This window comes from Enterobacter sp. C4G1 (assembly GCF_052886895.1).
This window is the reverse complement of the sequence record NZ_JBQVVV010000002.1, coordinates 904,773-959,981: the sequence shown is the minus strand read 5'-3', so window position 1 is coordinate 959,981 and position 55,209 is coordinate 904,773. Positions and strand designations below refer to the sequence as shown.

At 50.5% G+C, this 55,209-nt stretch carries 60 protein-coding genes, 2 tRNA genes and 1 other RNA gene (2 of these 63 running past the window's edge); 47 read left to right on the top strand and 16 right to left on the bottom strand.

Features of this window, described 5'->3' with window-relative positions:
- The 4 genes in view from ACT9TW_RS18605 to narI are tightly spaced (each overlapping or abutting the next) and all read left to right on the top strand, a layout consistent with a single transcriptional unit that may run on beyond the window.
- Nucleotides 1-2,985, top strand: partial view of a nitrate reductase subunit alpha gene (locus ACT9TW_RS18605; protein WP_446493332.1) — the 3' portion only. The gene continues 759 nt to the left of window position 1, outside the view; only the last 2,985 of its 3,744 coding nucleotides appear in the window; the start codon falls outside the window, past its left edge; the stop codon is at nt 2,983-2,985.
- Entirely contained in the window at nt 2,982-4,517 is a 1,536-nt protein-coding gene (gene narH, locus ACT9TW_RS18600) for a nitrate reductase subunit beta (protein ID WP_315685935.1), read from the top strand. Before ACT9TW_RS18605 ends, narH begins: the two co-directional genes overlap by 4 nt.
- A complete protein-coding gene (narJ, locus tag ACT9TW_RS18595; RefSeq protein ID WP_446493331.1) occupies nt 4,514-5,224 on the top strand; it encodes a nitrate reductase molybdenum cofactor assembly chaperone in 711 nt (236 codons plus the stop codon). Before narH ends, narJ begins: the two co-directional genes overlap by 4 nt.
- On the top strand, nt 5,224-5,901 hold the full coding sequence (gene narI / locus ACT9TW_RS18590; RefSeq protein ID WP_315685933.1) for a respiratory nitrate reductase subunit gamma: 678 nt from the start codon (nt 5,224-5,226) through the stop codon (nt 5,899-5,901). The genes narJ and narI overlap by 1 nt, the downstream gene beginning before the upstream one ends.
- On the opposite strand, the gene ACT9TW_RS18585 is transcribed toward narI, so the two are convergent.
- Nucleotides 5,898-6,794 carry a DMT family transporter gene (locus ACT9TW_RS18585; protein WP_446493330.1) on the bottom strand — a complete coding sequence of 299 codons (897 nt, stop codon included), beginning with the start codon at nt 6,792-6,794 and terminating at the stop codon, nt 5,898-5,900. The genes narI and ACT9TW_RS18585 overlap by 4 nt on opposite strands.
- 107 nt (nt 6,795-6,901) lie before the next feature.
- On the opposite strand from ACT9TW_RS18585, the gene ACT9TW_RS18580 reads away from it, so the two are divergent.
- Nucleotides 6,902-7,345, top strand: a complete 444-nt coding sequence (locus ACT9TW_RS18580; RefSeq protein WP_446493329.1) for an Lrp/AsnC family transcriptional regulator — start codon at nt 6,902-6,904, stop codon at nt 7,343-7,345.
- 197 nt (nt 7,346-7,542) lie between these two features.
- Here the strand turns inward: ACT9TW_RS18580 and ACT9TW_RS18575 are convergent.
- The 5 genes from ACT9TW_RS18575 to ACT9TW_RS18555 form a co-directional block, all read right to left on the bottom strand.
- A tRNA-Tyr gene (locus ACT9TW_RS18575) sits at nt 7,543-7,627 on the bottom strand.
- 35 nt (nt 7,628-7,662) lie between these two features.
- Nucleotides 7,663-7,794, bottom strand: a non-coding RNA gene (locus ACT9TW_RS18570) — RtT sRNA.
- Between the two features lie 43 nt (nt 7,795-7,837).
- Nucleotides 7,838-7,922 (bottom strand) — tRNA-Tyr (locus tag ACT9TW_RS18565).
- Between the two features lie 156 nt (nt 7,923-8,078).
- Nucleotides 8,079-8,921, bottom strand: a complete 843-nt coding sequence (gene purU / locus ACT9TW_RS18560) for a formyltetrahydrofolate deformylase (protein WP_182061347.1) — start codon at nt 8,919-8,921, stop codon at nt 8,079-8,081.
- Nucleotides 8,922-8,969: 48 nt separating this feature from the next.
- Nucleotides 8,970-9,428 carry a YchJ family protein gene (locus ACT9TW_RS18555; protein WP_446493328.1) on the bottom strand — a complete coding sequence of 153 codons (459 nt, stop codon included), beginning with the start codon at nt 9,426-9,428 and terminating at the stop codon, nt 8,970-8,972.
- Between the two features lie 114 nt (nt 9,429-9,542).
- Between ACT9TW_RS18555 and rssA the strand changes: the two genes are divergently transcribed.
- The 3 genes from rssA (at nt 9,543) to galU (ending at nt 12,657) form a co-directional block, all read left to right on the top strand.
- Nucleotides 9,543-10,445, top strand: a complete 903-nt coding sequence (gene rssA / locus ACT9TW_RS18550; RefSeq protein WP_446493327.1) for a patatin-like phospholipase RssA — start codon at nt 9,543-9,545, stop codon at nt 10,443-10,445.
- A 92-nt stretch (nt 10,446-10,537) separates the two neighbouring features.
- Entirely contained in the window at nt 10,538-11,551 is a 1,014-nt protein-coding gene (rssB, locus tag ACT9TW_RS18545; RefSeq protein ID WP_446493326.1) for a two-component system response regulator RssB, read from the top strand.
- 197 nt (nt 11,552-11,748) lie between these two features.
- The gene (gene galU / locus ACT9TW_RS18540) at nt 11,749-12,657 is read left to right on the top strand and encodes a UTP--glucose-1-phosphate uridylyltransferase GalU (protein ID WP_182061343.1); all 909 of its coding nucleotides are present in this window, start codon (nt 11,749-11,751) and stop codon (nt 12,655-12,657) included.
- A 205-nt stretch (nt 12,658-12,862) separates the two neighbouring features.
- On the opposite strand, the gene hns is transcribed toward galU, so the two are convergent.
- Nucleotides 12,863-13,276: a histone-like nucleoid-structuring protein H-NS gene (hns, locus tag ACT9TW_RS18535; protein WP_008502781.1), complete on the bottom strand. Its 414-nt coding sequence runs from the start codon at nt 13,274-13,276 to the stop codon at nt 12,863-12,865.
- Between the two features lie 550 nt (nt 13,277-13,826).
- Here hns and tdk point away from each other — a divergent pair.
- Nucleotides 13,827-14,441, top strand: coding sequence for a thymidine kinase (gene tdk, locus ACT9TW_RS18530; protein ID WP_446493325.1), 615 nt, complete (start codon nt 13,827-13,829; stop codon nt 14,439-14,441).
- A gap of 80 nt (nt 14,442-14,521) precedes the next feature.
- Here tdk and adhE read toward each other — a convergent pair whose 3' ends face one another.
- Nucleotides 14,522-17,200, bottom strand: coding sequence for a bifunctional acetaldehyde-CoA/alcohol dehydrogenase (gene adhE / locus ACT9TW_RS18525; RefSeq protein ID WP_182061341.1), 2,679 nt, complete (start codon nt 17,198-17,200; stop codon nt 14,522-14,524).
- Nucleotides 17,201-17,680: 480 nt separating this feature from the next.
- Between adhE and ACT9TW_RS18520 the strand changes: the two genes are divergently transcribed.
- The 7 genes from ACT9TW_RS18520 (at nt 17,681) to ACT9TW_RS18490 (ending at nt 25,611) form a co-directional block, all read left to right on the top strand.
- Nucleotides 17,681-18,328 (top strand): YchE family NAAT transporter, encoded by a 648-nt coding sequence (locus tag ACT9TW_RS18520; protein WP_014070541.1) that lies wholly within the window; start codon nt 17,681-17,683, stop codon nt 18,326-18,328.
- 771 nt (nt 18,329-19,099) lie between these two features.
- A complete protein-coding gene (gene oppA, locus ACT9TW_RS18515) occupies nt 19,100-20,734 on the top strand; it encodes an oligopeptide ABC transporter substrate-binding protein OppA (RefSeq protein WP_446493324.1) in 1,635 nt (544 codons plus the stop codon).
- 123 nt (nt 20,735-20,857) lie between these two features.
- Nucleotides 20,858-21,778: an oligopeptide ABC transporter permease OppB gene (oppB, locus tag ACT9TW_RS18510; RefSeq protein ID WP_014070539.1), complete on the top strand. Its 921-nt coding sequence runs from the start codon at nt 20,858-20,860 to the stop codon at nt 21,776-21,778.
- A gap of 14 nt (nt 21,779-21,792) precedes the next feature.
- Nucleotides 21,793-22,701 (top strand): oligopeptide ABC transporter permease OppC, encoded by a 909-nt coding sequence (gene oppC, locus ACT9TW_RS18505; protein ID WP_182061338.1) that lies wholly within the window; start codon nt 21,793-21,795, stop codon nt 22,699-22,701.
- Between the two features lie 11 nt (nt 22,702-22,712).
- On the top strand, nt 22,713-23,726 hold the full coding sequence (gene oppD / locus ACT9TW_RS18500; RefSeq protein ID WP_014070537.1) for an ABC transporter ATP-binding protein: 1,014 nt from the start codon (nt 22,713-22,715) through the stop codon (nt 23,724-23,726).
- Nucleotides 23,723-24,727, top strand: a complete 1,005-nt coding sequence (oppF, locus tag ACT9TW_RS18495; RefSeq protein ID WP_446493323.1) for a murein tripeptide/oligopeptide ABC transporter ATP-binding protein OppF — start codon at nt 23,723-23,725, stop codon at nt 24,725-24,727. The genes oppD and oppF overlap by 4 nt, the downstream gene beginning before the upstream one ends.
- A gap of 14 nt (nt 24,728-24,741) precedes the next feature.
- Nucleotides 24,742-25,611, top strand: coding sequence for an ion transporter (locus ACT9TW_RS18490; RefSeq protein WP_446493322.1), 870 nt, complete (start codon nt 24,742-24,744; stop codon nt 25,609-25,611).
- Between the two features lie 31 nt (nt 25,612-25,642).
- Here the strand turns inward: ACT9TW_RS18490 and ACT9TW_RS18485 are convergent, their stop codons facing one another.
- Both ACT9TW_RS18485 and cls read right to left on the bottom strand, forming a co-directional pair.
- Nucleotides 25,643-25,972 carry an HI1450 family dsDNA-mimic protein gene (locus ACT9TW_RS18485; protein ID WP_003856748.1) on the bottom strand — a complete coding sequence of 110 codons (330 nt, stop codon included), beginning with the start codon at nt 25,970-25,972 and terminating at the stop codon, nt 25,643-25,645.
- Between the two features lie 33 nt (nt 25,973-26,005).
- On the bottom strand, nt 26,006-27,466 hold the full coding sequence (gene cls / locus ACT9TW_RS18480; RefSeq protein WP_446493321.1) for a cardiolipin synthase: 1,461 nt from the start codon (nt 27,464-27,466) through the stop codon (nt 26,006-26,008).
- Nucleotides 27,467-27,609: 143 nt separating this feature from the next.
- Between cls and ACT9TW_RS18475 the strand changes: the two genes are divergently transcribed.
- The 4 genes from ACT9TW_RS18475 (at nt 27,610) to leuE (ending at nt 29,157) form a co-directional block, all read left to right on the top strand.
- Nucleotides 27,610-27,783, top strand: a complete 174-nt coding sequence (locus ACT9TW_RS18475) for a YciY family protein (RefSeq protein ID WP_182061334.1) — start codon at nt 27,610-27,612, stop codon at nt 27,781-27,783.
- A 117-nt stretch (nt 27,784-27,900) separates the two neighbouring features.
- Nucleotides 27,901-28,029, top strand: a complete 129-nt coding sequence (locus tag ACT9TW_RS18470; protein ID WP_210434728.1) for a KPN_01571 family protein — start codon at nt 27,901-27,903, stop codon at nt 28,027-28,029.
- 11 nt (nt 28,030-28,040) lie between these two features.
- On the top strand, nt 28,041-28,451 hold the full coding sequence (locus ACT9TW_RS18465; protein ID WP_446493320.1) for an Exc2 family lipoprotein: 411 nt from the start codon (nt 28,041-28,043) through the stop codon (nt 28,449-28,451).
- Between the two features lie 70 nt (nt 28,452-28,521).
- Nucleotides 28,522-29,157 carry a leucine efflux protein LeuE gene (gene leuE / locus ACT9TW_RS18460; RefSeq protein WP_182061332.1) on the top strand — a complete coding sequence of 212 codons (636 nt, stop codon included), beginning with the start codon at nt 28,522-28,524 and terminating at the stop codon, nt 29,155-29,157.
- Between the two features lie 39 nt (nt 29,158-29,196).
- Here leuE and catA read toward each other — a convergent pair whose 3' ends face one another.
- From catA to ACT9TW_RS18445, 3 genes are all read right to left on the bottom strand, one after another.
- Complete coding sequence (gene catA / locus ACT9TW_RS18455; protein WP_446493319.1) at nt 29,197-29,874, bottom strand: type A chloramphenicol O-acetyltransferase; 678 nt, start codon at nt 29,872-29,874, stop codon at nt 29,197-29,199.
- Between the two features lie 454 nt (nt 29,875-30,328).
- On the bottom strand, nt 30,329-31,339 hold the full coding sequence (locus ACT9TW_RS18450) for a phage integrase (RefSeq protein ID WP_446493318.1): 1,011 nt from the start codon (nt 31,337-31,339) through the stop codon (nt 30,329-30,331).
- 96 nt (nt 31,340-31,435) lie between these two features.
- Entirely contained in the window at nt 31,436-31,732 is a 297-nt protein-coding gene (locus tag ACT9TW_RS18445; RefSeq protein WP_103949582.1) for a helix-turn-helix domain-containing protein, read from the bottom strand.
- A 135-nt stretch (nt 31,733-31,867) separates the two neighbouring features.
- Here ACT9TW_RS18445 and ACT9TW_RS18440 point away from each other — a divergent pair, with 135 nt between their 5' ends.
- From ACT9TW_RS18440 to ACT9TW_RS18415, 6 genes are all read left to right on the top strand, one after another.
- Nucleotides 31,868-32,143, top strand: coding sequence for a regulatory phage cox family protein (locus tag ACT9TW_RS18440; protein ID WP_047723235.1), 276 nt, complete (start codon nt 31,868-31,870; stop codon nt 32,141-32,143).
- On the top strand, nt 32,140-32,313 hold the full coding sequence (locus ACT9TW_RS18435) for a hypothetical protein (RefSeq protein WP_446493317.1): 174 nt from the start codon (nt 32,140-32,142) through the stop codon (nt 32,311-32,313). The genes ACT9TW_RS18440 and ACT9TW_RS18435 overlap by 4 nt, the downstream gene beginning before the upstream one ends.
- Complete coding sequence (locus tag ACT9TW_RS18430) at nt 32,310-32,810, top strand: replication protein B (RefSeq protein ID WP_446493316.1); 501 nt, start codon at nt 32,310-32,312, stop codon at nt 32,808-32,810. The genes ACT9TW_RS18435 and ACT9TW_RS18430 overlap by 4 nt, the downstream gene beginning before the upstream one ends.
- Nucleotides 32,811-32,876: 66 nt before the next feature.
- The gene (locus tag ACT9TW_RS18425; protein WP_159109623.1) at nt 32,877-33,095 is read left to right on the top strand and encodes a DUF2732 family protein; all 219 of its coding nucleotides are present in this window, start codon (nt 32,877-32,879) and stop codon (nt 33,093-33,095) included.
- Between the two features lie 22 nt (nt 33,096-33,117).
- Nucleotides 33,118-33,393 carry a DUF5405 family protein gene (locus ACT9TW_RS18420; RefSeq protein ID WP_446493315.1) on the top strand — a complete coding sequence of 92 codons (276 nt, stop codon included), beginning with the start codon at nt 33,118-33,120 and terminating at the stop codon, nt 33,391-33,393.
- On the top strand, nt 33,383-35,659 hold the full coding sequence (locus ACT9TW_RS18415) for a replication endonuclease (RefSeq protein WP_446493314.1): 2,277 nt from the start codon (nt 33,383-33,385) through the stop codon (nt 35,657-35,659). Before ACT9TW_RS18420 ends, ACT9TW_RS18415 begins: the two co-directional genes overlap by 11 nt.
- A 42-nt stretch (nt 35,660-35,701) precedes the next feature.
- On the opposite strand, the gene ACT9TW_RS18410 is transcribed toward ACT9TW_RS18415, so the two are convergent.
- Nucleotides 35,702-37,315 carry a hypothetical protein gene (locus ACT9TW_RS18410; protein WP_446493313.1) on the bottom strand — a complete coding sequence of 538 codons (1,614 nt, stop codon included), beginning with the start codon at nt 37,313-37,315 and terminating at the stop codon, nt 35,702-35,704.
- Nucleotides 37,316-37,705: 390 nt separating this feature from the next.
- Here ACT9TW_RS18410 and ACT9TW_RS18405 point away from each other — a divergent pair, with 390 nt between their 5' ends.
- A complete protein-coding gene (locus ACT9TW_RS18405) occupies nt 37,706-39,370 on the top strand; it encodes a DUF4435 domain-containing protein (protein WP_446493312.1) in 1,665 nt (554 codons plus the stop codon).
- Between the two features lie 19 nt (nt 39,371-39,389).
- Here the strand turns inward: ACT9TW_RS18405 and ACT9TW_RS18400 are convergent, their stop codons facing one another.
- Together ACT9TW_RS18400 and ACT9TW_RS18395 are read right to left on the bottom strand one after the other, a co-directional pair.
- A complete protein-coding gene (locus tag ACT9TW_RS18400) occupies nt 39,390-40,427 on the bottom strand; it encodes a phage portal protein (protein ID WP_446493311.1) in 1,038 nt (345 codons plus the stop codon).
- Entirely contained in the window at nt 40,427-42,196 is a 1,770-nt protein-coding gene (locus ACT9TW_RS18395) for a terminase ATPase subunit family protein (protein ID WP_446493310.1), read from the bottom strand. The genes ACT9TW_RS18400 and ACT9TW_RS18395 overlap by 1 nt, the downstream gene beginning before the upstream one ends.
- Nucleotides 42,197-42,361: 165 nt before the next feature.
- Between ACT9TW_RS18395 and ACT9TW_RS18390 the strand changes: the two genes are divergently transcribed.
- From ACT9TW_RS18390 to ACT9TW_RS18295, 20 genes are all read left to right on the top strand, one after another.
- On the top strand, nt 42,362-43,204 hold the full coding sequence (locus ACT9TW_RS18390) for a GPO family capsid scaffolding protein (RefSeq protein ID WP_446493309.1): 843 nt from the start codon (nt 42,362-42,364) through the stop codon (nt 43,202-43,204).
- Nucleotides 43,205-43,236: 32 nt separating this feature from the next.
- The gene (locus ACT9TW_RS18385) at nt 43,237-44,415 is read left to right on the top strand and encodes a phage major capsid protein, P2 family (RefSeq protein WP_446493308.1); all 1,179 of its coding nucleotides are present in this window, start codon (nt 43,237-43,239) and stop codon (nt 44,413-44,415) included.
- A 3-nt stretch (nt 44,416-44,418) separates the two neighbouring features.
- Nucleotides 44,419-45,174 carry a phage terminase small subunit gene (locus tag ACT9TW_RS18380; RefSeq protein ID WP_446493307.1) on the top strand — a complete coding sequence of 252 codons (756 nt, stop codon included), beginning with the start codon at nt 44,419-44,421 and terminating at the stop codon, nt 45,172-45,174.
- 99 nt (nt 45,175-45,273) lie between these two features.
- Nucleotides 45,274-45,780: a head completion/stabilization protein gene (locus ACT9TW_RS18375; protein WP_446493306.1), complete on the top strand. Its 507-nt coding sequence runs from the start codon at nt 45,274-45,276 to the stop codon at nt 45,778-45,780.
- Complete coding sequence (locus ACT9TW_RS18370) at nt 45,780-45,983, top strand: tail protein X (RefSeq protein ID WP_288502401.1); 204 nt, start codon at nt 45,780-45,782, stop codon at nt 45,981-45,983. Before ACT9TW_RS18375 ends, ACT9TW_RS18370 begins: the two co-directional genes overlap by 1 nt.
- Nucleotides 45,974-46,195: a hypothetical protein gene (locus ACT9TW_RS18365; protein WP_001354073.1), complete on the top strand. Its 222-nt coding sequence runs from the start codon at nt 45,974-45,976 to the stop codon at nt 46,193-46,195. Before ACT9TW_RS18370 ends, ACT9TW_RS18365 begins: the two co-directional genes overlap by 10 nt.
- On the top strand, nt 46,179-46,688 hold the full coding sequence (locus tag ACT9TW_RS18360) for a lysozyme (RefSeq protein ID WP_446493305.1): 510 nt from the start codon (nt 46,179-46,181) through the stop codon (nt 46,686-46,688). Before ACT9TW_RS18365 ends, ACT9TW_RS18360 begins: the two co-directional genes overlap by 17 nt.
- Nucleotides 46,685-47,110: an Rz-like lysis system protein LysB gene (lysB, locus tag ACT9TW_RS18355; protein WP_446493304.1), complete on the top strand. Its 426-nt coding sequence runs from the start codon at nt 46,685-46,687 to the stop codon at nt 47,108-47,110. The genes ACT9TW_RS18360 and lysB overlap by 4 nt, the downstream gene beginning before the upstream one ends.
- A complete protein-coding gene (gene lysC / locus ACT9TW_RS18350; protein WP_072253209.1) occupies nt 46,998-47,243 on the top strand; it encodes an Rz1-like lysis system protein LysC in 246 nt (81 codons plus the stop codon). Before lysB ends, lysC begins: the two co-directional genes overlap by 113 nt.
- The gene (locus ACT9TW_RS18345) at nt 47,206-47,673 is read left to right on the top strand and encodes a phage tail protein (RefSeq protein ID WP_023338712.1); all 468 of its coding nucleotides are present in this window, start codon (nt 47,206-47,208) and stop codon (nt 47,671-47,673) included. Before lysC ends, ACT9TW_RS18345 begins: the two co-directional genes overlap by 38 nt.
- Nucleotides 47,666-48,112, top strand: coding sequence for a phage virion morphogenesis protein (locus ACT9TW_RS18340; protein ID WP_446493303.1), 447 nt, complete (start codon nt 47,666-47,668; stop codon nt 48,110-48,112). The genes ACT9TW_RS18345 and ACT9TW_RS18340 overlap by 8 nt, the downstream gene beginning before the upstream one ends.
- Before the next feature lie 74 nt (nt 48,113-48,186).
- The gene (locus ACT9TW_RS18335; RefSeq protein WP_446493302.1) at nt 48,187-49,362 is read left to right on the top strand and encodes an AAA family ATPase; all 1,176 of its coding nucleotides are present in this window, start codon (nt 48,187-48,189) and stop codon (nt 49,360-49,362) included.
- Nucleotides 49,355-49,987, top strand: coding sequence for an HNH endonuclease (locus ACT9TW_RS18330; protein ID WP_446493301.1), 633 nt, complete (start codon nt 49,355-49,357; stop codon nt 49,985-49,987). Before ACT9TW_RS18335 ends, ACT9TW_RS18330 begins: the two co-directional genes overlap by 8 nt.
- 166 nt (nt 49,988-50,153) lie before the next feature.
- Nucleotides 50,154-50,795 carry a phage baseplate assembly protein V gene (locus ACT9TW_RS18325; RefSeq protein ID WP_446493300.1) on the top strand — a complete coding sequence of 214 codons (642 nt, stop codon included), beginning with the start codon at nt 50,154-50,156 and terminating at the stop codon, nt 50,793-50,795.
- Nucleotides 50,792-51,142, top strand: coding sequence for a GPW/gp25 family protein (locus tag ACT9TW_RS18320; RefSeq protein ID WP_446493299.1), 351 nt, complete (start codon nt 50,792-50,794; stop codon nt 51,140-51,142). Before ACT9TW_RS18325 ends, ACT9TW_RS18320 begins: the two co-directional genes overlap by 4 nt.
- 5 nt (nt 51,143-51,147) lie before the next feature.
- A complete protein-coding gene (locus ACT9TW_RS18315) occupies nt 51,148-52,056 on the top strand; it encodes a baseplate assembly protein (RefSeq protein ID WP_446493298.1) in 909 nt (302 codons plus the stop codon).
- Nucleotides 52,049-52,579, top strand: coding sequence for a phage tail protein I (locus ACT9TW_RS18310; RefSeq protein ID WP_446493297.1), 531 nt, complete (start codon nt 52,049-52,051; stop codon nt 52,577-52,579). The genes ACT9TW_RS18315 and ACT9TW_RS18310 overlap by 8 nt, the downstream gene beginning before the upstream one ends.
- Before the next feature lie 12 nt (nt 52,580-52,591).
- Nucleotides 52,592-54,610, top strand: a complete 2,019-nt coding sequence (locus ACT9TW_RS18305; RefSeq protein WP_446493296.1) for a phage tail-collar fiber domain-containing protein — start codon at nt 52,592-52,594, stop codon at nt 54,608-54,610.
- Nucleotides 54,611-54,613: 3 nt separating this feature from the next.
- On the top strand, nt 54,614-55,036 hold the full coding sequence (locus tag ACT9TW_RS18300) for a tail fiber assembly protein (RefSeq protein ID WP_446493295.1): 423 nt from the start codon (nt 54,614-54,616) through the stop codon (nt 55,034-55,036).
- 123 nt (nt 55,037-55,159) lie between these two features.
- Nucleotides 55,160-55,209, top strand: partial view of a phage tail sheath protein gene (locus ACT9TW_RS18295; protein ID WP_446493294.1) — the beginning only. The gene runs 1,144 nt beyond the window's last position; the window shows 50 of its 1,194 coding nt (coding positions 1-50); it begins with the start codon at nt 55,160-55,162; its stop codon lies off the right edge, out of view.

Below are 55,209 nucleotides of genomic sequence, written 5' to 3'. Positions count from 1 at the left end.
GGTTCTAACGTTCCGCAGACCCGTACACCGGATGCCCACTTCTTCACTGAAGTGCGCTACAAAGGCACCAAAACGGTAGCTATCACTCCGGACTACGCAGAAATCGCCAAACTGTGCGACCTGTGGTTAGCTCCGAAACAGGGTACCGATGCGGCGATGGCGCTGGCGATGGGCCACGTCATGCTGCGTGAGTTCCACCTGGATAAACCGAGCCAGTACTTCACCGACTACGTCCGTCGCTACACCGACTTCCCGATGCTGGTCATGCTGGAAGAGCGTGACGGCTACTATGCTGCTGGCCGAATGCTGCGCGCTGCCGACCTGGTGGATGCCCTGGGCCAGGAAAACAACCCACAATGGAAAACCGTGGCCTGTAACAGCAATGGCGAACTGGTGGCTCCAACCGGATCTATCGGCTTCCGCTGGGGTGAGAAAGGTAAATGGAACCTGGAACAGCGTAACGGTACAACCGGCGAAGAGACTGAACTGCGCCTGAGTATGCTGGGCAGCCAGGATGATATCGCTGATGTCGGTTTCCCGTACTTCGGGGGCGAAGGTTCCGAACACTTCAACAAAGTTGAACTGCAAAACGTCTTAATGCACAAACTGCCGGTCAAACGCCTGCAACTGGCGGATGGCTCAACGGCGCTGGTTACTACCGTTTACGATCTGACCATGGCGAACTACGGCCTGGAGCGCGGTCTGAATGATGAAAACTGCGCTACCAGCTATGATGATGTGAAAGCCTATACTCCGGCCTGGGCAGAACAGGTAACAGGCGTGCCGCGTGCGCAGATCACCCGTATTGCCCGTGAGTTCGCCGAGAACGCCGACAAAACCCACGGCCGCTCGATGATTATCGTCGGGGCAGGTCTGAACCACTGGTATCACCTCGATATGAACTATCGCGGTCTTATCAATATGCTCATCTTCTGCGGTTGTGTAGGGCAGAGTGGCGGCGGCTGGGCGCACTATGTGGGCCAGGAAAAACTGCGCCCACAGACCGGCTGGCAGCCGCTGGCGTTTGCCCTTGACTGGCAGCGTCCTGCGCGTCACATGAACAGTACCTCTTACTTCTATAACCACTCGAGCCAGTGGCGCTATGAAACGGTTAATGCGCAAGAGCTGCTGTCACCCATGGCGGATAAATCCCGCTACACCGGTCATCTGATTGACTTCAACGTGCGCGCCGAACGCATGGGCTGGCTGCCGTCTGCACCGCAGCTGGGAACCAACCCCCTGCGCATCGCCGAAGAAGCGAAAAAAGCCGGTATGACCCCGGCGGATTACACCGTGAAATCCCTGAAGGACGGCTCCATTCGTTTTGCGGCGGAACAGCCAGAAAACGGTAAAAACCATCCGCGTAACCTGTTTATCTGGCGCTCCAACTTGCTGGGTTCATCCGGCAAGGGCCACGAGTACATGCTGAAGTATCTGCTCGGTACTGAGAACGGTATTCAGGGTAAAGATCTTGGCAAGCAGGGCGGCGTGAAGCCAGAAGAAGTGGAATGGAAAGGCAACGGTCTGGACGGGAAACTGGATCTGGTGGTGACGCTGGACTTCCGTCTGTCCAGCACCTGTCTGTATTCCGACATCGTGCTGCCAACGGCTACCTGGTATGAAAAAGACGACATGAATACCTCGGATATGCATCCGTTTATTCATCCGCTGTCTGCCGCCGTTGACCCTGCATGGGAATCCAAAAGCGACTGGGATATCTACAAAGATATCGCGAAGGTATTCTCGGAAGTTTGCGTGGGCCATCTGGGTAAAGAAACGGACGTGGTAACCCTGCCGATCCAGCACGACTCCGCTGCCGAACTGGCGCAGCCACTTGACGTGAAAGACTGGAAAAAAGGTGAATGCGACCTGATCCCGGGCGTGACGGCACCGCACATTATTCCGGTTGAACGTGACTACCCGGCTACCTATGAACGCTTTACCTCTATCGGTCCATTGATGGAGAAAATCGGTAACGGCGGTAAAGGCATTGCCTGGAATACCCAGAGCGAAATGGATCTGCTGCGTAAGCTCAATTACACCAAAGCAGACGGCCCGGCCAAAGGCCAGCCAATGCTGAACACGGCCATTGATGCGGCAGAGATGATCCTGGCCCTGGCGCCTGAAACTAACGGCCATGTGGCCGTGAAGGCCTGGGCGGCACTGAGTGAATTCACCGGCCGCGACCATACGCACCTGGCGACGAATAAAGAGGAAGAGAAAATTCGCTTCCGCGATATTCAGGCCCAGCCACGCAAGATTATCTCCAGCCCGACCTGGTCAGGCCTGGAAGACGAACATGTGTCCTATAACGCCGGTTACACCAACGTTCACGAGCTGATCCCATGGCGTACGCTCACGGGTCGTCAATCGCTGTATCAGGATCACCAGTGGATGCGTGATTTCGGTGAAAGCCTGCTGGTTTACCGTCCGCCAATCGACACCCGTTCAGTGAAAGGGGTGATGGGCAAGAAATCCAACGGCAACCCGGAAAAAGCGCTGAACTTCCTGACACCACACCAGAAGTGGGGGATCCACTCCACCTACAGCGACAACCTGCTGATGCTGACGTTGTCACGTGGTGGCCCGATTGTATGGATGAGCGAAGCGGATGCCAAAGATCTGGGTATTGAAGATAACGACTGGATCGAAGTGTTCAATAGCAACGGTGCGCTGACGGCGCGTGCGGTAGTGAGCCAGCGCGTACCTGCCGGAATGACCATGATGTACCACGCGCAGGAACGTATCGTTAACCTGCCGGGTTCGGAAATCACCGAGCAGCGCGGCGGTATTCACAACTCCGTGACCCGTATTACGCCAAAACCGACCCACATGATCGGCGGTTATGCGCAGCTGGCCTACGGCTTTAACTACTACGGCACCGTAGGCTCTAACCGCGATGAGTTCGTGGTGGTTCGTAAAATGAAGAATATTAACTGGTTAGACGGCGAAGGTAATGACCAGGTACAGGAGAGCGTAAAATGAAAATTCGTTCACAAGTCGGCATGGTGCTGAATCTGGATAAATGCATCGGCTGTCATACCTGCTCAGTCACCTGTAAAAACGTCTGGACCAGCCGTGAAGGCATGGAATACGCCTGGTTCAACAACGTCGAAAGTAAGCCAGGCACCGGTTTCCCGACCGACTGGGAAAATCAGGAAAAATGGAAGGGCGGCTGGATCCGCAAGATCAACGGTAAACTGCAACCGCGCATGGGTAACCGCGCGATGTTGCTGGGCAAAATCTTCGCTAACCCGCATCTGCCGGGCATTGACGATTACTACGAGCCGTTTGATTTCGACTACCAGAACCTGCACAACGCGCCAGAAAGCAAACACCAGCCGATTGCCCGTCCACGCTCGCTGATTACCGGGAAGCGGTTGGACAAAATCACCAGCGGGCCAAACTGGGAAGAAATTCTGGGCGGTGAGTTTGAGAAACGCGCCAAAGATCAGAACTTCGAAAATATGCAGAAGGCGATGTACGGCCAGTTCGAAAATACCTTCATGATGTATCTGCCGCGCCTGTGTGAACACTGCCTTAACCCGGCCTGTGTTGCCACCTGCCCGAGCGGTGCCATCTATAAGCGTGAAGAAGACGGCATTGTGCTTATCGACCAGGACAAATGCCGCGGCTGGCGTATGTGCATCACCGGTTGTCCGTACAAAAAAATCTACTTCAACTGGAAGAGCGGGAAATCCGAGAAGTGCATCTTCTGTTATCCACGTATCGAAGCGGGGATGCCGACCGTTTGTTCTGAAAGCTGCGTAGGCCGTATTCGTTATCTCGGGGTGCTGTTGTATGACGCAGATGCGATTGAAAATGCAGCCAGCACCGAGCACGAAAAAGATCTGTATCAGCGTCAGCTGGATGTGTTCCTCGATCCGAATGACCCGAAAGTGATTGAGCAGGCGCTGAAAGATGGCGTACCGCAGAGCGTGATCGACGCTGCGCAGCAGTCTCCGGTGTACAAAATGGCAATGGACTGGAAGCTGGCGCTGCCACTGCACCCGGAATACCGCACGCTGCCGATGGTGTGGTATGTGCCACCACTGTCACCGATTCAGTCTGCCGCAGATGCCGGTGAACTGGGCAGTAACGGCATTCTGCCAGACGTTGAAAGTCTGCGTATCCCGGTTCAGTACCTGGCGAACCTGCTGACCGCGGGCGACACGCAACCTGTGCTGCTGGCGTTGAAACGGATGCTGGCGATGCGCCACTTCAAACGCGCGGAAACGGTAGACGGTGTGATTGATACCCGTGCGCTGGAAGAGGTGGGTCTGAGTGAAGCACAGGCGCAGGAGATGTACCGCTATCTGGCGATTGCCAACTACGAAGATCGTTTTGTGGTACCAAGCAGTCACCGCGAACTGGCTCGCGAAGCCTTCCCGGAAAAAAGCGGTTGTGGTTTTACCTTCGGCGATGGTTGCCACGGGTCAGACACCAAATTCAACCTCTTCAACAGCCGCCGCATCGATGCCATGGATGTGACCAGCAAAACGGAGCCGCACCAATGATTGAACTCGTCATTGTTTCGCGTCTGCTCGAGTACCCGGATGCTGCGCTTGCGCAGCATCAACAGGAACTTTTCGATGCACTCGCGTCATCTGAAAACCTGGGTAAAGAAGATGCCCAGAGTCTGGGCGTTTTCCTGCGCGACCTGTTAGCGCGCGATCTTCTGGATGCACAGGCCGACTACAGCCAGCTGTTTGACCGTGGTCGTGCCACTTCACTGCTGCTGTTTGAACATGTTCACGGCGAATCCCGCGACCGGGGTCAGGCGATGGTAGACCTGATGGCGCAGTACGAACAGCACGGTCTGCAACTTGATAGCCGCGAGCTGCCGGATCACCTGCCGCTGTACCTCGAATATCTGGCGCAGCTGCCAAAAGAAGAGGCGCTTGGTGGGTTGCAGGACATCGCGCCGATTCTGGCGCTGCTCAGTGCGCGACTGCAACAGCGTGAGAGCCGCTATGCGGTACTGTTCGACCTGCTGGTGAAACTCGCGAATGCGGCCATCGACAGTGAGAAAGTGGCGGATAAAATTGCCGATGAAGCGCGCGATGATACCCCGCAGGCGCTGGATGCTGTCTGGGAAGAAGAACAAGTGAAATTCTTTGCTGACCAGAATTGCGGCGAGTCGGAAATCTCGGCTCACCAGCGTCGTTTTGCCGGAGCTGTTGCCCCGCAATATTTGAATATCTCTAACGGAGGACAGCAATAATGCACTTCCTGAATATGTTCTTCTTTGATATCTACCCGTACATTGCGGGCACCGTGTTTCTGGTGGGAAGCTGGCTGCGTTACGACTACGGTCAGTACAGCTGGCGTGCGGCGTCCAGCCAGATGTTGGATCGCAAAGGGATGAACCTGGCTTCTAACCTGTTCCACATCGGGATCCTGGGTATTTTTGCCGGTCACTTTCTCGGGATGCTGACGCCTCACTGGATGTATGAGTCGTTCCTGCCGATTGAAGTGAAGCAAAAAATGGCGATGATTGCCGGTGGCGCGTGCGGTGTGATGACGCTTGTGGGTGGCTTGCTGCTGCTTAAACGTCGCCTGTTCAGCCCGCGAGTGCGTGCAACCACTACCGGGGCCGACATTCTGATCCTGTCTCTGCTGATGGTGCAGTGTGCGCTCGGTCTGCTGACCATTCCGTTCTCTGCACAGCATATGGACGGCAGCGAAATGATGAAACTGGTTGGCTGGGCACAGTCGGTGGTGACGTTCCACGGCGGTGCGTCTGAGCATCTGGACGGTGTGGCGTTTGTGTTCCGCGTGCACCTGGTGCTGGGGATGACGTTGTTTGTGCTGTTCCCGTTCTCTCGCCTGGTCCACATCTGGAGCGCGCCAGTAGAGTACCTGACGCGCAAATACCAGATTGTGCGTGCCCGCCGCTAATTTGCCGTTTTGATACCAACCCCGCACGAGCGGGGTTTTTTTTCGCCCCAGCCCAGGTTGTTGCCCGCGGCGGCAACCAGGATCAGCGCGCCACCCGCCAGTTGCGTCGCGGTCAGCGAATGCCCGAAGACCAGATTATCAACCACAATCGCCACCACCGGGTAAATAAAGGAAAGGGAGCCGGTGACAGGGGTAGGGAGCTTCTGAATGGCACTATAGAGCAGCTGGTACATTATACCGGTGTGCACAATCCCCAGCGTTAATAGTATTCCCCACGGGAATTGCCCGGAAAACGTGGGCATGTGCGCCAACGGCAAAAGCATAACCACCCCGGTTAAGACCTGAATAAACGCAATATGTTGTGGCGCAATACTTCTGAGCTTGCGGGTGATAATGGCCGTCAGCGCGTAAAAGAACGCGGCGCCAAGCGCCAGCGCAATACCGCTAAGCCAGCCAGCCTCGTGTTTGCTGGTCAGCTCGCCTGAGAGCAGAACCACCACGCCGCCGAAGGCAAGCAGGAGCCATCCCCATTTTGCCAGACTCACACGTTCACCCAGCAACATCCCCATCATTACCAGCATAAATGGCTGCGTGTTGTAGACCACGGTCGACAGACCTATCGAAATGCGCGCGTAGGCGGCAAAGAGCAGCATCCAGTTAACGACCAGCGCGATACCGCCAAGAATTGCCAACCCCAACGTGATTTTGGTTAATGGGCTAAAAGGCTGTTTGCTGATACGGATAAAAAGAAAGAGAGCAACGGCACCGATGAGGCAGCGCCAGAACACGACTTCTGTGACCGGTAAACCGGAGAGTAATACAAAGGCTCCGATTGAGCCGGAAATAAGCATCGCCAGGCTCATTTGCCAGACGCCTTTTTGTCTATCACCCATTATGCACCTCCTGATTAATTGCTCTATTGTCGAAAAAGCGTGTTGGCTTTTACAGAGGTGATATAAGGTGAAATACAGTTATGGCGTTTTTAAATTAGGTGAATGCTATGGATTACCTTCTCGATGATATCGACCGCCAGATATTAGCCTGCCTGGTGGAGGATGCGCGCGTGTCGTTGAAAGTGCTGAGTGGCCGTATCGGGCTGACATCACCAAGCACCGCAGAGCGTCTGAAAAGGCTGGAGGAGCGGGGCGTGATTCAGGGGTATGGCGCGCGCGTGAATTTAGCCGCGCTGGGGTATACCTTGCAGGCACTGGTACGTGTGCGGCCGCTACCGGGGTTGTTACATAAGGTGGATAAATACATCCAGGCCATGCCGGAGTGTATTGAGAGCGACAAAGTGACGGGTGAGGATTGTTTTGTTATCAGGCTGGTGGTGCGTTCAATTGAGCAGCTTGATCTATTGCTGGATGGTCTTGCTGAACATGCCCAGTGCAATACATCGATTGTGAAGAGTTCTCCGGTGAAGCGACGGTTGCCACCGATGTAGCTGTCTGTTGCCGGGTGGCGGCTGCGCCTTACCCGGCCTAAAAGGGGGGAGTACGATTTGTAGCCCTGGTAAGCGAAGCGCCACCGGGGAAAGCAGGTGTGCAGATGCCAGATACAGGCATTGGTATACATCATTCCCCGCACAGGAAGAATATGTGACATGGTGCAAAGAGTGAATGCGTGTTGACTTAGAAGTGATGGTGGTGGGGGAAGGATTCGAACCTTCGAAGTCGATGACGGCAGATTTACAGTCTGCTCCCTTTGGCCGCTCGGGAACCCCACCAGGGGTAATGCTAATTTTGAGGTACAGCTTGAAGATGGTGGTGGGGGAAGGATTATTCGTCGCTTCGCTCCTCACCCTTCGGGCCGTTGCCTTTGGCAACGTTCTCTCGCTTCCGCGAGAGTCGAACCTTAATCGAAGGTTCTCACCCTTCCCGATGAGTGCAAACTTCACATTATCTCATCGGTTTTACCACATCACTGTGGTGAATAATGGTGGTGGGGGAAGGATTCGAACCTTCGAAGTCGATGACGGCAGATTTACAGTCTGCTCCCTTTGGCCGCTCGGGAACCCCACCACGGGGTAATGCTTTTTACTGGCCTGCTTCGTCTGGAAGCGGGGCGCATCATATCAAATGAGACGCCCCTGTAAAGTATTCCTTTAGCGAAATGAAGTTGTTTGCCTGCTTTTTATCCGTAAAGGCGCAAAGCTAATCAATTCATTTTCCAAAAGATTAAAGAATGATGGTTCTGTTACCGTAAACAAAGACGCGTTGACCCAATACCTGATAGAGCGCCCGGCTTAGTACATTCTTCTCTACGTCACGCCCGGCACGCATCATGTCTTCTGCTGTGTAGGTGTGATCCACATGAATCACGTCCTGCATGATGATTGGACCTTCGTCCAGGTTGTCATTCACGTAGTGCGCGGTTGCACCGATGATTTTCACACCGCGCTCATACGCCTGGTGGTATGGACGAGCGCCGATAAAGGCCGGCAGGAACGAGTGGTGGATGTTGATAATCTTGTTCGGGAAACGTGACACGAAGGTTGGGGTCAACACGCGCATGTATTTTGCCAGCACCACGTAGTCCGGGTTATGCGCTTCAATGGCCTGCGCCATTAAATCGTCATGCTCTTCACGGGTATGACCTTCGTGGCTCACCAGTTCGAACGGAATATCGAAACGTTCAACCAGCGTACGCAGCGTGTCGTGGTTACCAATAACGGCAGCAATGTCCACATCCAGCCCACCGTAGTTTGCCTTCATCAGCAGATCGCCCAGGCAGTGCGCTTCTTTAGTGACCAGAATCACGATGCGACGACGGCCTGCAGGCGTCAGTTCACGAACAGAACCTTCAGGTAATGCGCTATCAAGATCGGCAAGCAGGGTTGTGTCGTTGAAAATGCCTTCCAGCTCGGTACGCATAAAGAAGCGACCGGTACGGTGGTCAACGAACTCGTTGTTCTGCACGATATTCAGTTCATGCTTGTAACAAATGTTGGTAATTCGTGCGATCAGCCCTTTTTGATCGGGACAGATGGTGCGCAGAACTTTACGTTGTAATGATTGCATCGCCGGGAAATCCTGTTTGAGTATTTGCGAAATCTGAGTTGTCGGGCGTTACTGCCCGCAACACTTTTTAAATTTTTTACCTGAACCACAAGGGCAGGGATCGTTACGACCGATCTGAGGGCGCGTACCGTCAATATAATACCATTGCCCGTTTTCCTTTAAGAAACGGGAGCGTTCGATAATGGCAGCCGTTTTATCGCGCTCGGTAAAGCGGGCAACAAAGCTGACGTAGCCTTCGTTGTCGTTGCTTCCGGGCGATGCTTCAAAAACGGTCAGGCCAAGCCACTGTGTGTTGGCGAAGCCAGCTTCAATGTCCTGACGAAAATCGGCGGCATGGCAAGACGGGTGCCAGGTCTTAATCAGATAGTCTGCGTCTTTGATCACAAAAGCAGTATAACGCGAACGCATAAGCTGTGACGGGTCTGGTGCAACCTGCTCGCCAGAAAGATATCGCTGGCAACATAGGCTATAATCCAGAGCGCTACCACAGGGGCAGAGTTGAGACACGATTCTCTTCCTGAAACAAAAAATAAGGGCGTAAAACGCTTCGGGTAGCACCATGTTAACTGAGCAGTTGCGTTGACGCTATGTTGAGAATCCAGGGGAAGTAAATCAGGGCTAATGAGAAAGGTAAAAATTGGACTGGCGCTGGGCTCAGGTGCAGCTCGTGGATGGTCACATATCGGCGTAATTAATGCCCTAAAAGAGATGGGCATTGATATTGATATCGTTGCAGGGTGTTCTATCGGTTCGCTGGTTGGGTCTGCGTACGCCTGCGGGAAGCTCCCGGAGCTGGAAACCTGGGTTCGTTCCTTCAGTTACTGGGATGTTCTGCGTCTGATGGATCTCTCCTGGCAACGCGGCGGTTTACTGCGTGGCGAACGGGTGTTTAATCAGTTCCGCCAGATAATGCCTCTTGAAGACTTCAGCAATTGTCAGTTGCCTTTCGGCGCTGTAGCGACAAACCTCAGCACGGGTCGGGAACTCTGGTTTACCGAAGGTGATATCCATCTTGCCGTGCGCGCCTCCTGTAGTATGCCAGGTTTAATGGCCCCCGTTCCGCATAACGGCTACTGGCTGGTTGATGGTGGAGTGGTGAACCCGATTCCTATTTCACTCACCCGTGCGATGGGCGCAGATATCGTGATTGCCGTAGATTTGCAACACGATGCGCACCTGATGCAGCAGGAGCTTTTACCTGTCAATCTTCAAAGTGAGGATGCTGAAGGGGAAAAACTCGCCTGGCATGAACGCTTGCGTGGGCAAATAGGGCGAATGGCGGCGCGTCGTTCGGTTGCCGCACCGACGGCAATCGAAATCATGACGACCTCTATCCAGGTGCTTGAAAACCGCCTTAAACGTAACCGCATGGCGGGTGACCCGCCTGATATCCTTATTCAACCGTATTGCCCTCAAATCGCTACCCTGGACTTCCATCGTGCTGAAGCCGCCATTGCAGCGGGTTCGTTAGCCGTTGAGAAGAAAATGGATGAGCTGTTGCCGTTTGTGCGGACATCCGCCTGAACACCCTTTTTTTGATTACTTCAGCAAAATCTGACAGGCGATAGTACCGATCACATGCCACTATTTAGTAACTGTCAGCCAGGGGAGGAACCATGACACAGCCATTGGCCGGAAAACACATTTTGATAGTTGAAGACGAGCCCGTTTTCCGTTCGCTGTTGGATTCGTGGTTATCCTCGTTGGGGGCGGTGACATCGCTTGCCGAGGACGGTATTGAAGCTCTGGAAAAAATGGTCACTATCACCCCTGATCTGATGATTTGTGACATTGCCATGCCGCGTATGAACGGACTCAAGCTGGTCGAGCATCTTCGAAACGAGGGTGATCAGATCCCGATTCTGGTGATTTCTGCCACCGAAAACATGGCTGATATTGCCCGGGCATTGCGTTTAGGCGTGCAGGATATTTTGTTAAAGCCAGTCAAAGATTTGAATCGCCTGCGTGAAACGGTACTGGCTTGCCTGTATCCCAATATGTTTAATTCTCGGGTTGAGGAAGAAGAGCGCCTTTTCCAGGACTGGGATGCGTTAGTCAGTAATCCGCTGGCGGCCTCAAAATTGTTGCAGGAACTTCAGCCACCGGTTCAACAGACTATTTCTCATTGCCGTATAAATTATCGCCAACTGGTCGCTGCAGACGAACCCGGACTGGTGCTTGATATTGCCCCTTTATCTGATTCCGACCTCGCGTTTTATTGTCTGGATGTTACGCGGGCAGGTGACAACGGTGTATTAGCTGCACTGTTACTTCGGGCGCTATTTAATGGGCTCTTGCAGGAGCAGTTATCTCATCAGGGTCAACGACTTCCTGAATTAGGCAGTTTACTTAAACAGGTAAATCATCTCTTTCGTCAGGCCAATTTGCCGGGGCAATTTCCGCTGCTGGTCGGTTATTACCACAGCGGTCTGAAAAACCTTATCCTCGTATCTGCCGGGCTAAACGCATCGCTCAATACGGGGGAGCATCATATTCAGGTAAGCAACGGTGTTCCTTTGGGGACATTAGGAACAGCTTATCTTAATCAAATTAGCCACCGTTGTTCCTCATGGCAGTGCCAAATTTGGGGGGCAGGGGGGCGCTTACGCTTAATGTTGTCCACGGAATAAGCAATTGACTTTTATTCGTCAGATTGCTTTTCCGGTGTTTTGCTGACAGTGCTACTATCACCGCCAGATTCATGCGTATTTATCCTAATTGATCGGCAACGCGTCCTTTTCAGACCCGGACTGTATGGTGAGGCTGATATACTCAACGCGTTATTTATTGAATAAGTTCAAAACTTGAACAGCTCAGGAGAATTTCAATGGCTGCCCTAAATTCGAAAGTCAGAAAGGCCGTTATCCCGGTAGCGGGATTGGGAACAAGGATGCTACCCGCAACGAAGGCAATCCCTAAAGAGATGCTGCCGTTGGTTGATAAGCCATTAATCCAGTATGTCGTTAATGAATGTATCGCTGCCGGAATTACCGAAATTGTGCTGGTTACGCATTCATCCAAAAACTCTATCGAAAACCATTTCGATACAAGTTTTGAACTTGAAGCCATGCTGGAAAAACGCGTTAAGCGTCAGCTGTTAGCGGAAGTTCAGTCTATTTGCCCTCCACATGTCACCATCATGCAGGTTCGTCAGGGTCTGGCGAAAGGCCTGGGTCATGCGGTACTGTGCGCACACCCTGTCGTGGGTGATGAGCCAGTGGCGGTTATTCTGCCAGACGTTATTCTGGACGAATTCGAATCCGATCTGTCCCGGGATAACCTGGCAGAGATGATTAAACGCTTCGATGAAACCGGCAGCAGCCAGATCATGGTTGAGCCTGTTGCGGATGTAACCGCATACGGCGTTGTAGACTGCAAAGGGGTTAATCTGGAGCCTGGCGAAAGCGTGCCGATGGTTGGCGTTGTTGAAAAGCCAAAAGCGGATGTTGCACCGTCTAATCTGGCCGTTGTGGGTCGTTACGTCCTGAGCGCAGAAATCTGGCCGCTGCTGGCGAAAACCCCTCCAGGAGCGGGTGATGAGATCCAGCTGACTGATGGCATTGATATGCTGATCGAGAAAGAAACCGTCGAGGCTTACCATATGAAAGGTAAGAGCCATGACTGCGGTAATAAACTCGGTTATATGCAGGCGTTTGTTGAATATGGCATTCGTCACAATACTCTGGGTGAAGAATTTAAATCCTGGCTCCAGGAGAGCATGGGTATTAAAAAATAATCTGTTTCCCGGATGAACTAAACCGGTGTGGCAATGCCCACCGGTTTTTTTATGCCCATAACCCCGGCGGGGTTGCCTGACGCGGAATGTAAGTATTTATAACTAGCGTCTTGTCGCTATATGACAGAGTGTAAGGGGATGTTCGTTGCGTATTACAGATACAAAAAATCCCGCATTTAGCGGGATTTTTTAGAATGCGTCCTGATTAATCCTTGATCAGGAAGTCATCCAGTTGTTTACCCTGCTCATCCATTGCTTTCTTGATAACAGCAGGAGTACGACCCTGGCCAGTCCAGGTTTTAGTTTCGCCGTTCTCATCGACATAGCTATATTTCGCAGGACGAGCAGCGCGTTTCGCTTTGGTGCCGGTTTTAGCAGCAGCCATGCTGTTCAGCAATTCGTTTGGATCGATACCATCAGCAATCAGCATTTCACGATATTGCTGAAGTTTGCGAGTGCGTTCTTCGATTTCCGCAGCAGCTGCGCTTTCTTCTTCGCGACGTTCATTAACTACAACTTCTAATTTTTCCAGCATTTCTTCAAGCGTTTCAAGGGTGCATTCTCTTGCCTGCGCACGAAGAGTACGGATGTTGTTCAGAATTTTAAGTGCTTCGCTCATTGTAGTAATCTCAAACTTATAATGGGGGGTGGTTTGTTGTCCTAATAATAGAGCCATAAATTGACTTGTGCAATAGGTGATAATGTAAGGAATTCAAAAAATACTAAATATGAGACGCTATTATTAATTACGCTAACTTAAATTTCATGCCTTACCTGAGAGCCTCTTATCACGTCATAGTTCATAAGGTTGCCGAACACATGTTTGTTTTTGTGACATTTACCGCAGGAATTATAGTTACGGCGGATAAATATCAGCCTTTTGTATTACTCCAGAAAAGCAGAGTGTTGTCGACAATAGTTAATAAATAGTGAATTTTAATGAATGCGGAATCCAGTATAAAAAGAAGTGTTATCTTTGACTAAACGCTTAACCTTACTAAGCTGAGAAATGCGTTTACTTCATGTTTTAACGGATTATTTTCTTAGCCTGCCAGCTGATGCCTTTCCCCTGAAACCCATACTCTGTGCGGCGTGTCGCTGATGGAGAGACAAAATATGGTACAATGAACCATCGGGAATATTACACATTGATTAGGGTTTTACGGCCAATGGCACAACTTTATTTCTACTATTCGGCAATGAATGCAGGGAAATCGACCGCGTTACTCCAGTCCTCCTACAATTACCAGGAGAGGGGGATGCATACGGTGGTCTACACAGCCGAAATTGATGATCGCTTTGGCGCAGGGAAAGTGAGTTCAAGGATAGGTCTTTCGTCACCTGCAAAGCTGTATAACCCCGAAACTGACCTGTTAGCGGATATACGTGCAGAACATGCGTCACGGCCTGTACATTGCGTCCTGGTAGACGAGAGCCAGTTCCTGACGCGCCAGCAGGTACATGCCCTTTCAGATGTCGTTGATGAGTTGGATATCCCGGTGCTCTGTTATGGCCTGCGAACAGATTTCCGCGGAGAGCTATTTGCCGGTAGCCAATATTTACTCGCGTGGTCAGATAAACTCGTCGAATTAAAAACAATCTGTTTCTGCGGCCGTAAAGCCAGCATGGTACTGCGCCTTGATCAGTCAGGAAAACCCTACGCCGATGGTGAGCAGGTGGTGATAGGGGGGAATGAACGCTATGTTTCGGTTTGTCGTAAGCACTATAAAGAAGCGTTGGTTGTGGGTTCGCTGACGGCCATTCAAAGCGAGAACCGGAAATAAGAGAAGGTCTGTTCTTTTAATTGCCCGACCGGCAGACATAAAAAAACCCGCCAATGGCGGGTTTTTTATCGGGCTGTCAATTAAGCGCTTTTCTTCGCTTTTTTGTCAACTTTTGCCGCAGGAGCTTCAACTTTAGTTGCTACAACGTCATCTTCTTTGAACTCGCGACCGTAGTAGGTATCCAGCAGGATCTGTTTCAGCTCGGAGATCAGTGGGTAGCGCGGGTTAGCACCGGTACACTGGTCATCGAAGGCATCTTCAGACAGTTTATCTACGTGAGCGAGGAAGTCAGCTTCCTGAACGCCAGCTTCACGGATAGATTTAGGAATACCCAGTTCAGCTTTGATGCTATCCAGCCATGCCAGCAATTTCTCGATTTTCGCAGCAGTACGGTCACCCGCAGCGCTCAGACCCAGATGGTCTGCGATTTCAGCGTAGCGACGACGTGCTTGCGGACGGTCGTACTGGCTGAATGCAGTCTGTTTGGTTGGGTTGTCGTTCGCGTTATAACGGATAACGTTGCTGATCAACAGGGCGTTCGCCAGACCGTGAGGAATGTGGAACTGAGAACCCAGTTTGTGCGCCATTGAGTGACAAACACCCAGGAAGGCGTTAGCAAACGCGATACCCGCGATAGTTGCTGCACTGTGTACACGCTCACGTGCTACAGGGTTTTTAGACCCTTCGTTGTAGGACGCTGGCAGGTTTTCTTTCAGCAGTTTCAGCGCTTGCAGAGCCTGACCGTCAGAGAACTCAGATGCCAGTACAGAAACGTAAGCTTCCAGGGCGTGAGTCACTGCATCCAGACCACCGAACGCACACAGTGACTTCGGCATGTCCATTACCAGGTTGGCGTCAACAATGGCCATATCTGGAGTCAGTGCATAGTCAGCCAGTGGATATTTCTGCCCTGTTGCATCATCGGTAACAACTGCAAACGGAGTCACTTCTGAACCGGTACCGGAAGTGGTAGTAACGGCGATCATTTTCGCTTTTACGCCCATTTTCGGGAACTTGTAGATACGTTTACGGATATCCATAAAGCGCAGCGCCAGTTCTTCGAAGTGAGTTTCTGGATGCTCGTACATTACCCACATGATTTTCGCGGCGTCCATTGGGGAACCGCCACCCAGTGCGATGATCACATCTGGTTTGAAGGAGTTCGCCAGTTCAGCACCTTTGCGAACAACGCTCAGTGTTGGGTCAGCTTCAACTTCGAAGAAGACTTCAGTTTCTACGCCAGCCGCTTTCAGAACAGAGGTGATCTGGTCTGCATAGCCGTTGTTGAACAGGAAACGGTCAGTCACGATGAGCGCACGTTTGTGGCCATCAGTAATCACTTCATCCAGCGCGATTGGCAGGGAGCCACGGCGGAAGTAGATAGATTTCGGAAGTTTGTGCCACAACATGTTTTCAGCTCGCTTAGCAACGGTTTTCTTGTTGATCAGGTGTTTTGGACCAACGTTTTCAGAGATGGAGTTACCACCCCAGGAACCACAACCCAGAGTCAGGGAAGGTGCGAGTTTAAAGTTGTACAGGTCACCGATACCACCCTGAGAAGCAGGGGTGTTAATCAGGATACGTGCTGTTTTCATCATCTGACCGAAGTGAGCAACACGTTCAGGCTGGTTGTCCTGGTCGGTATACAGACATGAGGTGTGACCGATACCACCCATGGCAACCAGTTTCTCTGCTTTTTCTACCGCGTCTTCGAAATCTTTCGCACGGTACATTGCCAGAGTTGGTGACAGTTTTTCGTGAGCAAATGGTTCGCTCTCATCAACAACTTTCACTTCACCGATCAGGATCTTAGTGGTGGTCGGAACGGTGAAACCTGCGAGTTCAGCGATTTTATACGCAGGCTGACCAACGATAGCGGCGTTCAGCGCGCCATTTTTCAGGATGATGTCCTGAACGGCTTTCAGCTCTTTGCCTTGCAGCATGTAGCCGCCGTGGCTTGCGAAACGTTCACGAACTGCATCGTACACAGAATCAACAACAACAACGGACTGTTCAGATGCACAGATAACGCCGTTATCGAAGGTTTTAGACATCAGTACAGAAGCAACAGCACGTTTGATATCCGCAGTTTCGTCGATAACGACAGGAGTGTTACCTGCACCTACGCCGATTGCTGGTTTACCGGAGCTGTAAGCTGCTTTAACCATACCAGGACCACCGGTCGCCAGAATCAGGTTAATGTCAGGGTGATGCATCAGTGCGTTGGACAGTTCAACAGAAGGTTGGTCGATCCAGCCAATTAGGTCTTTTGGTGCGCCTGCAGCGATAGCCGCCTGCAATACGATATCAGCAGCTTTGTTCGTTGCATCTTTAGCACGTGGGTGCGGGGAGAAGATGATTGCGTTACGGGTCTTCAGGCTGATCAGCGATTTGAAGATTGCGGTAGAAGTTGGGTTGGTGGTTGGAACGATGCCACAAATAATGCCGATTGGTTCAGCAATAGTGATAGTACCGAAGGTGTCGTCTTCAGACAGGACGCCACAGGTTTTCTCATCTTTATAGGCGTTGTAGATATACTCAGAAGCAAAGTGGTTTTTGATCACTTTATCTTCAATGATACCCATGCCAGATTCGGCAACGGCCATTTTAGCGAGAGGGATTCGAGCATCTGCAGCAGCCAGAGCGGCCGCGCGGAAGATTTTATCAACCTGTTCTTGGGTGAAATTGGCATATTCACGCTGGGCTTTTTTGACGCGCTCGACGAGTGCGTTCAGTTCAGCGATGTTAGTAACAGCCATAATGCTCTCCTGATAATGTTTAAACTCTATTAGTAAACCAGCGCTCGATACGAGAGACAGTATAGTCAGAGCCGATAATACTTGCGTAACACATAATAAAACAAAGGGTTACTTGCCGCTCTAACACACTAATTTACTAAAAGAGCCTTACCTTAGCATCATCCCTTTTTGATAGGTGATCTCCCTGGGGGCGTAATCAAGATTACTCACTTCTGAGTACGAAAATCATGATCTACATCAATTTTACCCCAAGCTGATACCTTTCAGCAGGGTTATTTCTTTGAGAATTTTCCAGTGTTAAATAATTAAGTAACTATTGGAAGTGACGATATCATTGAGAATACAAATGTTTAACATCATGAAATGATAGCGTTTTGACATAGATTTCTGGTGAAGTGTGCTGATAAAAAGCGTATCTTCAGCGCGGTGTTATCATGACACACTGTAAGTCCCTGGCCATGCTCATAGGCGGAGCTAAACGTGATCCAAACGCTCTTTGATTTTCCAACATATTTTAAGTTTTTTATTGGTTTGTTCGCCCTGGTCAACCCCGTGGGGATTATTCCTGTCTTCATTAGTATGACTAGCTACCAGACGGCAGCGGCCAGGAACAAAACCAATCTGACGGCCAACATGTCTGTTGCCATTATCCTGCTGACGTCACTGTACCTGGGCGACGGCATTTTGCAGATATTCGGCATTTCTATCGATTCATTCCGTATAGCGGGTGGGATCCTGGTTGTCACCATTGCCATGTCGATGATCAGCGGCAAATTAGGTGAAGATAAGCAAAACAAACAAGAGAAGTCAGAAACGTCTGTCCGTGAAAGTATCGGTGTCGTGCCGCTAGCGTTGCCATTGATGGCCGGCCCAGGGGCAATCAGCTCAACGATCGTGTGGGGCACGCGTTACCACAATCTGATGCACCTTATAGGTTTCTCTGTCGCCATTGCTATTTTTGCGTTGTGCTGTTGGGGTGTGTTCCGTATGGCACCCTGGCTGGTTCGCTTGTTGGGACAAACAGGCATTAACGTCATTACCCGTATCATGGGGCTGCTGCTGATGGCGCTGGGGATCGAATTTATCGTCACCGGGATAAAGAGCATTTTCCCCGGGCTATTGCACTGAATTCTTCATATGAAAGAACGGAGCCTGTGGCTCCGTTTTTTTTACGTGATTATCAGCAAATCATATAAATAAAATTGAAATGGCGATGCGTCATAATAAATTCTACTAATAATAGCCTTTTCTTTAATTTCAATACGTTAGCTATTTCCCATTGACGTGCCTGCACAGAAACCATCCAAACGGTCTGTTATTTTACTCACATGATACTCTGGGGCTTGCTGAGAGATAACCGAAATGATATTAGTAATTTCAACGTTCCCCTAGAGGAATGTGCTAAATAATAACCAGTTGTTAAATTTTCGTACAAAACCAGTCAATGATAGCGCAGCGACGCGCTTGGAGAGGAAAATTCCTCTATCGTATTGAATATCAATTGTTTTCCTTGATTTTCAGTGCCTGGCAGGGCTGCCCCCAAAGAAACGGTAATCACCGTAAAAGAGAATTGCTTAACAAATTTGCAAAATGTATTGGCGCGAGATTACGCCATTTGGTACTTTCCGGCCTTATATTTCGCGCACTAAACAAGTAGATGAGAATTACTTTCATATAGTGTTCATCTCAGATATCCAGCGCACGTCTCATAACAGGGGAGGCGTGTTAAGAATCGACGCAAGACGGCCATACGAGCGGTCAGTAATAAAGAAGTCGGTGATAGCAAGAAGTAAAAAAGAACCTGACAGTAGCAAAAAAAACTCCTGCGCTGTACAGGCCCCAACAGGGGATTACACAGCTGGCAAAGCCAGTAATTATAATGAGTGGAGTATCAACACAATGTCCATCATCACAAAAAAAAGTCTGATTGCCGCGGGAATTTTGACTGCGCTAATCGCGGGTAATATGGCAATGGCTGCCGATGTGCCTGCGGGCGTTTCGCTGGCAGAAAAGCAAACCATGATCCGTAACAACGGCGCTGAGCCGCAGTCTCTGGATCCGGACAAAATTGAAGGCGTACCTGAAGCAAACATCAGCCGCGACCTGTTCGAAGGTCTGCTGATTACGTCAACTAAAGACGGTCACCCAATTCCGGGTGTTGCTGAAAGCTGGGATAACAAAGACTTTAAAGTCTGGACATTCCATCTGCGTAAAGATGCAAAATGGTCCAACGGTGAACCTGTCACCGCACAAGATTTCGTATATAGCTGGCAGCGTCTGGTTGATCCGAAAACCGCTTCTCCATACGCCAGCTATCCGCAGTACGGCCACATCCTGAACGTTGATGAAATCATCGACGGTAAAAAAGCCCCATCAGAACTCGGCGTGAAAGCCGTTGATGATCATACTCTGGAAGTGACCCTGAGCGAGCCTGTCCCGTATTTCTACAAACTGCTGGTGAACCCGGCAATGTCTCCGGTTAACAAAACCGCTGTTGAGAAATTCGGTGAGAAATGGACTCAGCCTGCTAACATCGTGAGCAACGGTGCGTATAAACTGAAAGACTGGGTCGTTAACGAACGTATCGTAATGGAGCGTAATACCAACTATTGGGATAACGCGAAAACCATCGTAGACCAGATTACCTATCTGCCGATCTCATCTGAAGTGACAGACGTTAACCGCTACCGCAGCGGTGAGATCGACATGACCTATAACAACCTGCCGATCGAACTCTTCCAGAAACTGAAAAAAGAGATCCCGACCGAAGTTCACGTCGACCCGTACCTGTGTACTTATTACTATGAAATCAACAACCAGAAAGCACCGTTTACCGATGCTCGCGTTCGTACCGCGCTGAAACTGGGTCTTGACCGCGATATCATCGTAAACAAAGTAAAAGCACAGGGCGACCTGCCGGCATTCGGTTACACCCCGCCATACGCGGACGGTGCAAAACTGAGCAAACCAGAGTGGTTCACCTGGACTCAGGAAAAACGTAACGAAGAAGCGAAGAAACTGCTGGCCGAAGCTGGTTACACCGCTGACAAACCGCTGACGTTTAACCTGCTGTACAACACCTCCGATCTGCACAAGAAACTGGCAATCGCTGCGGCATCCATCTGGAAGAAAAACCTGGGTGTGGATGTGAAACTGGTGAACCAGGAGTGGAAAACCTTCCTCGATACCCGTCACCAGGGTAACTACGACGTGGCACGTGCTGGCTGGTGTGCGGACTACAACGAACCAACGTCCTTCCTGAATACCATGCTGTCTGACAGCTCCATGAACACCGCGCATTATAAGAGCCCGGCGTTTGATGCGATCATGAAAGACACGCTTAAAGTGACTGATGAAGCGCAACGTACTGCCCTGTACGACAAAGCAGAACAGCAGTTAGGCAAAGATTCTGCGATTGTACCGGTTTACTACTACGTGAACGCGCGCCTGGTGAAACCTTGGGTTGGCGGTTATACCGGTAAAGACCCGATGGACAACATCTATACTAAAGATCTGTACATCATTAAGCATTAATGGCAATCCGTGGGGCAAAGTCATTTGCCCCACTGTGTCTTAACTCATCGCACTATATACACCCGAATTTTCAGGTTTTCTGAAAGCTCAGGTGTAAAAGGCACACGCCAGAAGGTACGGGCAATGTTGAAATTTATCCTACGTCGCTGTCTTGAAGCGATTCCGACGCTCTTTATTCTTATTACTATTTCATTCTTCATGATGCGTCTTGCTCCCGGTAGTCCGTTTACCAGCGAGCGCGCGCTGCCGCCAGAAGTAATGGCGAACATCGAAGCGAAATACCATTTAAACGACCCTATCTCCACGCAGTACTTCAATTATTTGAAGCAGCTGGCGCACGGCGATTTTGGACCGTCATTCAAATATAAAGACTATTCCGTTAACGACCTGGTGGCATCGAGCTTCCCGGTGTCGGCCAAATTAGGTGCTGCGGCATTTATCCTGGCCGTGGTTCTCGGAGTTGCAGCGGGTGTTATCGCCGCGCTTAAACAAAATACCAAATGGGATTATGCAGTAATGGGGGTCGCAATGACCGGGGTGGTTATCCCCAGTTTCGTTGTCGCGCCATTGCTGGTGATGATATTTGCCATCACGCTGAAATGGTTGCCTGGGGGCGGCTGGAACGGCGGGGCACTCAAGTTTATGATTTTGCCGATGGTGGCATTATCTCTGGCGTATATCGCCAGTATCGCGCGTATTACCCGTGGATCGATGATTGAAGTCCTGCATTCAAACTTCATCCGTACTGCGCGTGCCAAAGGGTTGCCTATGCGCCGCATTATTCTGCGCCATGCGCTTAAACCTGCGCTGTTACCGGTGTTGTCTTATATGGGGCCAGCCTTCGTCGGTATCATTACAGGTTCAATGGTTATCGAGACCATTTATGGTCTGCCGGGAATTGGTCAGCTGTTTGTTAACGGCGCGCTCAACCGCGACTATTCGCTGGTACTGAGCCTGACTATTCTAGTCGGTGCATTAACCATTCTCTTTAACGCAGTTGTCGATGTGCTGTATGCCGTTATCGACCCGAAAATCCGTTACTAACACTGGAGCACGCCATGATGTTGAGTAAGAAAAACAGCGAGGCGCTGGAAAACTTCAGTGAAAAACTGGAAGTGGAAGGACGTAGCCTCTGGCAAGACGCCCGCCGTCGCTTTATGCATAACCGCGCAGCCGTTGCCAGCCTGATTGTTCTGGTGATCATTGCGTTGTTCGTGACCCTTGCGCCAATGCTGTCGCAGTTCACCTACTTCGATACCGACTGGGGCATGATGTCCAGTGCGCCTGATATGGCGTCTGGGCACTATTTTGGAACTGACTCCTCTGGCCGCGACCTGCTGGTGCGTGTCGCTATTGGTGGCCGTATCTCGCTGATGGTAGGTATTGCCGCAGCGCTGGTGGCGGTGATCCTCGGGACGTTGTACGGCTCACTTTCCGGCTACCTGGGCGGCAAAGTGGACTCGGTCATGATGCGTCTGCTGGAGATCTTAAACTCCTTCCCGTTCATGTTCTTCGTCATCCTGCTGGTGACCTTCTTCGGTCAGAACATCCTACTTATCTTCGTGGCAATCGGGATGGTGTCCTGGCTGGATATGGCGCGTATCGTGCGTGGTCAAACGCTGAGCCTTAAACGCAAAGAGTTTATCGAAGCGGCACAGGTCGGCGGCGTTTCAACCGGCAATATTGTGGTTCGCCACATTGTTCCTAACGTGCTGGGCGTGGTAGTGGTGTATGCCTCTCTGCTGGTGCCAAGCATGATCCTGTTTGAATCCTTCCTGAGCTTCCTGGGCCTTGGTACGCAAGAGCCGCTGAGTAGCTGGGGCGCACTGCTCAGTGATGGCGCTAACTCGATGGAAGTTTCACCGTGGTTGCTGCTTTACCCGGCAGGATTCCTGGTTGTAACCCTGTTCTGTTTCAACTTTATCGGCGATGGCCTGCGTGATGCCCTCGACCCGAAAGATCGTTAAGGAGCGCCGTGATGACTATTATTGAAACGGCATCTGCGCCGGCGGCGCAAGCGCAGGGCAAAATCCTGCTGGATGTGAAAGATCTCCGCGTAACCTTTAAAACGCCAGATGGCGATGTGACGGCGGTAAACGACCTCAATTTCAACCTGCGCGCAGGTGAAACGCTGGGGATCGTTGGCGAGTCGGGTTCAGGCAAGTCGCAGACGGCTTTTGCACTGATGGGGCTTCTGGCACAAAACGGCCGTATTGGGGGCTCGGCAACCTTTAACGGTAAAGAGATCCTTAACCTGCCAGAGCAAGAGCTGAACAAGCTGCGTGCTGAACAGATCTCCATGATCTTCCAGGACCCGATGACGTCACTCAACCCGTACATGCGTGTGGGTGAGCAGCTGATGGAAGTGCTGATGCTGCATAAAGGCATGGGTAAAGCGGAAGCCTTTGAAGAATCTGTGAAAATGCTGGATGCGGTGAAAATGCCTGAAGCGCGTAAGCGTATGCGCATGTTCCCGCACGAATTCTCTGGCGGGATGCGTCAGCGCGTCATGATTGCAATGGCGCTGCTTTGCCGTCCTAAGCTGCTGATTGCCGATGAACCTACCACTGCGCTGGATGTTACCGTGCAGGCGCAGATCATGACGCTGCTGAATGAGCTTAAGCGCGAGTTCAATACCGCCATTATCATGATTACCCATGACCTTGGCGTTGTTGCAGGTATCTGTGACAAAGTGCTGGTGATGTATGCCGGCCGTACTATGGAGTACGGTAAAGCCCGTGACGTGTTCTATAACCCGGCGCATCCTTACTCCATTGGCCTGTTGAATGCCGTTCCGCGTCTTGATGCGGAAGGGGAATCGCTGTTGACCATTCCAGGTAACCCGCCAAACTTACTGCGTCTGCCAAAAGGTTGCCCGTTCCAGCCTCGCTGCCCACATGCGATGGAAATCTGTAACAGTGCTCCGCCACTGGAAGAGTTTGCACCAGGCCGCCTGCGCGCCTGCTTTAAGTCGCATGAGGAGCTGGTATGAACGCGTTAGACGAAAAAAGAAATGTGCTGCTCGAAATTGCCGATCTGAAAGTGCATTTCGACATCAAAGATGGCAAGCAGTGGTTCTGGCAACCGCCTAAAACCCTTAAGGCCGTCGATGGCGTGACGCTGCGTCTGTACGAAGGGGAAACTCTGGGCGTGGTGGGCGAATCTGGCTGCGGTAAATCCACCTTTGCCCGTGCGATTATCGGCCTGGTGAAAGCCACCGACGGTAAAGTTGCCTGGCTGGGTAAAGATCTGCTGGGTATGAAGCCAGCCGAGTGGCGCGATGTTCGTAGCGATATTCAGATGATTTTCCAGGATCCGCTGGCATCACTGAACCCGCGTATGACCATTGGCGAAATCATTGCTGAGCCGCTGCGTACCTACCATCCAAAGATGCCGCGCCAGGAAGTTCGCGATCGCGTAAAAGCGATGATGATGAAAGTGGGCCTGTTGCCTAACCTCATCAACCGCTATCCGCACGAGTTCTCCGGCGGCCAGTGCCAGCGTATTGGTATCGCACGTGCGTTGATCCTTGAGCCGAAGCTGATTATCTGTGATGAGCCGGTATCAGCACTGGACGTGTCGATTCAGGCGCAGGTGGTTAACCTGTTGCAAAAATTGCAGCGCGAGATGGGTCTGTCTCTTATCTTCATCGCGCACGATCTGGCGGTGGTAAAACACATCTCTGACCGTGTTCTGGTGATGTATCTCGGCCATGCAGTTGAGCTTGGCACATACGATGAGGTGTACCACAATCCGTTGCACCCCTATACGAAAGCGCTGATGTCAGCTGTGCCGGTTCCCGATCCTGATCTGGAAAAGAACAAAACCATCCAGCTTCTTGAGGGTGAATTGCCATCACCAATTAACCCGCCTTCGGGCTGTGTTTTCCGCACCCGCTGCCCGATGGCTGGGCCGGAATGCGCGCAAACTCGACCGGTACTGGAAGGCAGTTTCCGACATGCGGTTTCCTGCCTTAAAGTAGACCCGTTATAATCGCAAGGGCTGACATGATGTCAGCCCTTATTTTTTGCGAGGTTAATGTGTCGCGATTATCTATTTCTGCCCGTCAGCGGCTTTATCATTATTTGTTCGATCTTAAAACGCGCTCAGGCCGTCGATCCGAAGGGATTTGCGGCTTATTTGCGCTGCTGAGTGTGATTATTATTTTTGTCGAATCAGGTGCCGGGACGCAGTACCACCTGACATTTGACGAATGGCACGTGTTTGTCTGGCTTGAGTTAATTGTGACTCTGGTCTTTACCTGTGAATATTTGCTGCGGGTATTCTGCTGGCCGAACCCGGCAAAATATGTCTTTAGCTTCTGGGGATTTATCGATCTTGCGACGATCCTTCCGCTGTATGTGATGTGGCTGTGGCCGGAAATTAGCCTCGATTACGTCTTCGCCTGGCGGGCCATGCGTGCGATTCGGGTTCTGCGCATCCTCAAGCTCCTGCGCTTTATGCCGTCGTTACGGGTATTCTGGCAGGCGATAATAAGCGCACGCCATCAACTGGTACTTTTCTATTCGTTTATCGCCATCGTGATGATCGTTTTTGGCGCGCTGATGTATTTAATCGAGGGGCCAAAATATGGATTCACCACGCTGAATGCGTCCGTCTATTGGGCTATTGTTACCGTCACGACGGTGGGGTATGGTGATATTACACCTCATACGCCACTCGGGCGCATTGTTGCTTCGGTACTGATACTGATTGGTTATTCGGTGATTGCTATTCCCACAGGGCTGATTACCACCCACATGAGTTCCGCATTTCAGAAACGGCAATTTGAACGCCGGTGCCCGAATTGCCAGCAACGCGGCCATGAGCACAGCGCCCGGTATTGCAACCGGTGTGGTAACGAACTGCCGGATTAAATAAAAAAGGCTGCGATTGCAGCCTTTTTTATTATTCACGCCAGAGAATATGGCACAGCTTGTGGTCTTTCTCGCGACACAACAGCACGCGGGCGAAGATGTCGTTAATTTCACCGCCATCTTCATCAGCAAGCCCAATCACCACTTCGGCGAAGAAGTCCGGGTTGAGGTCGAAATCCACGTGTTCTGCCCAGTCTTCTGCAGGGTCGAACAACTCGGCACCGCCGCGCTCTTCAAATTGCAGATTAAAGAGGATCACGTCTGCGGGATCGAGGTTATCAACCGCCAGTTCGAGAAAAATGTCATAGGCCTGCTCGAGCGTTTCGTCTTCGGTCAGGCGATTGTTCAGATCCATTTCCATGATGACTACCTGTTTAACATCGTTGGGCACGTTTTACAGCAACGGACTAAAGAAGTAAAACAGTCGTTCAGCAATTCTCTGCCATAGCGGGCGTTTCAGCCACAGTCTGGCATCCAGCAGGCGGGAACGGGAAATATAGTCATCCTGAACGGCCGCCAGATCGCCACCAAAACCGGCATCGTCAATCACCAGCGTAATTTCAAAGTTTAGCCACAGGCTGCGCATATCCAGATTAACGGTGCCGACCAGGCTTAATTCACCGTCGACCAGCACACTTTTCGTATGCAGAAGGCCGCCTTCAAACTGATAGATTTTTACCCCTGCGGCCAGCAGCTCTGTAAAGAATGCGCGACTTGCCCAGCCCACCAGAACCGAGTCGTTTTTACGCGGCATAATGATGCTGACATCCACACCTCGCTGCGCAGCGGTACAAATGGCGTGCAGCAGGTCATCGCTCGGGACGAAGTAAGGCGTGGTCATTATTAAGTACTCACGGGCGGAATATGCTGCAGTGAGGAGTGCCTGGTGAATAAGATCTTCCGGGAAACCCGGGCCAGAGGCGATGGTGTGGATGGTGTGCCCACTGGCCTCTTCAAACGGCATGATGTTGACGTCTGGCGGCGGTGGAAGAATACGTTTCCCGGTTTCGATTTCCCAGTCACAGGAATAGACAACCCCCATGGAGGTGGCGATTGGGCCTTCCATACGCGCCATCAGGTCAACCCATTGTCCAACGCCTGAATCCTGCTTGAAGAAGCGGGGATCTACCATATTCATACTGCCAGTGTAGGCAATATAGTTATCAATCATGATCATTTTGCGGTGCTGGCGCAGATCCATACGGCGCAGAAATACACGCAGGAGATTAACCTTCAGCGCCTCGACCACTTCGATGCCCGCGTTGCGCATCATCGCGGCCCACGGGCTGCGGAAAAACGCCACGCTGCCAGCGGAATCCAGCATCAGCCGGCAGTGAATGCCGCGACGCGCTGCCGCCATCAGTGATTCTGCAACCTGGTCTGCCATTCCGCCTGGCTGCCAGATATAGAACACCATCTCGATATTATGACGAGCCAGCTGGATATCGCGGATCAGCGCCTGCATCACATCGTCTGAAGTGGTCAGCAGTTGAAGCTGGTTGCCTTTTACCCCGGCGATCCCCTGGCGGCGCTCACACAGCTTAAACAGTGAAGAGGCGACGCTACTGTTGTCCTCAGCAAAGATGTGTTTGCAGGCTTTAAGATCGTTCAGCCATTTCGCCGTAGAGGGCCACATGGCGCGTGCACGTTCCGCCCGACGCTTACCAAGATGAAGTTCACCGAAGGACAGATATGCAATAATCCCGACCAGAGGCAGGATATAGATAATCAAAAGCCAGGCCATGGCAGAGGGTACGGCTCTGCGCTTCATCAGGATGCGTAACGTCACCCCCGCGATGACCAGCCAGTATCCCAGAATGACCAGCCAACTCACCACGGTGTAGAAGGTTGTCATAAATAAAAAATCCTTTTGAAAGCGTATTGTTATGAGTGTACGCATCAGGGTTCATCTGGCAAATAAAAACGGCAGATAAAAGGGCTGGTTTGCCGCAGGGTTGGGTTTATAATGGCGTTTCTGTTAGAGAAAGAGTTGTAGACATGAAGCGCAGTAGAACAGAAGTAGGGCGCTGGCGCATGTTGCGACAGGTGAGTCGTCGTAAGGCTCGTTGGCTGGAAGCACAATCCCGCCGCAATATGCGTATCCACGCCATCAGAAAATGTGGGTTAAGCAAACACCGTAACGCGTTACTGTTTGCGTTCCCGGAACTCTGAAAACCACGAGGGCACCGTTAAGGTGCCCGATGTTTATATAATGGCTATTAATTTTCGCAGTCTCCCCCGACGTGATTCCGCGATATACTGCCTCTGATTAACATTATGAAATAAAAGATGAATCCATACCTCTGGGTATTTATTGTGCTTTTTGCGCTGGATGCGCTCAGAGAAAATTTAGGGCTGTCGTCATTTTCCTCTTTGGCAGATTTTATATTTGCCTGGGTGTCACAGTGGTTTTACTAAGGGATCAAGGGATGAACGGAAAAGTTGTTGCTGCTATTTTAAGCGTTGCTGTGTTGAGCGGGTGTGCCAGTACAAAAACAGCACCGGAACGACATGCGTATTATTTCGTCTCACATAAATCGAGTTTCACTGGCGGGAATTTTGCTGCCAGCGTACCCGTGAATTATCGTCTGAACGTACCGCAGTTTCGCGAGATTTACGCCAGTGGCAAAGCCGACCGCGCGGCCGGACGCACGGAAGCCGAGGCCAATGCGTATGCGCAAAGTATTCGCGATCAGCTAAAGAAAAGTGCCGTGACAAAACAATCTTTCTCGGGCAATTCGAATGACCAATGGTCTTCAGATATGGACCAGAAAGATGCCCTGTTGTTTGGTAACGAATTAGCCGCGACTTATCTTGATGGCTTTAACGGCGTACAATAAGCCGATTCACTGTCGGGAATAGCGCCGTTGCAGCGCTATTTCCTTTGTTTTATAGCAAAAGGAGGGAGCTGTGTTTGCGGAGTTTGGTGTGCTTAATTTCTGGACCTATGTGGTAGGCGCATTTTTTATTGTCCTGGTTCCAGGGCCAAACACACTGTTTGTGCTGAAAACAGGCATTGGTCATGGCGTCAAAAAAGGATATCTGGCCGCGACCGGTGTCTTTATTGGTGATGCCGTATTGATGTTTCTGGCATGGGCAGGGGTCGCTGCGTTAATTCAGACCACACCTGTGTTATTTAATATTGTGCGTTATTTAGGCGCATTCTATTTGCTGTGGCTTGGCGGCAAAATGTTGTGGTCGGTTATCACCCGCAAGAACAATGCCCATGATGCGGTTGCTGAACCAGCAAGTATGATCATGAAGCGTTCTCTGGTGTTAAGCCTGACGAACCCGAAAGCCATCCTGTTTTATGTGTCATTCTTTGTGCAGTTCATTGATGTGCGTGCGGAAAATACCGGGACCTCTTTCCTGATCCTCGCCACCACGCTTGAGCTGATCAGCTTTACCTACATGAGTTTCCTGATTTTCTCTGGAGCGTTTGTCACTCGCTACCTGAAAACCAAGAAGAAACTGGCGAAGCTGGGTAATGGACTGATAGGGCTGCTGTTTGTAGGATTTGCCGCGCGACTTGCATCGCTGCACTGAGATGAGGCTCCTGAGGGAGCCTTTTTAACCTCTACCACATCAACCATCAAGTCCCACTAACTGACCAGGCAAATCATCACACAACTCTTGTAACTCATTGAACAGTCTTGCCATATGGAAACCATCACACACGGAATGGTGTATCTGAAGGGCGACAGGCAACAATACTTTACCTTCCTGATTGTAGTATTTACCAAGCGTGAACATCGGGGCGAAAAAGTTTTTCATGTCCGCAACGGTGATATTAAAACTGGTAAAGGTTACCCAGGGAATCGCCGATACGAAAAATATATTTTCCCGCGACTCTTCCTTAGGCCAGTACGCAAGATTATCACCATAGCGTGCGACGTCTTCTGAATAAACGTTCTGGAAGTGATGAATATTGCCATCGTAGTGGCTCCATAATGATGAAAAGGTCTCCGTTTCATTATGGAAAATCGTATAGTTTGGATGTACTTCATTCCAGATAACTAACTCATTGTTTTTCATCGCCATACGGAATTCGGTATGGCTGTTTACGATCTTAGAAAGAAGGAAAATCATCGTAGGGTAAAATTTCCAGCCGGCTTCTTTGATATTTTTTAGCAGGGCAGTAATGTCTATCAGCACCGTCTGGTTAATAGTACTTTGAGCAAAGCCCTGAAATACCTCAAAATGTTCCTTCCTGGCCCAACGAGATAAGTCAACAGGGATATATTCCGGGATTGTTTTTTTCATTTCTTACCCTTTTATTAGCAATAACACATCAAATGTTAGCCTAAATTCTTCTCATGAATGACGTAACCCTACAGGCTGCGAGCCGTTTGGGGCGTAATCGCGATCGTGAGATTAGCGCATCCTTATACAGTAGGGAAGTGGATGTTAACTATTTAATTTTTAAGGTAATAAAGGTAGGTTGTGCTATCTACAGGTGTTTTTCTGAATTGATAATTTCGTAGAATTTCCGCCTCTGGCAGACGTCGAAAATCGTATGTGTGAAAAATCGCCTGAGCGAGGTTTTACATCACCCGCCAGAAAGCAAACTGGGATGTCGATGGCGGTGTCATGGCAGGCCGAAACGCATAAATAAAAGGCTCCATCCGGAGCCTTTTTAATGTCTGGCGTAACTGGAAAGCCGCGCCAGACAAGGCTTCAAGTTTTACTACTAGCAGTCAAAAGCCATAAAAAGCGGCTAGGGTGTGGACACATTGTGGACACTCGGACCACCATTAGCACCCTTCAACGGGTTGAGCGAAATCGCGTCCTGCAGGTACTGAGGAGCGAAGTGCGCATAGACCATTGTCTGCGCAATTTTCGTGTGACCTAAGATCCTCTGCAGTGTGATGATGTTGCCCCCGTTAATCATAAAGTGCGTGGCGAAAGAGTGTCGCAGCGCATGTGTCGCTTGCCCGGCCGGTATATCTGGTTTAACCGCTTTGAGGATTCGCCTGAATTCAGCATAACTGGCCTCAGCAAACAGAAAGCCCCTTGTTTTACCGACTATGTAAGCCGCAACGTCGTCAGAGATCGGAACCGTTCGCGGTATGTTGGTTTTCGTCTTAACGAAAGACACCCGGTTATGAATCACGTTCTCCGCTTTCAGCCTTGCAGCCTCTCCCCATCTAGCCCCGGTACTCAGACACAAGACGGCAATTTTACGATTGTCTCCTGACAGCGCTGCCAGTAAGGCGTCAATTTCCTCAAGAGTGAGATAGCCCGTTTCGGCAGTCTGCTCTTTCAGTTTTTTGAACCCTCTAAACGGATGCTCACCGTTATACATTTCCGACTCAATCAGGGTAGTAAACATCCCACCTAATGTGATCAGGTCGCGGTTGATGGTAGTTGGCTTAATACCTTCACCCCGGCGTTGAGCACAATATTGCGTTATCAGGCTCTTGGTGATCTGGAAAGCGCATGGGTTACCGGTCATCGTTTCGAAACGCTCAATTTTCTTGAGATACGATTGACCGTGTTCCTCGTGTTTACCTTTCAGCTTCCACCATAACTCTTTCAGTTCTGACAGTTGGCGTTTGTCCGTGGGTTTTGAAAGCCATTCCTTTGAGTGATGGTTATATTGAGTATGTTTTTCAAAAGCCATCGCCTCGCTTTTCTTGTCGAACTTCCGACGGATGCGTTTTCCGTTACGCCCGGTCGGTCTAATGTCCACTTCATATCGACCATCATCGAGCTTTTTAACAGACATAAAGCCTCCCGATGATGTTACTGCGTACTTCAATTTCCTGATTTAAATAGCAAAAACTCACTGTGCATTTACTGCACAAATAAGCGCCGTAAATGGTTAGCCAGTTTTCTGGTCTGAGTGGGGTGATGTTGTTGTCTGCTGCCCAAAGTGCGCGAGAGCCGGTGCAATTTGCCCAGCTTCAGGTGATATCGACTCTGTCATAAACCACATAGTATATTTTTTAAACTGTGGATGGTTCAAAATCTTCATCACTGCCTGTATGCCCATATCTTTTACACCCTTCTCGTAACTCGAAAGAGAGCTATATGGAACGCCAGTTAAGTCACTGAATTCTTTTCTATTCATACGCTCTGACTCACGCATGATGGCTAGCTTCTCATTGACGGGTATCATCGTAATTAACACTCCACTATTGATAGAAAAACGATAACGGAGTAATCTTTAGTTCGTTATCGCAAGTTGATAGCTCCAATATGGCAATTTAAAGCCATTAGGAGCAATTAAAACACTAACGAGGAATAGTCACAAATGAATAGGGTCATTGATAGTGCGAGCGACGCTGTCCCATACCAGGAATTTGCGCGTCTTATCGGCAAAACGCCTGCTGCCGTCAAAGGGATGATTGAGAAGGGCAAGCTGCCTGTAGTTGAGATGACTGATCCGCAGTCAACGAGTGGGCGTGCAGGGGAATATTGGGTGTATCTGCCCGCCTGGAACAAGGGTATGAAGATGGCCTATGACAGCCGTCCGAAGGAAATTCGGGACGGTTGGCTGATGTGGCTCGGATTAGGGGAACCAGTATGAAGAGTGAACCTCGCTGTATTGCGCAACTGCTTCGTAGAGAAAGCCCTAACCAGATTAACTTCGCCATTACTCATGGTCGCGGCAAGAAGGGCATCATCATCCGAACCCGTAAGCAGGGTGTTATCGAGAAGCTTCGCCAGCTGGTCAAAAAGAGAGGGCTGTGGTTATGACCGTTATGACTCTTGATGTGATCCAGAAACAACCGGCAGCGCTTCGCGGTTTGGTTTGCAAGTATCTGGCTCAGCCTCGCTGGCAGGATACTTGCGATTTCTACAATCAGATGATGGAACGCGAGCGGCTGACCGTCTGTTTTCATGCGCAATTAAAACAGCGCCATTCGGTATTGCGCCTTGAGGAAATGGAAGAAGCCGATCGCGAGCGTATTGTTTGCGCGCTTGATGAGTTGCGGTTTGCATTCACCCGATTCCGTCAGATTGGTTTCACCAAATCAACGTTTATCAACCGCCTGACCGTCAGCCAAAGGCGTTCGCTGTTTCTTCATGCGGGACTGACTGAGCAGGAATTTATGATGCCGCACTGGCGTTTGAACGAGGAGGACTGTTATTGGCGTGACAAACTTTTCCGCGCTTTGCGAGAGTTGTTCAGCCTTTTTGAGTACGCGCCAACCATTTTAACCTCGGTAAAGCCTGAGCAGTATTTACATTAATTAATCTGGATTCGTTTTATTACGCGCCTTACAGCGTGGGGACTCCTTTTGTCCGGAGATAGGCAAATGCAAAAGCAAAATACAGCGCAGCGGGGGATGTATTCGGCACTTCTGGCGCAGGCAGTAAGCGAGGCACAGCGCGACACGGCGACCCGTTTCTCTTCTCAGTTTGACGGGCTTATCGCGCACATCAGTAAGTCAGAACTTAATCGCACCGAGATTATCGAGTTATTAGGTCAGGAGTCGGAAAAGTTACACAACGCAATTTTCGGTAGAGCTGGCTAACCACTTTTAAAAGGAAGAAAAAATGAGCATACGCATTGAGATAAATAACCAGTACGTCATTACCAGCGACCGCTATCAATTCATATTGCAGGAAAAAAAGACCGCTACATCCGGGAAGAATGAAGGTAAGGAATGGTTGGACGTTGTGGGTTACTACCCGACCATTTCTAAGCTCGTTTCGGGTCTTGCCTTGCATGACCTTTTAACGGGAGACGCGGCTTGTTTCTCAGCGCTTGAAACTCAGATTGAGCGCGTGTCAAAGCAATGTCTGGACGCCTTCACTCCTAATGGCCGGTGAACCTCGGGGGCGCATTGCCCCCTCGCCACCAACTCCTTTCTCGAAGCGCACCGACGATACCTTCGTCGGTGCTTACCCATGGAATGCTCCACGCTCTGCAATTGGCCGTGATAGACCCCTTACACGTGGCGAATTCCGTCAGGTGCAAGGCGTTTTAGGTAAAGTTAATTGCCTGCCATATGTCTTAAAAACGTTGTTTAACTCACGGTATGACTTCATCCGTCGTACTAAAAGCCCACTTCACGGTTTCTATTTCCTCAAGAACACTGTCGAGCAAAGAGTGGGGCCGCGTCTTGAGCGGGTCAACCAGTTAAACGGAATGAACGAGACTGCATCGCTTCTCTTTTTGAGCGAGCGCGAAAGCTATTCACGTTTAGCGGGAATGAGTGACAAAGCGCTCAAAAAATTTGCTGCCCGTATCGCTTCGCAACTCTATGTCGCTTATGAGGAACTTAGCGACGCATGGGCAGATGCTCACGGCGGTAAAGAAACCCTTTTCACCGATGAAGCGCAGGCGCACTTATATGGTCATGTTGCCGGTGCAGCTCGTGCATTCAACATCACCCCAATGTTCTGGAAGAAATACCGCAAAGGGCAAATCACGATCCGCCAGGCATTTTCCGCTATCGCTCGTCTGATTAACGATGAATGGTGGATTAACCAGTTTAAGGCGCAGCGTATGCGCTGGCACGAGGCCTTGCTGATTGCCGCCGGTGAGGTGAACAAAGACCGCTCCCCATACGCCAGTAAAACGGCGATCCGCGATGTGCATTCTCGCCGTCAGGCTAATCTCGAATACTTGAAGTCGTGCGAGCTGGAAAACAAAGTCACCGGTGAGCGCATCGATCTCATCAGCAAAGTCATGGGAAGTATTTCAAACCCCGAAATCCGTCGTATGGAACTGATGAATACTATCGCAGGGATTGAGCGCTATGCGGCCGGTCAGGGCGACGTCGGGATGTTTATCACCATCACCACGCCGTCGAAGTATCACCCTACACGTCAGGTTGGAAAGGGCGACAAAAAGACGGTGCAGCTTAACCACGGATGGAATGAAACCGCCTTTACGCCTAAGGATGGACAGCGGTATTTATGCCGAATCTGGAGCCTGATGCGCACAGCTTTTAAAGATAACGATCTGCAGGTCTATGGGATGCGTGTAGTTGAACCGCATCATGACGGAACTCCGCACTGGCACATGATGCTTTTTTGCAAATCAGAGCAACGGAAACACATCACCGAAATCATGCGTCGTTATGCCTTAAAAGAGGATGGCGATGAAAAGGGCGCTGCAGCACAGCGCTTTGAAGCGAAGCACCTCAATCAAGGTGGCGCGGCCGGTTACATCGCAAAGTACATTGCGAAGAATATCGATGGTTACGCGCTCGATGGTCAGATGGATCACGACACCGGCAAGCCTCTCACTGATACAGCAGCAGCTGTAACCGCATGGGCGTCAACATGGCGCATCCCGCAATTCAAATCTATTGGCCTGCCGACGATGGGAGCATACCGAGAGCTCCGCAAACTGCCCCGTGGTGTGAGTATCGCTGATGAATTTGATGAGCGTGTCGAGGCGGCCAGAGCTGCAGCTGATGAAGGTGAATTTGACCTGTATATCGCAGCGCAGGGTGGGGCGAATGTTCCACGTGATAGCCAGACAGTCCGCGTGGCTCGTAACGTGACTGACGAGGTCAATGCCTACGAAGAGGATATAGAGAGAGTCATGGGAATCTACGCTCCGCACTTGGGCTCTGAGCTGGTACATGTTACCCGGACAGCCGAATGGCGCATCGTTCCAAAGCTTTTGGCCGTTAAGCCTTTGACTTTAAAAAGCGGCATTGCCGCGCCTCGGAGTCCTGTCAATAACTGTGGAAAGCCTACCGGCGGTGGCGATCCAGTTATGACCCCCACTCCGTCTGAGCAAGCCGCAGCGGTGTTAAATCTGATTGAGCGCGGGGTTATCGGCTGGAATGAGCCAGACGTCGTGAAAGTGCTTAAAGAAGCTTTAAAAGCTGGCCAGCCAAGTAAAAAGCGCCAGCAAAGAAGTAATTCACAGCTAATTACAAGTGAGCTGGCACCATCTGGTCGGCTGACCAAAGCGGAAAGAGGTCTTTTGCCGAAAATTCGTATTGAAATGTATATGCGAGGTATTGCACCAGAGTGGTGGGAACTCCATGTACTGGCTCGCGGTGCAACAGTTATGTATGGAAGCGAGATATTTAAATTTGCTGTTGCAGATGAGTGGCCAAGTTTCAGCTTATGATGTTTTATCCCTCCCGCCTATAATTGCAGGGGAGGGATAAGATTATTTTTTGTTAAATTTATTTACAAGCCATAGTAAAACTAACACAAGAGTAACGGCGAAAATGTAATAAATTGTCTCTGAGTAGTTCTCTAGTTTATAGTTGCTTATTATCTTAGTGAGACCTAATCTTTCAAAGAGCGGTTTTATTATTACAGGGGATAAAGATGTTGATGCTACTAACCCAAATGCTATTGTGATGTTTCTGTTGCTAGATTCGCTTTTGCTTGCATCTTTCAATTTTATTACATGCATTCTGGATGTTAACATTTTGGCAAGGTTTTTTCTTGCTAATTCTAAATCATTTGATTTTACATTTTTGAATATTAATTCTTGAATTTCGCCATATTTTTTTGAGAAGACTCTTAACCATTCTTCGAACTGAATGATTTCTTCTTGAATGGTGGCAAGGCTAATATGGTTGCTTTCGTTTTTTATTTGTTCGATTTTAGACTCGTAAAAAAAGGATATGTAATCTCTTAGGTCGCTTTTTACTTGGTTGTCCCATATGAGATTTGATTCTGTGTAAGTTTCAGGGAAGTTTTCATAAGATATTTTTTTTGAGCATAATGTAAGTGTGACCCCTTGCTCTGAATAATAGTTAAAGTCATTAAATGCTCTGAAGTCAAAGTGGCTCTGTTTGCCCTTTTCATCTATGAAAAAAGTGCTTTTGCCTAATAAAGACGAAATTAATTTTTTGTTATACTTTTCATTTTTTAAAGCATTGCTTTTTTGATTGTCGTGGCTAAATATATAAATGTTAGGCTTGCCTTGCCATCCATGATAAAAATCTGTTGTTTCGTTGCCAAATATAACATCCTTTAGCGTCTTTCTTTTAAGTGTATTATGTATTACTGCGACCGTAGTTCTAGCAATATCACTTAGCGTATTTTGTATCTCGAACTCTTTTGCATAGTCTATGTATCTCCCATTGATTATTAAATCATCATCAGATATCTCTTGAGATTTCATTTCCAAATCTCTAAGTTGCGCAGACAATAATTTCTTGGATGCCATTCTGCGGAAAAAATTCATTGAGCAATAGTCAAGCTCCATTGATTTGCTTGTATACTCAAAGCTGGAAATAATTGAATTGCTGGCTTTGAATGGGAGGTTAATTTTCGAGTCTATAAAAAAGCTCAGTTCATTATCATGTCGTTCCTCATCAATGAAAGTTATGTGTGATATTCCATTTTGATATAATCTTATTATTGGAAATAAAAGAAATTCATCTTCATCAGTCTTAATTGAAAAAGGTTTTTGGCAGCATATAATGTTATCGCAATATGGTTGCTCGGTAATATAAAAAAGTTTGTTTTCTGAAAGTCTCAAGTTGATGCAATTGTAAAACGCATTAGCTGTTAAATTGCATACCCCGGAATCACCTAAATGTTGGGCTCCATCGACTATCAATCCATGTCCGTTATTCTCAAATTTCATTGATAACTTTGTCGATAACACTTTACTACCTGAAAGGCATTTAAAAGTGTTATCAGGAGTTAGTATCGCCAAAAACATACCCGTTTCGATTAACTTCGATGCAGTTTCCTCAGCGTTATCATATGTTGGTGATTGAGTTGTGTAGGTATGCCAGACTGTCCCTTTTTGGATCTGCATATTATTTCCTTCTAGATTTATTGAGATCACAAGTTTCTATTGTGTATGTTCACTTTGCATGATAATGCATTTATTTCCAAAGATCTTTTTTGTTCAAAGGCTCCAGGGCTGGTGCGGGTTGGAGATGGTAATGCACATGCATTAAAAGCGACCCGTTAAGCGCGCAGGCGAGGCGGGGAAAGCATTGCGCGCAAGGATCAAAGTATTGTCAAAAGGTGAAAGAGTTGAGAATATGCTCCATGCTCCATGCTCCATGCTCCATGCTCCATGCTCCATGCTCCATGCTCCATGCTCCATGCTCCATGCTCCATGCTCCATGTGCCATAACTTCTTCTGGCATGACGCTTTCCACTAGACATTTGTGTAATTTAATTATTGGGCAAACTATCTATGACAAACGAAATAACACTTGAACCGAAGAAATTAATCATTCCTAAGGGAGAATCAAATCAAGAGGAGGAATTGTTTTCTTTTAATAGTTTCGTGATAGTCGGTGCGAATGGTTCAGGGAAGAGTAGACTTGGTGCATGGCTTGAGATGCAAGGTCCACAAAAAAACATTGTTCATAGAGTTGCAGCACAAAGATCTTTAGTTTTTCCGAAAGACTCAAGCCCAATCGGGCTTGATGCTGCAACTCAAGCATTTCTATGGGCGCAAGTGCCGTCAAATTGGGACATTAACACGTTCGAAAACAACAAAGATAGTTTGAAACTGCAAAGGAAATATGGTGGCACTATAATTGACTCGGTAACCTCACCAGTTAATGACTATCGAGATCTTTTGACATTACTTCTCTCCGAAAGCTTTGCAAATCTTCAAAGAAGTGAAGAGGAATATTATTCCAATAATAATCCAGTTATAATTGAAAAAACAAAAATTAGAATTTTGAAAGAAATTTGGGAGGAGTTGTTACCACACAGAAAAATGTATTTTAATGCTAGCGAGGTAAAGTTACGTTCTAGCAATTCTTCTAATGATTCTTCTAATGATTCATATAATGCAACAAACATGAGCGATGGAGAACGCGTAATATTTTACTTGATCGGGCAAGTTTTATGTGCAGCACAAAAATCTATAATAATAGTCGATGAGCCTGAAATACATCTTCACAAAGGAATTCAGGCTAAGCTTTGGCAACTCCTTGAAATTAATAGGAATGATTGCGCATTCGTTTATCTTACTCATGATCTTGATTTTGCAGCATCCAGAGAGGGTGCTAAACAAATATTCATGAAAGGGTTCGATGGCAAAGGCTTTGATTGGGAAATAATTCCTGACAACGAAGGTCTTCCCGAAGCAATGCTTTTGGAATTAATCGGGAGCAGAAAGCCAGTATTGTTTATTGAAGGGGATGAAGGCTCCAAAGATTCAGAAATATTCAAACTTACATATCCTAAATTTTTTGTAAAACCTGTTGGAGGCTGTTCCAATGTCATATTGGCAACTAAAGCATTCAGGAGACTTCATCCATTACATCAATTAGAATGTAACGGAATCATTGATCGCGACTATCTAATTGAAGGGCAAATAACCGCATACGAAAAAAATGGAATTTACGCTCTTAAAGTCGCAGAGGTTGAAAATTTATTCATCACTCCGCAGTTAATAAAGGCCGTCGCGGAAAGGCTGCTTTTAAATAAAGATGAAACCTTAAAAAAGGTTCGGGAATATGTCATAAATCGTTTTAGAAGCGATATAGAAGAACACGCAATGAATATTGCCAAGCATATGATAACAATTCACTTCGGTAGATTCAGTTCTGACACTAAAGACCCTGACACATTGCAGTTCTATTATCAAGAATACATCAAAAGTTTAGACCCTAAAGATATTTATATCCAAGCAAAAAAAGAGGCTGAACTTCTCATTGAGAATGAAGACTACATTGGAATATTGAAAGTATACAATAAAAAAGAATTACTAGGCAGTATAAGCTTTCTTTTCGATATAAAAGGAATTGACGCAACTTATTTGGATAAGCTCAGAGAAATGATTCGTCGTTCTTTGATCGATGTTCATCAAGAGCTATCCGAATTCTTACCTTCAATAAACTGAGGTAGCGCCCGTTAGGGCGCTATTTACTAAAGCAATACTCATTGAATTTTATAACATTATCGCCTAGCCATTCATTGCATTCCTTGATTCTCTCTTGCATTGGTATCAACTCATTTCTCACAAATACTTCAGCAGCCTTGACCACATCACCAAAGCCGCCGGTATTGTTAGGCATCATCCCCATCATCTGAGGAGGCACGCGGTGTGCACTCATCAAATCTTCAGCACTCACTTTCTTAATATTAAAAAAATCATCCTTCGTAGCGACCTCACTCAGCGGAACAATTTTAATGCCGTCGGCTTTTCCATTCGGTGCATAGAAAAACAGGTTCTTAAAGTTTCCAAGCCCCTTTGAGTCACGCATTGCCTTGCGGAGCGCCTCTACGTCGGTACTGCTTTGTGCGGCGTCGGTCACATACATGATGTACCCGGCGTGCGCCCCGTTCTGGTAATACTTTCGACGGAACAGCGTAGCGGACTCATTCAGCCAGGCGGAATTAAGTGCGCTCAAGTACTCCGGTAGGCCGTAAACTTCCTGGTTGATGTCGGGCTCGAGCAGATGAAACACGGAACCGGGCGCAAACTGGTGCGGCTGCAAATCGGATTGCATGTACCAGTAAGTGCCATCCTCCACCCCGCGCCGTGTGTATTTTGCCGGTGACGTCTCAAGTTTTAGCGGTTTACCCGACAGGCTGACACGCTTCTCGATAAACGCATTCCCGAAGACCAGGAAGTCGAGCACAAACCGGCTGAAATCCTGCTGTGATAGTAATGGATGAGGAATGTAGGTGGACACTAGAATATTACGCTTCACGTAAATCGGTGAGCTGTGGTGTACCGCTGCCCGCATACTTTTCGCGAGCCCCGAGAAGCTTACCGGCGGTTCGTACCATTGGCCATTGTCGACGCATTCCACGTAGTCGAGAATGTCGCGCCGGTCAAGCACTGCCGTCGGCTCACCAAAGGTGAACGCCTCCATGCTCTGCGTGGGCGCGGCGGCTTGCTGGCGTGGCTTCATCGTGTACTGGTTTTTTTTCTTGCTGTTGCGCTTGCTCATTAGTTCCACTCCATGATGGACGACGATGCCTGCCCGCTGGCGGCGGTAAGCGGCTCGTTAATCAATACGTGCATGGTTGCCCATGCGAGGTCAGCGTGGCTGGCTTCCTCTGTGCGGCTTGCTTCATATGTCGCACTGCGCCCACTGCTGGTCATGGTTTTGCGAATAGACATAAACGACTGCGTGAGGTCGGTCGCGCTGACGTCGTACTCCAGGCACCCGCGCCCGATGGTGTCTTTCGCTTTGAGCACCATTGCGGTTTTCATTTCCGGGGTATAACGAATTTCACGCGCTGCCGGGTAGAACGAGCGTACAAGCTGGAATACACCCTGACCGAGACCGGTCGCATCGATACCGATGTACTCAACGTTATATTTTTGCGTGAGCTCGCGAATGGATTCGGCCTGCTGGGCAAAGTCCATGCCTTTCCACTGGTGACGCTCAAGGATGCGGAATTTACCCCCGGCGACGACCGGCGGTGCCATTACCACGCATCCAGCACTATCACCACGTAATGACGGGTCATAGCCGACCCATACCGGGCGATAACCGAATGGCCGGTCGGCAAATGGTGCGTAGTCGTCCCAGATTTCGAGGCTTTCGACCATGCAGCGCTGTAATTCTTCGAACGGGAAAACCGACGCTTTGTCATCGACAAATTCGCACATGAACAAATTGCGAAACTCATCGACGCTGTTTTCGCGCTTCAGCGTATCGATGTTGAACAGCGTGCACCCTTTCGCGAGCGCGTCCTCTATGGTGACAATCTGCCGCCACTGTCCATCCGGGCAGGCAACACCTTTCGCAAGTGCGGCGTGGCTGATATCGATGTCGACGCGCTCGCTGGTGTCTGAGCGCCCACGGTTGAACTGCTCACCCGACCAGAACGGATAGGCACCATGTGCCAGCGATGATGGGGTCGAAAAGTAGGTGGTGCGTAAATGCTCCTGCGATGACATCCCCCCGGCGACGCGCTTTAGCTTCTGAAAATTAGGGATCCAGAAAATTTCATCGACGTACAAATCGCCGTTATGACTCTGCGCCGTGTTGGCGTTGGTGCCGAGGAACATCATTTCAGCGCCGTTATTGCCGAGCACAATCGGATCGCCGGTGAGTTCGACGTCAACCTGCCGGGCAAAGGCGATGATGTACTTACGGAAAACGTAAGCCTGCGTTTTACTGGCTGACAGGAAAATCTGGTTGTGGCCGGTTTTGAGCGCCTGAAGTAGCGCCTCACGAGCAAAATAAAACGTTGCGCCAATCTGTCGGGATTTGAGTATGTGCCGGATGCGGTGAGCCAGTCCGGCGCGCCACCATTCGAGCTGATAGTCGAAAGACTGGTCGAGAAAAATCTCTTCGAGTTTCTCGATTGCCTCGTCGCTGAAAAAATTGCGTTTTGGCTTTTTGCGATCCCCTTTGTTGCGGTTCGCAATGTTGGGGTTTAAATCCACCTCGTTTCCGGTCTGGCCGTAGCGGTTCACTCGCGCAAGTCGCTCCATCTGACGCGACAGAAAATCAGCGACTTTAAAGTCATGCGGCGTCAGGTCTGGCTTTGCGTAAAGCTGGATGAGCCTCGCCTCTAATGTCGTTTCCACGCGGTTAATCGGCGCAGTTTGCTCCCATCCATCGCGTTGTTTCCAGCTCTGCACGGTCGGGCGCTTGAGCCGCAGCATCTCGCAGATTTGCGGCACGGCGAATCCCTGCCAGTACAACAGCCGCGCCTGTTGTCGCGGGTCATTTAACAGTGAAAGGTCAGTTGAAATGGTCATGCTTGCCTCGTGTTGATGTCACGAGGCAAGGCTAAGGAAATAGCCGGGTCTTTTCGCTAAACCCCTGTTGTTTCAGGGATTGCACTTCTGTAACCGGTGGCTGATGCGGGACGGAGTCGGGAAACTAACCCCGACCCGAAAACCCAACATCAGGACACCTGAGTAATGGCAAACAAAAAGAAAGTTTCTAAATGGTTTCGCATCGGCGTAGAGGGTGACACCTGCGACGGCCGCGATATCAGCGCGCAAGATATTCAGGATATGGCTGACGGATTCGACCCGCGCGTCTACGGTTGCCGTATCAATCTGGAGCATATCCGCAGCGTTGTTCCCGATACGCCGTTTTGTCGCTATGGCGATGTTATCGAGCTGAAAGCCGAAGTGATTGACGATGATTCAGCACTTAACGGCAAGCTGGCGCTGTACGGCAAAATCGCACCGCTGGATAACCTGCTCGCCATGCTGGCGAAAGGCCAGAAAGTGTATACCTCCATGGAAATTCGCCCGAATTTTGCCAATACAGGCAAGTGCCACCTCATAGGTCTGGCCGTGACGGATGACCCGGCAAGCCTCGGGACTGAATACCTGCAATTCTGCGCCGCCGGTAAAAAAGAACAGCCGAATGACCTGTTTAGCGTGGCGACTCTCGCCGAGCTGGAATTTGAAGACCAGCCGGAAACGCTGCTGACCAAAGTCACGGACACCGTCAAAAGCATTTTCAGCCGTAAGCAGTCCAGTGACGACGCTCGCTTCAGTGACGTGCGTGAAGCTGTGACGACCATTGCCGAACGAGTACAGACCAGCGACGAAAATGCTGAGACCCGATTCAGCCAGATTGAGTCCGAGCTCGCTGACGTCAAAAAATCGCTGTCCGAGCAGACCACCACCACCACGCAGCAGCTCAGCACCATCAAAACCACGCTGGATAAAACCGAAAACATCACGCAGCCGCGTCGCAAGCTGAGCACCGGCGGCGATTTCGTGACGACCACGCTGACCGACTGCTGATAAATCCGATACCCTGAAGGAAAAGAAAAACAATGCGTAAAGAAACCCGCTTTAAGTTCAATCAGTACATGAGCCGTATCGCCGAGCTGAACGGCGTCGAGGTGGCTGACCTGAACAAGAAATTCAACGTTGAGCCGTCCGTCACTCAAACCCTGTTTGATAAAATCCAGCAGTCGTCCTCATTCCTGAAACTCATCAACATGGTGACGGTGGGCGAGCTGACCGAGGAGAAAGTCGGTATCGATGTCACCGGCACGATCGCCAGCAATGCTGACACCGCGAACGGCGTCGAACGCCAGACCGCAGATTTTTCGAAGCTGGATGCATACCGTTATTTCTGTAACCCGGTCAACTTCGACTATCACCTCACCTATAACAAGCTCGACCTGTGGGCGCGCTATCAGGATTTCCAGATCCGCATCCGTAACGCCATCATCAAGCGTCAGGCGCTGGACTACATCACCATCGGCTTTAATGGTGTGAGCCGTGCGGCAACGTCCGACCGCAAACAACACCCGTTGCTTCAGGATGTGGCTGTGGGTTGGCTGCAGAAATACCGCAACGATGCGCCTGAGCGCGTCATGTCCAGCGTCACCGACGCTGAGGGCAACGTGGTTTCAAACACCATCAAAATCGGCAAAGGCGGTCACTACGCAAACCTTGACGCTCTGGTGATGGATGCATTCGAGTCGCTGGTCGAAGAAATTCACCGCGAAAATCCGGAAATGGTTGTCATCTGTGGCCGTCGCATCCTGACCGACAAATACTTCCCGATGATTAATAAATTCCAAGCGAATACGGAACAGCTCGCCGGTGAGCTGATTATCAGTCAGAAAACCATCGGTCAGCTCCAGGCGGTACGCGCGCCATTCTTCCCGGCGAACAGTATTTTCATCACCACGCTGGATAACATTTCCATCTATCTGTATGAGGACGGCCACCGCCGCCACATCATTGAAAACCCGAAACTCGATCGCGTTGAAAACTACGAGCAGGTCAAAGTCGACTTTGTTATCGAAGACTACGAGGCCGGTTGTCTGATTGAAAATATCGAGATTCTGGAGCCGGAAGAGGGCGCCACAAGCGAGCCAGCCAGTGCGGACGCATTCGCCGCGGCCATTGTGAAAGCGGTACAGGCGATGGGGGCTGCCCCTGTTGCTCAGTCTGAAACGGCTGAAGTGCCTGAAGCTGCTGAAGACGGGGAGGCTTAACCTATGGCGAGCCCCGCGCAGCGTCACGCGATGAGGGTCTCGGCCATGAAAGCATCGCAGCGGGATAACGCCCCGCTGCGTCATGCTTCCGCTTACGAGCAAATGCTCGTCAAGCTGGCCGCAGACCGTCGGACGTTAAAAACAATCCATTCAAAAGAGCGCAAAGCGGAGAAAAAACGCGAGCTCCTGCCGCTGTATCTGCCGTGGGTCGCTGGCGTGCTGGAAAACGGCACCGGTGCGCAGGATGACATCCTGATGACGGTCATGCTGTGGCGTCTCGATGCGGGTGACATCACCGGCGCGATTGAAATTGCCCGCTACGCGCTGCGCTACAACCTGTCAATGCCGGGTCATGTCCGTTCAGCGCCGTACATGCTGGCCGAAGAGGTGGCGCTTGCTGCCCTGCGCGCCCGCGCTGCAGGTGAGCCGGTCAACGTCACCGAATTACTGACCGTCATTGAGCTGACGCTTTCCGCTGACATGCCTGATGAGGTGCGTGCCCGTCTGCATAAAGTCACCGGCCTGACGCTGCGGGATGATGGCCAGCTCAGTGAAGCACTGGCTCACCTGAAAAGGGCGCTGCAGCTTGATACGCACGTCGGCGTGCGAAAAGACATTGAGAACCTCAATCGTGAGCTGACGCCGAAACCTGTTGTTGTCAGGAATCCCGTGCCAAAAGCGGCAAAAAAGGCGCCGGCTAAAAAAAACAATTCACCGGCGAGTCGAGGGCGAGGACGTCCGAAGAAAGTCGCAGGTTAACCGAGCGCTCCCCGAGCCGGGCGGCACGCCGGTCAATGCGGGTATCAATTGCCCTGACTGCGACCGGCGTCCACCGCCCACTCATTACCCGAGGTTGTCATGACGACGTTGATTATTGAGCCAAAAAAAGAGCCGCAGGATGTGCCGGGCGTGGTGATACCGCCAACGGGCGTGAGCGAGCCGGTAATCAAAAACACCCCGTTTTTTCCTGACGTTGATCCAAAGCGCGTGCGTGAGGAAATGCGTTTAGAGCAGACCGTTTCCCCCGTGCGCCTGCGCCGGGCGATTAAGACCGCCATCGCGGAAACTAACGCGGAGCTAGTCGAATGGCGAGAGCGTCAGCTCAATGACGGTTACGCCACGCTGGCGGATGTCCCGACCGATGAGCTCGATGGCGAAAGCGTGCGCGTTTTCCACTACTTCAACGCCGTGTGCTCGATGACGACGGCCACGCTGTATGAGCGTTTTCGCGGCGTGGACGCGACCGCCAAAGGCGACAAAAAGGCCGACAGCATCGACAGCACTATCGATGAGATGTGGCGGGATATGCGCTGGTCTGTCGCGCGCATCCAGGACAAAGCGCGCTGCATTGTGGGGCAAATCTGATGAAAGCGTATGCCCTGCAGGGCGACACCCTCGACGCGATTTGCGCCCGGTATTACGGGCGCACCGAGGGCATGGTCGAAACCGTCTTAGAGGCTAATCCCGGCCTGTCTGAGCTCGGCGTTATCTTGCCGCACGGCACGGCAATAGAGCTGCCCGAGACCGAGAGCGCGGCCAGAACCGAAACGGTGAATCTATGGGACTGAGTATGGAAAAAATCACCACGTTTATCGCCTACTGGCTGGCCGTGGGGTTGGCGTATGTCGGGGCAATGTCCCCCGAAAAGATGGCGCTTTACGTGGGCGGCGGATGCGCCATTTTTACCGCGCTGACGAACTACTGGTTTAAGCGCAAGACGTACCTCTATCTGACATCGCTCGGACTCGATAAAGGGGCTATTCGTGAAATCAATCGTTAAAAAATGCAGTGTGGCCGCCGTGCTGGTGCTGGCAGCACTGATGCCTGACTTTCGTCTGCTTAACACCTCGCCGGAGGGGCTGGCGCTGATTGCCGACCTCGAAGGTTGTCGCCTGACGCCTTACCAGTGCAGCGCGGGAGTGTGGACGTCGGGCATCGGCCACACTGCAGGCGTCGTGCCGAAGGGAGAAATCACCGAACGTCAGGCGGCGGCGAATCTCGTCGCGGATGTGCTGAGCGTCGAGAAACGTCTGGGCGTATGCGCGCCGGTGAAAATGCCGCAGCACGTTTACGACGCGCTGGTCAGTTTCTCATTCAACGTGGGAACCGGCGCGGCCTGCCGGTCGACGCTGGTCTCGTTTATCAAACGCCAGCAATGGCCGCAGGCGTGCGACCAGCTCACCCGCTGGGTTTACGTGAACGGCGAAATTAACAAGGGGCTGGAGAACCGCCGCGCGCGTGAGCGGGCTTACTGCCTCAGGGGGATTCAATGAAACTGATGTTGTTTTTACTGGCCGCGCTGATTGCGGTTGTGCTCTGGCAGCGTCATGAAAACGTCAACCTGACGCGCTCTTTTGACCGGGCAAACAGGGTCGCCACGGAACAAAAAAACGTGATCGGGATGCTGGAAAATCAGCTTTCCGTCTCGCAGCGAATCGCCAGGACGAACGAAACCGCGCAGGTCAGTTTACGCGGCGAACTGCTGGCCGCCGGTGCGATGGCCGTGCGGCGTGAAGAAACCATTACGAGGCTGATAAATGAGAATGAAACCTTACGCCGCTGGTATAGCGATAAGCTGCCTGATGTTGTGCGTCGGCTGCACACCCGCGCCGGTTGCGCCTCCGCCGGTCATTGTTTACAGCGCCTGCCCGAAGGTGAGCTATTGCCCGATGCCGGGAAGCGACCCGGCCACTAATGGCGACCTGAGCGCCGATATACGCAGGCTTGAGCACGCGCTCGCCGCCTGCGCGCTGCAGGTTGAAACCGTCAAAGACTGTCAGGATAAACTCGATGAAGAAAGCACGCAGCCTGCGCGAAGCGCTGATTAAAGCCGTTCCGCAGCTTGAAACTAACCCCGAAATGATGCGCATCTTTGCCGATGAGGGGAATATCGATGCGCGTCTCGCGGCCTCGTTGTCGCATGAGAAAATTTATACCCTGAATGTGATCGTGTGTGACTTTGTGGGCGACCCTGACCTGATTTTCGTGCCGGTGGCCGCATGGCTCAGGGAAAACCAGCCGGATATCTGCACGCTCGATGACGGCCGCAAAAAGGGCTACCGTTTCCAGATGGATTTAAACGACGGGGACAGCGTCGATATCAGCATCAGCCTGCAGCTCACCGAGCGAACTCTCATCAAAGAGGAAAACGGCGCGCTGCACGTGAGCTATGCCCCTGAGCCGCCGCTGCCGGAGCCCGTCACCCGGCCAAAAGAGCTATACATCAATGGCGAACTGGTGAGCAAATGGGATGAGTGAATTTAAGCCCTTTGACGACAGGCTCAATGGTCTGATTGCTGCCCTGTCACCGGCAGCGCGCCGGAAGCTGGCCGGGGAGATTGCAAAGGAACTGCGCAAGTCGCAACAGCAACGCATCAAACAGCAAAAAGCCCCGGACGGCTCACCGTATCAGGCGCGAAAGCGTCAGCCTCTCAGGGCTAAAACCGGGCGGATTAAACGGGCGATGTTCCAGAAGCTACGCACGAGCCGCTACATGAAAGCCACTGGCCGTGAAAACAGCGCGGTGGTGGAATTTACCGGCAAAGTGCAGCGCATCGCGCGAGTGCATCAGTATGGGCTTAAAGACCGGCCTAACCTGAACGCTCAGTATATGACTTATCCAGAGCGTCAATTACTTGGATTTGCGGAGAAAGACTCACAACTTGTTGACATACTCATTTCAAAATATATCAGATAGGAGCAATCATTTGTTGCAACAGGGTACTTTCAAATTGTATTGTTAATAAAACAATACACCAAAGGTATCATAGTATGCTTACTATATTCGACATTGTAAATGCTCAGGAAGATTGTTTTATTCTTGTGGGAAAAAATGGAAGCGGTAAAAGTATTTTGCTTTACGATCTCGCGGAGAGTTTGCATAATTCAGGTTACAATGTTATTGCTGTTTCAAATACACTGTTTGATAAATTTCTCGTGCACCCTAATAGCGATCAGTACGAATATATCGGGGGTAAATTAGGACGTTACTTTCCTGCTTTAGCCATAAAAAGAACTATTTCCGCAAATAGATCAGATCGAGTTGGTCGTATTTTTACAGTGCTCAGGAGGATAGGTTATGAGCAAAGAATAGGCGTAAGGGTTAAATTTAGTAGAAAATTTAAAGATGTATTTAGATCTCAGCCTGATAGAATGGGAAATCATTATCAAGCTTTCTTTGATAACATAGGTGAAGATATTCCAGAGGCGCTGATGTCCGCGCTAAATAAGGCCGTGTATAAAACAGGGGATGGGTTAAGTGTATTGGAGTGGTTAGAGGGTGAAGGCAATATTTTTTATGAGAGCGATTTTAACTCCTATTTGCAATTGATAAGGTTTGAGCGGTTGTTGAAAAAAGCTAAAATCATCTCTGCTATCGAGGTTTTTCTGAGTAAGGATGGCGTTACTTTTCCTCTGAGTCATGCAAGTTCAGGCGAGCTTTCCTTTATAGCTCTTCTGGTTCACGTCGCTTTTTGTGTTACGAATAATTCGTATATATTCATTGATGAACCTGAAAATAGTTTGCATCCACAATGGCAAAATGAATATTTAGAATTATTAAAGGAAGTGATTGGATATAACCGATGCGTGATTGTTGTAGCTACTCATTCCCCTTTAATCGTTACCTCTCTTGCAGCACAAGATAATGCTGTTATTTTTAAGCGAACAGGGAAAGGATTCGAAAAAATCGAAGCTTACGATGATAATGCAGAAGAAGTATACATTGATTATTTTGATACGTTAACACCTAAAAATAGAGCGTTATCGAATAGATGTGTTGGGATTTTAGACGATTACACATTGGGGAAAATAACTTTAGATGCAGCGAAAAAACGATTATCGACGTACGGAGAAATGTCGAATGATTATGCTCAGACTGAGTTTCTTTCAGGTGTTGAGGATATATTGGATGATATAAATAAAAACAAGAGGAATCACCATGGCTGATTTCTCATTTACCAATGAAGAAAAGGAATTAATAAAGAATGCAATTGCTCAGGGGCATGGTTTTTGGAGCGATAAATCTTTAGATGACGTCAAGGGACGGTTGAAGGATTATTTAAGGCTGCGCCAGGTAGAGGTTTGTTGTTATTGTTCAAGGAATACAGATGATGAATTTAAAATGGCGTTGGATATTGAGCACATAATACCCAAGTCTGTCTTGGTTTCTGAAATGTTTGAATTAAATAATTTGGCAGCATCCTGTAAACGATGCAATATGAGAATCAAAAAGGATGACGTTTCTTTTATTAATGGGGAGATAGAAGCCTTTAAAACTAGGGGAGGGTATTATCTCTCCGAGAGCTATAAGTTTTTACACCCCAATCTTGATGAGTGGGATGGTAATTTGCATTATTACGTTGTGCAGCGTAATAATAAAAAAATGGTTTATTACAATGTAGTTGAAGGAAGCGAGAAAGGTGAATATACGAAAGAATATTTCCGATTGGCAGATATTCAAGTAAATACTTTTGACGAAGTACAGGAAGCTACAGTGAGAAAAGAGCCTGTAGACCCTAATGTGGCTGATAAGTATATAAAATTAGTTGATGCTATGTTGGGTAAAAGTTAAAGAAGCGGGCAGTTTTTTACTTGAAAGTCTCGCTTAAGAAACAATTATAAAGTTTTCAAAATGTAGCCGTTATCTGTTAACGGCTTATTTCTAGACGTTTGTTGTACTACTGCTCATCCAATTTACCTCGTTTGCCGCAAGCTCTGTCCGGCGGCATCCTTTCCCCATGAATAATCTAAATTCTCTGCAGGAAATCGCTCGCGCGATCCGCAATCTTATCCGCACCGGCATCGTGACCGACGTCGACCACGACGAGGGGCTGTGTCGTGTCCAAACCGGCGGCATGGAAACCACCTGGCTGAACTGGCTTACCTGTCGCGCCGGTCGCTCGCGCGTATGGTGGGCTCCCTCCGTTGGTGAGCAGGTGCTTTTACTGGCTGTTGGCGGCGAGCTCGATACGGCGTTTGTGCTGCCCGGCATTTTCTCTGACGACCATCCCGCGCCGTCTGCCTCCCCTGATGCGCTTCACGTGTCCTTTCCTGACGGGGCGGTTATCCAGTACGAACCCGAAAACGGCGCGCTCACCGTGTCCGGTATCAAAACCGCAGACGTCACCGCGTCGGATTCCATTACGGCCACCGTGCCGGTGGTGCTGGTAAAAGCGTCGAGCCGCATCACGCTCGATACACCGGAGGTGGTTTGTACCAACAAGCTGACGACCGGCACGCTCGAAGTGCAGAAAGGCGGGAAGATGAGCGGGAACATCGAGCACACTGGCGGGACGCTGAAATCAAACGGCGTGCAGGTGGATAACCACGCGCACGGCAACGTACAGAGCGGCGGAAGCTGGACTAAGGGGACGCAATGACGGTGCGTTATCTGGGAATGAACAGCCAAACCGGGCTCAGTATCTCTGAGGTTGAGCATATCCGGCAAAGCGTGCGCGACATTCTGGTCACGCCGGTTGGCTCGCGCGTCATGCGTCGTGAATACGGCTCGCTCCTGTCGCAGATGATTGACCAGCCGCAGACTCCGGCACTGCGTCTGCAGATTATGGCCGCGTGTTATTCCGCGATCCAGAAGTGGGAGCCGCGCGTCAGCCTGACAACCATCACCTTTGAACGGTCGGACACCGACGGCGGGCTGTATGTCGATATCACCGGAACGCGCTCGACATCGAGCCAGCCGTTTTCCATCACCATTCCACTGAGTTAAACGCTATGGCAATTGTTGACCTGAGCCAGCTCGCCGCGCCGGATGTCGTGGAAGAACTGGACTATGAAACCATCCTGAGCGAACGAAAGGCGACGCTCGTCTCGCTTTACCCCGAAGACCAGCAGGAGGCAGTCGCGCGCACGCTGACGCTTGAATCTGAGCCGATTGTGAAGCTGCTGCAGGAAAACGCCTACCGGGAGGTTATCTGGCGACAGCGCGTCAACGAGGCCGCGCGTGCAGTGATGCTGGCTTATGCCGCCGGTGCTGACCTCGACCAGTTAGGGGCAAACGCAAGCGTCGAGCGCCTTGTCATTACCCCTGCAGATGACACCACGTTACCGCCAACGCCCGCCGAAATGGAGTCGGACACTGATTATCGTCTGCGCATCCAGCAAGCCCCGGAAGGGCTGAGCACTGCAGGCTCAACCGGCGCTTATCAGTTTCATGGCCGCAGCGCCGACGGGCGGGTCGCAGATATTTCCGTCATCAGTCCCGAGCCCGCGTGTGTGACGGTCTCGGTGTTGTCCCGCGAAAGTAACGGCGTGGCCTCTGGTGAGTTGCTCGCCATCGTGCGCGCTGCCCTGAACGATGAGGACGTGAGGCCGGTCGCTGACCGCGTGACCGTGCAGTCGGCGAGTATTGTCGACTATAAAATCACCGCATCGCTTTACCTTTACCCTGGCCCCGAAAGTGAGCCGGTGCTCAGTGCCGCGAAAACAAAGCTGCAGGCGTACATCACAGCGCAGCACCGGCTCGGGCGTGATATCCGTAAATCAGCCATCTATGCCGCGCTCCATGTCGAAGGGGTGCAGCGTGTCGAGCTGGCCGAACCGGTAGCCGACATCGTGCTCGATGACACGCAGGCGTCATGGTGCAGCGAGTACAGCGTCACTATCGGGGGCAACGATGAATGATACCCGCCTGTTGCCGGTGGGCTCGTCGCCACTTGAGGTGGCGGCGGCGCGTGCCTGCGCTGACATTGAAAAAACACCCATTCCGCTGCGCCGACTCTGGAGCGCTGACGACTGCCCGGCAAATCTGCTGCCGTGGCTGGCGTGGGCGTTTTCTGTCGACCGGTGGGATGAGAACTGGCCGGAAGCCACCAAACGGGAAGTGATCCGCGCGGCACGGTTTATTCATGAGCACAAAGGGACGATTGGTGCGGTGCGCCGTGTGGTGGAGCCGCTCGGTTACCTGATTAACGTTACTGAGTGGTGGGAAGCTAACGACCCTCCCGGCACGTTTCGCCTCGATATCGGGGTGCTGGAAACCGGTATCACCGAGGAAATGTATTACGAAATGGAGCGGCTTATTGCGGATGCCAAACCCGCCAGCCGCCATCTTATCGGCCTCACCATTATTCAGGATATTCCGGGCTATCTGTACACCGGAGCCCTGACCTATGACGGCGATATCATCACGGTTTACCCCGGATAAGTGAGCATAAAAATGACAGTGAAATATAAAACGGTCATCACCAAAGCCGGTGCGGAAAAACTGGCCGCAGCAACCGTCCCGAACGGGAAAAAGGTGAATTTTACAGCGATGGCTGTCGGTGACGGTAGCGGCACGCTGCCGACCCCGGATGCCAGCCAGACAAAACTCGTGCGTGAGGTCTGGCGTCACACCCTGAACAAAGTCAGCCAGGACAATAAACATAAAAATTATGTCGTGGCTGAGCTGGTCATTCCCCCGGAAGCCGGCGGTTTCTGGCTGCGCGAAATGGGGCTTTATGATGACACCGGCACACTGATTGCGGTCGGCAATATGGCCGAAAGCTACAAGCCAGAACTGGCGGAAGGGTCAGGGCGCGCGCAAACCCTGCGAATGGTCATCATGGTGAGTGATATCGAGTCGGTCGAGCTGGCCATTGATACCACACTGGTGATGGCCACGCAGGACTATGTCGACGACAGGCTCGCGGAGCACGAACAGTCGCGCCGCCACCCTGACGCCTCGCTCACTGCAAAGGGTTTCACTCAGTTAAGCAGTGCGACCGACAGCATGTCTGAGGCGCTCGCCGCGACGCCGAAAGCGGTTAAGGCTGTGCGTGACATTGCCGACGGGAAATATACGGCTCAGGACGCGACCACGGCGCAAAAGGGTATCGTCCAGCTCAGCAGTGCAACCGACAGCACGTCTGAGGCGCTCGCAGCGACGCCGAAAGCGGTTAAGGCTGTGCGTGACATTGCCGACGGGAAATATACGGCTCAGGACGCTTCCACTGCGCGTAAGGGTATTGTCCAGCTCAGCAGTGCAACCGACAGCACGTCTGAGGTGCTCGCGGCCACGCCGAAAGCGGTTAAAGCGGCGAATGATAATGCGAACACGCGTTTTCCAATCGCCGGGGGGTGGCTGTCGGGGACTACTGGTGTCAAAACTACTTTGGGATCTATTTCCTTCGGGGTGGGAAATACGGATGTTTATATTCAAAACGGGACAACTAATAAATATCTTCAGCTTGGTCATGATGGCGACCTGAAATATAGCGGAAGTTATGTTTACCACGAAGGGCATAAACCAACAGCCAGTGAAGTAGATGCTGTTTCTGCCTCTCAGGGCGGCACTTTTGGGAAAGAAGTCCGGTTCACTGGGGGCTTGAGCGTCCGCGCCGCAACCGGGATTTATTCCGGGGATGATGCTACCGGATTTACCAGTAATAACATGCTTCTTAAATCGTGGTTTGGTATCGGCTTTTATTGCACGCAGACTGAAGCCCAGGGGGTGACGGGTTATATCAATACCCGCAACGGCCAGCTTGAAATGAAGGGGCAAATCATCCCCGGCGATTATACAAATTTTGACGGGCGTTTTATTAAGCTTGCCGGAAGCCTGAATATCACTGGCACGCTTCGTAGCTCAGCAGAGTTTCAGACGACCTCTGCTAACAGTTATCGCATGGTTGGCGGCAACTACGGCACATTCTGGCGTCAGGATGGTAGCAATTTATATCTCATGCTGACTAATAGCGGCGACCAGTACGGGGCTTATAACAGCCTTCGTCCTTTTGCTATCAATCTCGCAACCGGCTACCCGACTATGAGTCGATTGGGTCTAAGCGATTACGCCAACTTTGATGCTCGTTATTACACCAAGACACTCTCAGATGCCGGGTACATGGCAAAAACAGGCGCTTACACTAAAGCGGAAAGTGACGGGCGATTCCAGCCTAAGGGGAGTTATGCCGCCCCGGATACAGCCGGAGTCAGCGGAAACGTCCTGTGGTGGAAAAGCACGGCGACGGGTGTCATCAAAATGATGGGGCAGACTGCAAGCGTAGGGAACAGTGGCCGGGTCACCTTCCCGTTTGCTTTCCCGAATAAGTGTTATGGGGTTGTACCCACCCGAAATAATGAAAGCGGTCAGGGGGCGGCGATGCAGCCATACAGCGTGGATACAACGGGATGGAATTTACGTATCGCTGGCGGTGGTACTGAGACGGTAATGTGGACAGCAATGGGACATTAAGACATGACTATGTATTTTAGTGCATCAACCAATGGGTTTTATTCTGACCTCTGGAAAGAATCGTATGAAAAAGCGGGGACATGGCCTGCTGATGCGGTAGAGATTTCAGAGAACTGGCATGAGTATCTGGTCAGAAAGCAGGGCGGCGGAAAGAATGTGTCAGCCAATGAGTACGGCCAGCCGGTACTGTCAGACCAGCCGCCGCCAACAAGGGAAGAGTTAATCAGCCAGGCAGAAGAGACCAGAGCTACGCTGATGGCATCGGCAAGCGAGATTATTATGCCGCTGGAAGATGCGAGCGAGCTCGATATCGCCACCGACGAGGAAGCGGCAACGCTTTTGCGCTGGAAGCGTTACCGGGTGATGTTAAACCGACTCGATATCAGCGCTGCGGCATCAGTCGAATGGCCTGAATTACCCGCCTGACCTGAGCCCTCCACCCGGAGGGCTTTTTGTTTGTTGTGTTATCCCTCCACCAACGTCATTGCATCGCGCCTGCGTGCCACTCATCAGAAAATAGTTGCTCCACTTCACCACGGAGTTTAACGGATGGGCGACTATCATCACGGCGTCGAGGTCATCGAGATTAACGATGGCAC

What these genes read in the sequence shown, in the direction of transcription:
- narH (WP_315685935.1), top strand. Translation starts at nt 2,982, where the DNA reads ATGAAAATTCGTTCACAAGTCGGCATGGTGCTGAATCTGGATAAATGC.
- narJ (WP_446493331.1), top strand. Translation starts at nt 4,514, where the DNA reads ATGATTGAACTCGTCATTGTTTCGCGTCTGCTCGAGTACCCGGATGCT.
- narI (WP_315685933.1), top strand. Translation starts at nt 5,224, where the DNA reads ATGCACTTCCTGAATATGTTCTTCTTTGATATCTACCCGTACATTGCG.
- ACT9TW_RS18585 (WP_446493330.1), bottom strand. Translation starts at nt 6,794, where the DNA reads ATGGGTGATAGACAAAAAGGCGTCTGGCAAATGAGCCTGGCGATGCTT.
- ACT9TW_RS18580 (WP_446493329.1), top strand. Translation starts at nt 6,902, where the DNA reads ATGGATTACCTTCTCGATGATATCGACCGCCAGATATTAGCCTGCCTG.
- purU (WP_182061347.1), bottom strand. Translation starts at nt 8,921, where the DNA reads ATGCAATCATTACAACGTAAAGTTCTGCGCACCATCTGTCCCGATCAA.
- rssA (WP_446493327.1), top strand. Translation starts at nt 9,543, where the DNA reads ATGAGAAAGGTAAAAATTGGACTGGCGCTGGGCTCAGGTGCAGCTCGT.
- rssB (WP_446493326.1), top strand. Translation starts at nt 10,538, where the DNA reads ATGACACAGCCATTGGCCGGAAAACACATTTTGATAGTTGAAGACGAG.
- galU (WP_182061343.1), top strand. Translation starts at nt 11,749, where the DNA reads ATGGCTGCCCTAAATTCGAAAGTCAGAAAGGCCGTTATCCCGGTAGCG.
- hns (WP_008502781.1), bottom strand. Translation starts at nt 13,276, where the DNA reads ATGAGCGAAGCACTTAAAATTCTGAACAACATCCGTACTCTTCGTGCG.
- tdk (WP_446493325.1), top strand. Translation starts at nt 13,827, where the DNA reads ATGGCACAACTTTATTTCTACTATTCGGCAATGAATGCAGGGAAATCG.
- adhE (WP_182061341.1), bottom strand. Translation starts at nt 17,200, where the DNA reads ATGGCTGTTACTAACATCGCTGAACTGAACGCACTCGTCGAGCGCGTC.
- oppA (WP_446493324.1), top strand. Translation starts at nt 19,100, where the DNA reads ATGTCCATCATCACAAAAAAAAGTCTGATTGCCGCGGGAATTTTGACT.
- oppB (WP_014070539.1), top strand. Translation starts at nt 20,858, where the DNA reads ATGTTGAAATTTATCCTACGTCGCTGTCTTGAAGCGATTCCGACGCTC.
- oppC (WP_182061338.1), top strand. Translation starts at nt 21,793, where the DNA reads ATGATGTTGAGTAAGAAAAACAGCGAGGCGCTGGAAAACTTCAGTGAA.
- oppD (WP_014070537.1), top strand. Translation starts at nt 22,713, where the DNA reads ATGACTATTATTGAAACGGCATCTGCGCCGGCGGCGCAAGCGCAGGGC.
- oppF (WP_446493323.1), top strand. Translation starts at nt 23,723, where the DNA reads ATGAACGCGTTAGACGAAAAAAGAAATGTGCTGCTCGAAATTGCCGAT.
- ACT9TW_RS18490 (WP_446493322.1), top strand. Translation starts at nt 24,742, where the DNA reads ATGATGTCAGCCCTTATTTTTTGCGAGGTTAATGTGTCGCGATTATCT.
- ACT9TW_RS18485 (WP_003856748.1), bottom strand. Translation starts at nt 25,972, where the DNA reads ATGGAAATGGATCTGAACAATCGCCTGACCGAAGACGAAACGCTCGAG.
- cls (WP_446493321.1), bottom strand. Translation starts at nt 27,466, where the DNA reads ATGACAACCTTCTACACCGTGGTGAGTTGGCTGGTCATTCTGGGATAC.
- ACT9TW_RS18475 (WP_182061334.1), top strand. Translation starts at nt 27,610, where the DNA reads ATGAAGCGCAGTAGAACAGAAGTAGGGCGCTGGCGCATGTTGCGACAG.
- ACT9TW_RS18470 (WP_210434728.1), top strand. Translation starts at nt 27,901, where the DNA reads ATGAATCCATACCTCTGGGTATTTATTGTGCTTTTTGCGCTGGATGCG.
- ACT9TW_RS18465 (WP_446493320.1), top strand. Translation starts at nt 28,041, where the DNA reads ATGAACGGAAAAGTTGTTGCTGCTATTTTAAGCGTTGCTGTGTTGAGC.
- catA (WP_446493319.1), bottom strand. Translation starts at nt 29,874, where the DNA reads ATGAAAAAAACAATCCCGGAATATATCCCTGTTGACTTATCTCGTTGG.
- ACT9TW_RS18450 (WP_446493318.1), bottom strand. Translation starts at nt 31,339, where the DNA reads ATGTCTGTTAAAAAGCTCGATGATGGTCGATATGAAGTGGACATTAGA.
- ACT9TW_RS18445 (WP_103949582.1), bottom strand. Translation starts at nt 31,732, where the DNA reads ATGATACCCGTCAATGAGAAGCTAGCCATCATGCGTGAGTCAGAGCGT.
- ACT9TW_RS18440 (WP_047723235.1), top strand. Translation starts at nt 31,868, where the DNA reads ATGAATAGGGTCATTGATAGTGCGAGCGACGCTGTCCCATACCAGGAA.
- ACT9TW_RS18435 (WP_446493317.1), top strand. Translation starts at nt 32,140, where the DNA reads ATGAAGAGTGAACCTCGCTGTATTGCGCAACTGCTTCGTAGAGAAAGC.
- ACT9TW_RS18430 (WP_446493316.1), top strand. Translation starts at nt 32,310, where the DNA reads ATGACCGTTATGACTCTTGATGTGATCCAGAAACAACCGGCAGCGCTT.
- ACT9TW_RS18425 (WP_159109623.1), top strand. Translation starts at nt 32,877, where the DNA reads ATGCAAAAGCAAAATACAGCGCAGCGGGGGATGTATTCGGCACTTCTG.
- ACT9TW_RS18420 (WP_446493315.1), top strand. Translation starts at nt 33,118, where the DNA reads ATGAGCATACGCATTGAGATAAATAACCAGTACGTCATTACCAGCGAC.
- ACT9TW_RS18415 (WP_446493314.1), top strand. Translation starts at nt 33,383, where the DNA reads ATGGCCGGTGAACCTCGGGGGCGCATTGCCCCCTCGCCACCAACTCCT.
- ACT9TW_RS18410 (WP_446493313.1), bottom strand. Translation starts at nt 37,315, where the DNA reads ATGCAGATCCAAAAAGGGACAGTCTGGCATACCTACACAACTCAATCA.
- ACT9TW_RS18405 (WP_446493312.1), top strand. Translation starts at nt 37,706, where the DNA reads ATGACAAACGAAATAACACTTGAACCGAAGAAATTAATCATTCCTAAG.
- ACT9TW_RS18400 (WP_446493311.1), bottom strand. Translation starts at nt 40,427, where the DNA reads ATGAGCAAGCGCAACAGCAAGAAAAAAAACCAGTACACGATGAAGCCA.
- ACT9TW_RS18395 (WP_446493310.1), bottom strand. Translation starts at nt 42,196, where the DNA reads ATGACCATTTCAACTGACCTTTCACTGTTAAATGACCCGCGACAACAG.
- ACT9TW_RS18390 (WP_446493309.1), top strand. Translation starts at nt 42,362, where the DNA reads ATGGCAAACAAAAAGAAAGTTTCTAAATGGTTTCGCATCGGCGTAGAG.
- ACT9TW_RS18385 (WP_446493308.1), top strand. Translation starts at nt 43,237, where the DNA reads ATGCGTAAAGAAACCCGCTTTAAGTTCAATCAGTACATGAGCCGTATC.
- ACT9TW_RS18380 (WP_446493307.1), top strand. Translation starts at nt 44,419, where the DNA reads ATGGCGAGCCCCGCGCAGCGTCACGCGATGAGGGTCTCGGCCATGAAA.
- ACT9TW_RS18375 (WP_446493306.1), top strand. Translation starts at nt 45,274, where the DNA reads ATGACGACGTTGATTATTGAGCCAAAAAAAGAGCCGCAGGATGTGCCG.
- ACT9TW_RS18370 (WP_288502401.1), top strand. Translation starts at nt 45,780, where the DNA reads ATGAAAGCGTATGCCCTGCAGGGCGACACCCTCGACGCGATTTGCGCC.
- ACT9TW_RS18365 (WP_001354073.1), top strand. Translation starts at nt 45,974, where the DNA reads ATGGGACTGAGTATGGAAAAAATCACCACGTTTATCGCCTACTGGCTG.
- lysB (WP_446493304.1), top strand. Translation starts at nt 46,685, where the DNA reads ATGAAACTGATGTTGTTTTTACTGGCCGCGCTGATTGCGGTTGTGCTC.
- lysC (WP_072253209.1), top strand. Translation starts at nt 46,998, where the DNA reads ATGTTGTGCGTCGGCTGCACACCCGCGCCGGTTGCGCCTCCGCCGGTC.
- ACT9TW_RS18345 (WP_023338712.1), top strand. Translation starts at nt 47,206, where the DNA reads ATGAAGAAAGCACGCAGCCTGCGCGAAGCGCTGATTAAAGCCGTTCCG.
- ACT9TW_RS18340 (WP_446493303.1), top strand. Translation starts at nt 47,666, where the DNA reads ATGAGTGAATTTAAGCCCTTTGACGACAGGCTCAATGGTCTGATTGCT.
- ACT9TW_RS18335 (WP_446493302.1), top strand. Translation starts at nt 48,187, where the DNA reads ATGCTTACTATATTCGACATTGTAAATGCTCAGGAAGATTGTTTTATT.
- ACT9TW_RS18330 (WP_446493301.1), top strand. Translation starts at nt 49,355, where the DNA reads ATGGCTGATTTCTCATTTACCAATGAAGAAAAGGAATTAATAAAGAAT.
- ACT9TW_RS18325 (WP_446493300.1), top strand. Translation starts at nt 50,154, where the DNA reads ATGAATAATCTAAATTCTCTGCAGGAAATCGCTCGCGCGATCCGCAAT.
- ACT9TW_RS18320 (WP_446493299.1), top strand. Translation starts at nt 50,792, where the DNA reads ATGACGGTGCGTTATCTGGGAATGAACAGCCAAACCGGGCTCAGTATC.
- ACT9TW_RS18315 (WP_446493298.1), top strand. Translation starts at nt 51,148, where the DNA reads ATGGCAATTGTTGACCTGAGCCAGCTCGCCGCGCCGGATGTCGTGGAA.
- ACT9TW_RS18310 (WP_446493297.1), top strand. Translation starts at nt 52,049, where the DNA reads ATGAATGATACCCGCCTGTTGCCGGTGGGCTCGTCGCCACTTGAGGTG.
- ACT9TW_RS18305 (WP_446493296.1), top strand. Translation starts at nt 52,592, where the DNA reads ATGACAGTGAAATATAAAACGGTCATCACCAAAGCCGGTGCGGAAAAA.
- ACT9TW_RS18300 (WP_446493295.1), top strand. Translation starts at nt 54,614, where the DNA reads ATGACTATGTATTTTAGTGCATCAACCAATGGGTTTTATTCTGACCTC.